52 protein-coding genes and 5 pseudogenes (2 of these 57 running past the window's edge) are annotated in these 57,158 nt (G+C 57.1%); 36 read left to right on the forward strand and 21 right to left on the reverse strand.

Features of this window, described 5'->3' with window-relative positions:
- A protein-coding gene (locus tag ACK3EW_RS21800) for a PepSY domain-containing protein (RefSeq protein WP_493807847.1) crosses the window boundary here: on the forward strand, positions 1-74 show its end. It extends 2,134 nt beyond the left edge of the window; the window shows 74 of its 2,208 coding nt (coding positions 2,135-2,208); its start codon lies off the left edge, out of view; its stop codon occupies positions 72-74.
- Positions 55-1,008 (forward strand): annotated as a pseudogene (locus tag ACK3EW_RS21805) (FAD:protein FMN transferase); the annotation flags it as partial. The gene ACK3EW_RS21800 and the pseudogene ACK3EW_RS21805, both read left to right, overlap by 20 nt.
- A gap of 142 nt (positions 1,009-1,150) precedes the next feature.
- Here the strand turns inward: ACK3EW_RS21805 and ACK3EW_RS21810 are convergent.
- The 7 genes from ACK3EW_RS21810 to ACK3EW_RS21840 all read right to left on the reverse strand — a co-directional run bounded on the left by ACK3EW_RS21810 (position 1,151) and on the right by ACK3EW_RS21840 (position 5,664).
- Positions 1,151-2,197 carry a metallophosphoesterase family protein gene (locus ACK3EW_RS21810; protein WP_493807848.1) on the reverse strand — a complete coding sequence of 349 codons (1,047 nt, stop codon included), beginning with the start codon at positions 2,195-2,197 and terminating at the stop codon, positions 1,151-1,153.
- A 258-nt stretch (positions 2,198-2,455) separates the two neighbouring features.
- On the reverse strand, positions 2,456-2,758 hold the full coding sequence (rmuC, locus tag ACK3EW_RS21815; protein WP_493807849.1) for a DNA recombination protein RmuC: 303 nt from the start codon (positions 2,756-2,758) through the stop codon (positions 2,456-2,458).
- Positions 2,759-2,977: 219 nt separating this feature from the next.
- A complete protein-coding gene (locus ACK3EW_RS21820) occupies positions 2,978-3,649 on the reverse strand; it encodes a hypothetical protein (RefSeq protein ID WP_493807850.1) in 672 nt (223 codons plus the stop codon).
- A complete protein-coding gene (locus ACK3EW_RS21825; protein WP_493807851.1) occupies positions 3,646-4,695 on the reverse strand; it encodes a helix-turn-helix domain-containing protein in 1,050 nt (349 codons plus the stop codon). Before ACK3EW_RS21825 ends, ACK3EW_RS21820 begins: the two co-directional genes overlap by 4 nt.
- A complete protein-coding gene (locus ACK3EW_RS21830) occupies positions 4,692-5,129 on the reverse strand; it encodes a VRR-NUC domain-containing protein (RefSeq protein ID WP_493807852.1) in 438 nt (145 codons plus the stop codon). Before ACK3EW_RS21830 ends, ACK3EW_RS21825 begins: the two co-directional genes overlap by 4 nt.
- Entirely contained in the window at positions 5,126-5,410 is a 285-nt protein-coding gene (locus ACK3EW_RS21835; protein ID WP_493807853.1) for a hypothetical protein, read from the reverse strand. The genes ACK3EW_RS21830 and ACK3EW_RS21835 overlap by 4 nt, the downstream gene beginning before the upstream one ends.
- Positions 5,407-5,664 carry a helix-turn-helix transcriptional regulator gene (locus ACK3EW_RS21840; RefSeq protein WP_493807854.1) on the reverse strand — a complete coding sequence of 86 codons (258 nt, stop codon included), beginning with the start codon at positions 5,662-5,664 and terminating at the stop codon, positions 5,407-5,409. Before ACK3EW_RS21840 ends, ACK3EW_RS21835 begins: the two co-directional genes overlap by 4 nt.
- A 572-nt stretch (positions 5,665-6,236) precedes the next feature.
- On the opposite strand from ACK3EW_RS21840, the gene ACK3EW_RS21845 reads away from it, so the two are divergent.
- Positions 6,237-7,538, forward strand: a complete 1,302-nt coding sequence (locus ACK3EW_RS21845) for a tyrosine-type recombinase/integrase (protein ID WP_493807855.1) — start codon at positions 6,237-6,239, stop codon at positions 7,536-7,538.
- A gap of 343 nt (positions 7,539-7,881) precedes the next feature.
- Here ACK3EW_RS21845 and ACK3EW_RS21850 read toward each other — a convergent pair whose 3' ends face one another.
- Positions 7,882-9,090 (reverse strand): hypothetical protein, encoded by a 1,209-nt coding sequence (locus tag ACK3EW_RS21850; RefSeq protein WP_493807856.1) that lies wholly within the window; start codon positions 9,088-9,090, stop codon positions 7,882-7,884.
- A 162-nt stretch (positions 9,091-9,252) separates the two neighbouring features.
- Here ACK3EW_RS21850 and ACK3EW_RS21855 point away from each other — a divergent pair, with 162 nt between their 5' ends.
- Both ACK3EW_RS21855 and ACK3EW_RS21860 read left to right on the forward strand, forming a co-directional pair.
- On the forward strand, positions 9,253-9,807 hold the full coding sequence (locus ACK3EW_RS21855; RefSeq protein WP_493807857.1) for a helix-turn-helix transcriptional regulator: 555 nt from the start codon (positions 9,253-9,255) through the stop codon (positions 9,805-9,807).
- 5 nt (positions 9,808-9,812) lie between these two features.
- Positions 9,813-10,013 (forward strand): annotated as a pseudogene (locus tag ACK3EW_RS21860) (hypothetical protein); the annotation flags it as partial.
- Here ACK3EW_RS21860 and ACK3EW_RS21865 read toward each other — a convergent pair.
- Positions 9,994-10,605 (reverse strand): hypothetical protein, encoded by a 612-nt coding sequence (locus tag ACK3EW_RS21865; RefSeq protein WP_493807858.1) that lies wholly within the window; start codon positions 10,603-10,605, stop codon positions 9,994-9,996. The pseudogene ACK3EW_RS21860 and the gene ACK3EW_RS21865 overlap by 20 nt on opposite strands.
- 193 nt (positions 10,606-10,798) lie before the next feature.
- Here ACK3EW_RS21865 and ACK3EW_RS21870 point away from each other — a divergent pair, with 193 nt between their 5' ends.
- A complete protein-coding gene (locus ACK3EW_RS21870; RefSeq protein WP_493807859.1) occupies positions 10,799-11,791 on the forward strand; it encodes a helix-turn-helix transcriptional regulator in 993 nt (330 codons plus the stop codon).
- Positions 11,792-12,261: 470 nt separating this feature from the next.
- Here ACK3EW_RS21870 and ACK3EW_RS21875 read toward each other — a convergent pair whose 3' ends face one another.
- A complete protein-coding gene (locus ACK3EW_RS21875; protein WP_493807860.1) occupies positions 12,262-13,140 on the reverse strand; it encodes a LysR family transcriptional regulator in 879 nt (292 codons plus the stop codon).
- 153 nt (positions 13,141-13,293) lie between these two features.
- Here ACK3EW_RS21875 and cuyA point away from each other — a divergent pair, with 153 nt between their 5' ends.
- The 5 genes from cuyA (at position 13,294) to ACK3EW_RS21900 (ending at position 17,367) form a co-directional block, all read left to right on the forward strand.
- On the forward strand, positions 13,294-14,316 hold the full coding sequence (gene cuyA / locus ACK3EW_RS21880) for a D-cysteate sulfo-lyase (protein ID WP_493809773.1): 1,023 nt from the start codon (positions 13,294-13,296) through the stop codon (positions 14,314-14,316).
- 20 nt (positions 14,317-14,336) lie between these two features.
- Positions 14,337-15,203 carry an amino acid ABC transporter substrate-binding protein gene (locus tag ACK3EW_RS21885; protein ID WP_493807861.1) on the forward strand — a complete coding sequence of 289 codons (867 nt, stop codon included), beginning with the start codon at positions 14,337-14,339 and terminating at the stop codon, positions 15,201-15,203.
- 62 nt (positions 15,204-15,265) lie between these two features.
- Positions 15,266-15,982: an amino acid ABC transporter permease gene (locus ACK3EW_RS21890; RefSeq protein ID WP_493807862.1), complete on the forward strand. Its 717-nt coding sequence runs from the start codon at positions 15,266-15,268 to the stop codon at positions 15,980-15,982.
- Between the two features lie 3 nt (positions 15,983-15,985).
- Positions 15,986-16,642 carry an amino acid ABC transporter permease gene (locus ACK3EW_RS21895; protein ID WP_493807863.1) on the forward strand — a complete coding sequence of 219 codons (657 nt, stop codon included), beginning with the start codon at positions 15,986-15,988 and terminating at the stop codon, positions 16,640-16,642.
- Positions 16,639-17,367, forward strand: a complete 729-nt coding sequence (locus ACK3EW_RS21900) for an amino acid ABC transporter ATP-binding protein (protein ID WP_493807864.1) — start codon at positions 16,639-16,641, stop codon at positions 17,365-17,367. Before ACK3EW_RS21895 ends, ACK3EW_RS21900 begins: the two co-directional genes overlap by 4 nt.
- Before the next feature lie 1,292 nt (positions 17,368-18,659).
- Here ACK3EW_RS21900 and ACK3EW_RS21905 read toward each other — a convergent pair.
- Positions 18,660-19,795, reverse strand: a protein-coding gene (locus tag ACK3EW_RS21905) for an IS3 family transposase (protein ID WP_493807865.1) whose coding sequence is annotated in 2 segments (ribosomal slippage) — positions 18,660-19,502 and positions 19,505-19,795 — 1,134 coding nt in all. Because the reading frame shifts where the segments join, the coding sequence is not laid out codon by codon here.
- 89 nt (positions 19,796-19,884) lie between these two features.
- On the opposite strand from ACK3EW_RS21905, the gene ACK3EW_RS21910 reads away from it, so the two are divergent.
- From ACK3EW_RS21910 to ACK3EW_RS21925, 4 genes and pseudogenes are all read left to right on the forward strand, one after another.
- Positions 19,885-20,256 (forward strand): helix-turn-helix domain-containing protein, encoded by a 372-nt coding sequence (locus tag ACK3EW_RS21910; protein ID WP_493807866.1) that lies wholly within the window; start codon positions 19,885-19,887, stop codon positions 20,254-20,256.
- 163 nt (positions 20,257-20,419) lie between these two features.
- Entirely contained in the window at positions 20,420-21,676 is a 1,257-nt protein-coding gene (locus tag ACK3EW_RS21915) for an ISL3 family transposase (protein ID WP_493807867.1), read from the forward strand.
- A gap of 72 nt (positions 21,677-21,748) precedes the next feature.
- Positions 21,749-22,333 (forward strand): annotated as a pseudogene (locus tag ACK3EW_RS21920) (IS630 family transposase); the annotation flags it as partial.
- Between the two features lie 77 nt (positions 22,334-22,410).
- A pseudogene (locus tag ACK3EW_RS21925) lies at positions 22,411-22,542 on the forward strand (IS5/IS1182 family transposase); the annotation flags it as partial.
- A gap of 20 nt (positions 22,543-22,562) precedes the next feature.
- Here ACK3EW_RS21925 and ACK3EW_RS21930 read toward each other — a convergent pair.
- The 5 genes from ACK3EW_RS21930 to ACK3EW_RS21950 form a co-directional block, all read right to left on the reverse strand.
- Positions 22,563-22,856 carry a PAAR domain-containing protein gene (locus tag ACK3EW_RS21930; RefSeq protein ID WP_493807868.1) on the reverse strand — a complete coding sequence of 98 codons (294 nt, stop codon included), beginning with the start codon at positions 22,854-22,856 and terminating at the stop codon, positions 22,563-22,565.
- Positions 22,856-23,440 (reverse strand): DUF6931 family protein, encoded by a 585-nt coding sequence (locus ACK3EW_RS21935; RefSeq protein WP_493807869.1) that lies wholly within the window; start codon positions 23,438-23,440, stop codon positions 22,856-22,858. The genes ACK3EW_RS21930 and ACK3EW_RS21935 overlap by 1 nt, the downstream gene beginning before the upstream one ends.
- Before the next feature lie 10 nt (positions 23,441-23,450).
- On the reverse strand, positions 23,451-25,406 hold the full coding sequence (locus ACK3EW_RS21940) for a type VI secretion system Vgr family protein (protein ID WP_493807870.1): 1,956 nt from the start codon (positions 25,404-25,406) through the stop codon (positions 23,451-23,453).
- A 370-nt stretch (positions 25,407-25,776) separates the two neighbouring features.
- Positions 25,777-26,534, reverse strand: a protein-coding gene (locus tag ACK3EW_RS21945) for an IS5 family transposase (RefSeq protein ID WP_493809774.1) whose coding sequence is annotated in 2 segments (ribosomal slippage) — positions 25,777-26,210 and positions 26,210-26,534 — 759 coding nt in all. Because the reading frame shifts where the segments join, the coding sequence is not laid out codon by codon here.
- A 124-nt stretch (positions 26,535-26,658) separates the two neighbouring features.
- Positions 26,659-27,915 carry an ISL3 family transposase gene (locus ACK3EW_RS21950; RefSeq protein ID WP_493807867.1) on the reverse strand — a complete coding sequence of 419 codons (1,257 nt, stop codon included), beginning with the start codon at positions 27,913-27,915 and terminating at the stop codon, positions 26,659-26,661.
- 280 nt (positions 27,916-28,195) lie between these two features.
- Here ACK3EW_RS21950 and ACK3EW_RS21955 point away from each other — a divergent pair, with 280 nt between their 5' ends.
- Positions 28,196-29,101, forward strand: coding sequence for an IS701 family transposase (locus ACK3EW_RS21955; protein ID WP_493807871.1), 906 nt, complete (start codon positions 28,196-28,198; stop codon positions 29,099-29,101).
- Positions 29,102-29,322: 221 nt separating this feature from the next.
- Here the strand turns inward: ACK3EW_RS21955 and ACK3EW_RS21960 are convergent, their stop codons facing one another.
- Both ACK3EW_RS21960 and ACK3EW_RS21965 read right to left on the reverse strand, forming a co-directional pair.
- On the reverse strand, positions 29,323-30,354 hold the full coding sequence (locus ACK3EW_RS21960; RefSeq protein ID WP_493807872.1) for an IS110 family RNA-guided transposase: 1,032 nt from the start codon (positions 30,352-30,354) through the stop codon (positions 29,323-29,325).
- 112 nt (positions 30,355-30,466) lie between these two features.
- On the reverse strand, positions 30,467-31,291 hold the full coding sequence (locus ACK3EW_RS21965; protein WP_493807873.1) for an IS5 family transposase: 825 nt from the start codon (positions 31,289-31,291) through the stop codon (positions 30,467-30,469).
- Positions 31,292-31,681: 390 nt separating this feature from the next.
- Between ACK3EW_RS21965 and ACK3EW_RS21970 the strand changes: the two genes are divergently transcribed.
- The 20 genes from ACK3EW_RS21970 (at position 31,682) to tnpA (ending at position 55,242) form a co-directional block, all read left to right on the forward strand.
- Complete coding sequence (locus ACK3EW_RS21970) at positions 31,682-32,347, forward strand: hypothetical protein (protein WP_493807874.1); 666 nt, start codon at positions 31,682-31,684, stop codon at positions 32,345-32,347.
- Positions 32,344-34,431, forward strand: coding sequence for an MFS transporter (locus tag ACK3EW_RS21975; protein ID WP_493807875.1), 2,088 nt, complete (start codon positions 32,344-32,346; stop codon positions 34,429-34,431). The genes ACK3EW_RS21970 and ACK3EW_RS21975 overlap by 4 nt, the downstream gene beginning before the upstream one ends.
- The gene (locus ACK3EW_RS21980) at positions 34,424-35,449 is read left to right on the forward strand and encodes an ABC transporter substrate binding protein (protein WP_493807876.1); all 1,026 of its coding nucleotides are present in this window, start codon (positions 34,424-34,426) and stop codon (positions 35,447-35,449) included. Before ACK3EW_RS21975 ends, ACK3EW_RS21980 begins: the two co-directional genes overlap by 8 nt.
- Positions 35,450-35,495: 46 nt before the next feature.
- Positions 35,496-36,893 (forward strand): type VI secretion system protein TssA, encoded by a 1,398-nt coding sequence (locus ACK3EW_RS21985; RefSeq protein ID WP_493807877.1) that lies wholly within the window; start codon positions 35,496-35,498, stop codon positions 36,891-36,893.
- 53 nt (positions 36,894-36,946) lie between these two features.
- Entirely contained in the window at positions 36,947-37,468 is a 522-nt protein-coding gene (locus ACK3EW_RS21990; RefSeq protein ID WP_493807878.1) for a type VI secretion system tube protein Hcp, read from the forward strand.
- 17 nt (positions 37,469-37,485) lie between these two features.
- On the forward strand, positions 37,486-37,992 hold the full coding sequence (gene tssB, locus ACK3EW_RS21995) for a type VI secretion system contractile sheath small subunit (RefSeq protein ID WP_493807879.1): 507 nt from the start codon (positions 37,486-37,488) through the stop codon (positions 37,990-37,992).
- Between the two features lie 2 nt (positions 37,993-37,994).
- A complete protein-coding gene (gene tssC, locus ACK3EW_RS22000; protein WP_493807880.1) occupies positions 37,995-39,482 on the forward strand; it encodes a type VI secretion system contractile sheath large subunit in 1,488 nt (495 codons plus the stop codon).
- A 79-nt stretch (positions 39,483-39,561) separates the two neighbouring features.
- The gene (locus ACK3EW_RS22005) at positions 39,562-40,899 is read left to right on the forward strand and encodes a type VI secretion system contractile sheath domain-containing protein (protein ID WP_493807881.1); all 1,338 of its coding nucleotides are present in this window, start codon (positions 39,562-39,564) and stop codon (positions 40,897-40,899) included.
- Entirely contained in the window at positions 40,900-41,304 is a 405-nt protein-coding gene (locus tag ACK3EW_RS22010) for a hypothetical protein (protein ID WP_493807882.1), read from the forward strand.
- A 4-nt stretch (positions 41,305-41,308) separates the two neighbouring features.
- Positions 41,309-43,108 (forward strand): type VI secretion system baseplate subunit TssF, encoded by a 1,800-nt coding sequence (gene tssF, locus ACK3EW_RS22015; protein WP_493809775.1) that lies wholly within the window; start codon positions 41,309-41,311, stop codon positions 43,106-43,108.
- A 14-nt stretch (positions 43,109-43,122) separates the two neighbouring features.
- The gene (locus ACK3EW_RS22020) at positions 43,123-44,031 is read left to right on the forward strand and encodes a type VI secretion system baseplate subunit TssG (RefSeq protein ID WP_493807883.1); all 909 of its coding nucleotides are present in this window, start codon (positions 43,123-43,125) and stop codon (positions 44,029-44,031) included.
- Between the two features lie 9 nt (positions 44,032-44,040).
- Positions 44,041-46,605 carry a type VI secretion system ATPase TssH gene (gene tssH, locus ACK3EW_RS22025; protein ID WP_493807884.1) on the forward strand — a complete coding sequence of 855 codons (2,565 nt, stop codon included), beginning with the start codon at positions 44,041-44,043 and terminating at the stop codon, positions 46,603-46,605.
- A 5-nt stretch (positions 46,606-46,610) separates the two neighbouring features.
- Positions 46,611-47,345, forward strand: coding sequence for a substrate-binding periplasmic protein (locus ACK3EW_RS22030; protein WP_493807885.1), 735 nt, complete (start codon positions 46,611-46,613; stop codon positions 47,343-47,345).
- Positions 47,342-48,229, forward strand: coding sequence for an FHA domain-containing protein (locus ACK3EW_RS22035; protein ID WP_493807886.1), 888 nt, complete (start codon positions 47,342-47,344; stop codon positions 48,227-48,229). The genes ACK3EW_RS22030 and ACK3EW_RS22035 overlap by 4 nt, the downstream gene beginning before the upstream one ends.
- Before the next feature lie 20 nt (positions 48,230-48,249).
- Entirely contained in the window at positions 48,250-48,771 is a 522-nt protein-coding gene (tssJ, locus tag ACK3EW_RS22040) for a type VI secretion system lipoprotein TssJ (RefSeq protein ID WP_493807887.1), read from the forward strand.
- The gene (gene tssK, locus ACK3EW_RS22045; protein WP_493807888.1) at positions 48,771-50,090 is read left to right on the forward strand and encodes a type VI secretion system baseplate subunit TssK; all 1,320 of its coding nucleotides are present in this window, start codon (positions 48,771-48,773) and stop codon (positions 50,088-50,090) included. The genes tssJ and tssK overlap by 1 nt, the downstream gene beginning before the upstream one ends.
- Before the next feature lie 161 nt (positions 50,091-50,251).
- Positions 50,252-50,977 (forward strand): type IVB secretion system protein IcmH/DotU, encoded by a 726-nt coding sequence (icmH, locus tag ACK3EW_RS22050; RefSeq protein WP_493807889.1) that lies wholly within the window; start codon positions 50,252-50,254, stop codon positions 50,975-50,977.
- A gap of 509 nt (positions 50,978-51,486) precedes the next feature.
- Positions 51,487-54,393 (forward strand): ImcF-related family protein, encoded by a 2,907-nt coding sequence (locus tag ACK3EW_RS22055; protein ID WP_493809776.1) that lies wholly within the window; start codon positions 51,487-51,489, stop codon positions 54,391-54,393.
- 58 nt (positions 54,394-54,451) lie between these two features.
- Positions 54,452-54,784 (forward strand): transposase, encoded by a 333-nt coding sequence (locus tag ACK3EW_RS22060; protein ID WP_493807890.1) that lies wholly within the window; start codon positions 54,452-54,454, stop codon positions 54,782-54,784.
- A gap of 53 nt (positions 54,785-54,837) precedes the next feature.
- Complete coding sequence (tnpA, locus tag ACK3EW_RS22065; RefSeq protein WP_493807891.1) at positions 54,838-55,242, forward strand: IS66-like element accessory protein TnpA; 405 nt, start codon at positions 54,838-54,840, stop codon at positions 55,240-55,242.
- A 65-nt stretch (positions 55,243-55,307) separates the two neighbouring features.
- Here tnpA and ACK3EW_RS22070 read toward each other — a convergent pair.
- From ACK3EW_RS22070 to istA, 3 genes and pseudogenes are all read right to left on the reverse strand, one after another.
- Positions 55,308-55,460, reverse strand: a pseudogene (locus ACK3EW_RS22070) (transposase domain-containing protein); the annotation flags it as partial.
- 173 nt (positions 55,461-55,633) lie between these two features.
- A complete protein-coding gene (gene istB, locus ACK3EW_RS22075; protein ID WP_493806661.1) occupies positions 55,634-56,398 on the reverse strand; it encodes an IS21-like element helper ATPase IstB in 765 nt (254 codons plus the stop codon).
- Positions 56,395-57,158, reverse strand: partial view of an IS21 family transposase gene (gene istA / locus ACK3EW_RS22080; RefSeq protein ID WP_493806662.1) — the 3' portion only. Its footprint extends 727 nt past the window's final position; only the last 764 of its 1,491 coding nucleotides appear in the window; its start codon lies beyond the right edge, outside the window — the gene reads right to left on this strand; the stop codon is at positions 56,395-56,397. Before istA ends, istB begins: the two co-directional genes overlap by 4 nt.

A 57,158-nucleotide genomic window follows, 5' to 3' on the forward strand; every position in this document is an offset into this window, starting at 1 on the left:
ATATTCTGAAGCCAATGGGACTGACGCCGCAGGCGTTGAGGGCAGAGGGGCGTTATGTCGAAGATGTCTACTGATCCAACACGCCACGCGCTGCATGGGCCCACAATGGGCACCCGCTGGACCGCACTGTTTCATGCATCCCCAAGCTTTGATGTAGACCCAGTGCGTGCCGCTTTACAGGCCGCAGTCGACGAGGTGGACGCACAGATGTCCACATGGAAACCCGACAGCGAACTAATGCGTCTGAATGCGGCACCCGTCGGGATTTGGCAGGCGGTCCCGGCGCGGTTGCTGGAGGTTTTCGATCTGGCTCGTGATATCGGGCGGGCCGCTGGCGGGGCGTTTGACATGGGGCTTGGTGATGCGGTGGTGGCTTGGGGCTTCGGCGCACATGAAGCCGACCCTACACACATCCGGGCTGCGATGGCGCGTCACCGGACCAAGACCGCGCTCGAGATTGATGTTGCTGGCGTCCGGGTCCGCAAGACCGCTGACATCACGCTAGATTTGAACGGGATCGCAAAAGGATATGGCGTCGATCGTCTGGTCGACACTTTGGTTGCGCTTGGTATTCCAGCGTCTCTGGTCGGAATCGACGGTGAAATGCGCGCGGTGGGGTCGCGGCCTGATGGTGCGCCATGGACCATTGCCGTCGAAGCGCCTGACCCAGACATCCGAGGCCCGCATTCGGTTCTTGCGTTGCAGGACGCTGCCGTGGCCACATCAGGCGATTACCGCCATTGGGTCGAGGTGCAGGGCCGCCGCCTGTCCCATACGATGGACCCTTCACTGGGTGCGCCGCTACTTGCGCCGCCCGCCTCGGTGACCGTGATCGCGCAGACATGTGCCGAAGCCGATGCGTGGGCCACTGCGCTGATGGTTCTCGGGGTTGATGCAGGGGCGACGCTAGCCCGGCAACGTGGACTGGATGCGCTGTTTCTGGTGCGCGATGACCAGAACGGCTTTCAAAGGAAAGCCGTTGGTCGCCTGTTTTCGGAAGAGTCGGCAGAGGGTGGATCGAGGACTACAATGAAAGCCATCCGCACTCAGGGCTGAAAATGCGCGCTCCCCGCGAGTTCATCGCAGCCTAAACCACAACCGCCTGAGTGTCCGGTGAAACGGGGGCAAGACCAGGTTTCCGTTGAGGTAGCTAATGAACTCTGCGACTGTTGCATCGTGCCGAGCCTTTATCCAACGACGTCTTTTCGACTGCATCAACGTATGTCCAAGAGTAGTCCTGATCTCGAAGCTCTAGTTTCAACAGCCCCGTCTTTTCGAAGACGGCGGCTTCTGTATATGGCTTCTGTTGTGATGCATCCGTGATGCGCCCACCTGTCCCCACGGTAAAAGCCACTGTACCGCCTTCTGGGACCGGCTCACCATTTTCGTTCAGTGGTTTGGTGCGTTCATAAAAATGGTTATGACCGTTAAGAACAAGCGTCGTGCCGGCTTGTTGGAGCTGTTTGAATAGCGCCAACGCGTGCTCTCGACCGCCTCTGTCTTTGAGCGAATAAACTGGACGGTGAAAGAACGCTAATACACATTTATCGGGGTTCTCGCGTAACTGTTGGCTAAGCCATTTACTTTGGTCCGAGCCAGGTTGTGCTTCGACCTCGCTGTTAAGCGACAGGATCAGCCAGTTTTGCAGTGTGAGCGCATACCATCCGTTTCGGTCCGATCCGGCTTGGGTGCCGAAATAGTCAAAGTATCCAAATGCAGCTGTTGAACCGTACTCGTGATTTCCGGGTGCGGGCAAAAGTCGAGGTTTCAATTGTCCCCATGTGGGTTCAAAGCAGTGTTCATACTCTATTGGCGTACCCCTACCGTACACAGTATCTCCCAGTGCGAGGACAGGAGCATTTGGCCACAGTTGCGCCAGCGCCAGCGTCTCATTTGCGAGTGCCTTCTCATACTCGAAGGTAGTCGGTTGACCAAAGAGGTTCATCGTTGTTGGTATGGCGCTTGAAAGGCTCGGTCGTGCTTCGCAATGCGCGATGTCGCCCGCTGCGAGCAGGACCACGGTTTCCTCCGACGCCGCAAGGGTAGATGCGATCTCTTGCGGTGTTGGGCCTACCGGAGGAATGAAAAATGCTCTGGATTGGGAGAATGCATAAACCAACAACTGACTTTCAATCAATGCGATGCCGGCGGTCAACGCGACGACAGTGCCGAACACGTTTAAGATTTTCCTAATCATGAAATTTCAGTGCTCCTCAAAGGCGTTTCGAAGACCCCTTACAGATCGTTCCTGACGGGAAGCTTACGGATGCCGGGTGAATTAGATGTCCAAAGGAAAAAAGATGTGGTCGGTTGAGCAGAAGCTATTCACCCCATCGGTCTGGTGAAGCTGCGCCGCATCGATCTGCCGGCGATTGAACGGCGGCTGTGGGCCGAACATGCCTTCAAGGCTGATATTTCCACGCTAGATCAACAAAACTGCCGACCATTTTGCGACTCATTCGACAGTCTCTATCTGCTCAACCAAAGGGGGATGGTCGTCCTCCGCGTCGAATTCCACACCGATCGACTTCGTCGTTTTTGCTCCAAGTGTTTTAAGCATCTCGGTCTGGCGCAGGAGGTTTCTGCTGCCCTGCGAGAGTTGTCCGATCGCTATGTCATAGGAATCTTGAGCTTGCCGAAACCGACTCCCAGCTCCCTCCAAGCTGAAAACACAACCCGCGACCCTGCCGTAGATCAGGCCTGCGCGCTTAGCGATTTCCTCAGCATTTCCGGTTCTGCCGTTCAACTGCCCAAACATTGGAAACCATGCGACGTACCTCTGTAGCGCCGTTATAGGTGTGGTCAAGCCTCGAAAGTTCTGTCACGCGTGGGCTGCCCTTTTCGATCAGTGCTTGGGTTTTCAAAAGACATTGAGGAAATTCTCCGGAAAAGTCACCCTTAGGAATCGCAAAAATGAGGACAGCCTGAATGGCGCTTGGTCGGCAGCAATGGGGGGTATCTGATGATCGTTTCCACGCTATGGCTGGTTTCGCTCCCAGGGCCTGCATTTCGGCATTACGCCTGTAACCTCAACCTCTCGCAGCAACCCCACGGCCAGCAGCCCGTCGCGCAAGTACTCCAGCGCCTGCCACCAGTCGTGATACGCGCGTCGCGCGGCGTTGATCTGCTCTGGATAGGGCCGCCACATGACGGGGCAGGCCAGGACCTCAACGGTTCGCCATTTTCCGCGGGACCAGACACGCTCGGTGCCAACCACGATTGTGACAGCTTTTGGTCCATGCTGGTTTTCAAGGACATCCACGGGCAGACAGCGTGGCACAACGCCCGGCATCCAGTCTGGCGTCATCCCAGCGCGGGCGAGCTCTGCCACACGAATGGCCATGCGCTTGCCGCCGTGACTGTCGGGGAGCCCGGCGACAATCGCAGCGATGACCTCGGCGTCGGGATGGGTGTAGCTGCCCAACTTGTGGCGCCCGCCGTCGACAGCGGTGCCAAGGACGGCGCGCTGCGCCAGCACGTGTTCCAATCCGAAGCTGCGGGGTTCCCCATCATCGGTCCCAGGCTCGGGCAGTTCGAGCTGGGCTTGCTCAACCCGGAAGGCCCATTCAAGGGCCTGCTGAATACTCAAGCTGCGCTTGGCGCGGGCGCCTGTGCCGAAGCGGCCGTGCAGGCTTTGATCGTGTTTCACTGGATGTTCCTTTCGCGCAGGCGCTGGGTGGTGACGAGGCCGCGGTTCAGCATCTGATCGCGCATGGCGTTGGTGATGGCGTTGGAGGGCAGGTAGCGGTCCGAGTTGACCCAATCGGCGTAGAAGGCGGGTGGATCGGCGCTGGGCGGCTTGGCCGTGCACGCGGTGACGGCCTTTGCCGAGACCCGTCGGGGTGTACCTGCAGCCTCCGCCTTGCGCCGGGCTGCACGCTGCATGACGCGGTCCAGCGCCTTGGGCCCATCCGGCGGGGCAGGGTGGGTGTCCCGAGAGGCCGACGCTGCCGCAACGATCTCCGCCTCGGTCAGACCGAGATCGATCTGCCAGCGCCGGACGTGTTCCCGGGGTGGCCAGCCTTGCCACCAGCCGGGCAGGGCGCCGCTGGGATCGAAGCCCAGCGCCGTGAGCAGCGCGCCAAAAAAATCGTCATCGAGGTTCGCGCGCGCCTGCGCGCCCTCCTCCTCCTTTACTGGTTTACTTAAAGGTTCCCTTACAGGGTTAGTGTCCCATTTTGAGACACGGGAATCGCCATTTTTGAGACACGGGTTTGCGCCAAAATGAGACACGGGCCCGTGTCCCGGTTCGAGACACGGCGGAGCCGGGGTGGGGGGCTGCGCACCCATACCCTGCATGGCAGATTCGGCTACATCCCCGTGTCCCACATCGAGACACGGGGTTTCTAGCGGCGCTGCAGGTGGATGTGACGGGGTTTCGGACCCGCCATCCGGATCCGGCGTGCCCTTGCTCAGACCAGTGAACTCGAAGCCGAGCAGATACCGGGTCGGGCGCTGCTGGCCGGTTTTGGTGTCGATGATCGGCACCCGGCGGATCAGACCACGGGCCTCCAGATCGTCGAGATGCCGGTTCAGCGTGGCGCGGCCGATCTCGCAATCCAGAGCCAGGCGCTCCTGCGTCGGGAAACACCCGAAGTCGGGATTGTAACGATCGCACAGATGCCAGAGGACAATCTTCGTTGTGGGCTTCAGTCCGCGTTGCTGGATCGCCCAATTGGTGGCGGCGTGGCTCATGACGACGCCCTCCCGTCACAAGCTCGAGACCCCGAGACGCCCAGCGCCGGGCTGCCGACAGCGCCGACCACCCGTGTGGTGAGCCCATGATCCGCCAGTGCGCCCAGCGCGTCATCCAAGGAGCGCACCAGTGCCCAGCCAAACCCTTGCGCCTGCACCGCGTCGCTAAACGCCTGCTGCGCCGGGCTCAGCTGCCCCTTGCGGGATTTGAGCTCGAGAAACAGCACACGGCCATCACACAGCACCACCAGATCGGCAAAGCCGGGATGCACCCCCATGCCGGTCAGGATGGCCTGGCGCTTGGCGCCCCGAGGCCCGGCCTGCGCAACCTCGTTGGCGCTATGATGCACAATCGCCCCCTTGGGCAGGACGACCCGCAAGGCGCTGACCACAGCGCGCTGCAGGTCCGCCTCCGGTGTTCCGCGCGTCTTCATCGCCGGTCCTCCGGATCGGCCCAGGCAGGGCGGCCCCGGCCATGGGCTTTGCCACCCAGAACGACCAGCAGGATGCGGGCATCCTTGCGCTCCTCGGGCGTCTGGCCATGCTGGACCAGCACATTGCAGGCCAGCCGCACCATGTGGTCGGAATGGTGCACCACATCGGCCACCACGATGCGGGCCTCGCGCAGGCGCTCGTCGATCCAGTCCTCGCGGCTATCATCGCGCGCGCCGCGCCGGCGGCGGCTTTGCGCACGGAAGGGCAGGGGAATATTCATCGACGTGCCCCCCGGCGTCCGCGACGCTGGCCGAGACCTTCCTGCTCCTCCAGCCAGTCGAGTACAGCGCTCCGGCGATAGTAGATTTTCCGTCCGGCCCGCACGCATGGTGGGCCGCGACGTTCAGCTTCCCACCGGCGCAAGGTGCTTTCGGTGACATCGAGTTGTTGTGCGAGGTCGGTGCGACTGATCCAGCCGCTCAACAAGGTCCCGGCAATCGGTGCGGTCTCGAGTTGGTCTGCATGAGTGTGCATGTGTGTTCTCCCGTTTGGCAGTCCGAACGGCGATCGGACCTGCGGATCAGTCACGCACATCGACAGGGGTGGCAGGGAGGCACGGGGTGGCACGAAAACGGTGCCACCCGTGCCACCCCCTATTTTATTGGCTCTGAGGGGTGTGCCCCGACAGCAAGTGGCAGTTGCGCTGCATTGCAGCAATTCGACCATCATGGCTGTTCGCGCGTATTCAGCAGCAAACACGTTGATTTACAGGGGATTCGCCAACATTCGCGCGCAAACAGGGGGTGGCACCGCGCATTTAAGCGTGCCACCCCCTGATTTTATTGGAAATTTACAAGGCAGACAGTGTTTACACGCCGATTTCAGGGGTGATTCCACCCAAAAACCGAGATTTGGGCTGGTCCGGCGTCTTTCTGTTTCGGCGCCATCGGCACGGCCAATGCCGAATTCTTCAATAAAATAGGGGGTGGCACGCATATTGGCTTTTTCGTGCCACCCCGTGCCACCCCTGCCACCCCTGCCTCATGCTCTGCTTGATAAGAGGCGCGATCTACGCGTCATGACAGTGGCATGAGCGAGGGCGACACATGGTGATGAGACAGAAGCTTACCGAAGCCGTGGTTCGCGAGGCCGCAGCGGCGGACGGCCGGGACTACCAGATTTTTGACAGCGAGGTCCGTGGATTTGCTGTCTGCATCTATCGCAGCGGGAGCCGGGCGTTCACCTTGGATTACCGTCATGCAGGACGCCAACGACGGATGACCTTTGGCCGTTGGCCGGAATGGAGTGTTGCGGCTGCGCGCACCCGTGCAAAAGAGCTGAGACGCGAGATTGACGCCGGCGGCGATCCCCTGACCAACCGGACTGCCATGCGTGAGGCACCGCGTGTGACCGATTTGATCGATCGATATGTCGAGGTCCACCTGCCGCATCTGGCGCAGCTGAACGCGGCGGATCAGGCGTCGATGATGAAGAAGTTCATTGCGCCTGCCTGGGGCAAGATGCTGGTCACGGAGGTGAGTGCTTACGACGTCGAACTCCTGCTGACCAAAGTGGCCGAGGGACGGGCACGTCCTGCCAAGGCCAAGCCGAATAATCGAGCGCGCAAGCTGAAGGCCGCGCGGCCGACCCCAGTGCGCGCCAATCGGGTCGGAGAAGTGATCCGGAAAATGTTTGCCTATGCGGTCAAATGGGGCTGGCGCGATGACAATCCGGCTATGGGATTCCGGCGCCGCATGGAAACACCCCGTGAACGCTATCTGACCCAAGAGGAAATCGCACGTCTCGCTGCCGCGCTCGACGCATCAGAAGACCACAGGGCCGCCAATATCATCCGGCTGTGCATGTTGACCGGCGCACGGGTCGGGGAGGTGCGCCAAGCCCGGTTTGAGGATTTCAATCTCGAGCACCTGTCATGGACCAAGCCTGCGACGACAACCAAGCAGCGCCGTGTGCACAGGGTTCCGATATCTGACGAGGCTGCGGCGATCGTGCGCCAGCAAAAGCAAGCTGTGTTTTCCGGCTGTGCCTGGCTCTTTCCCGGGGACACGCCGGGTCAGCCTGTGCAGGAGGTGCGACGTTTCTGGCGGCGCATCCAGAAGGAGGCGGGGATCGAAGATGTGCGCATCCATGATTTACGCCATACCTTTGCTTCGCTGTTGGTCAGCGGGGGCGCCTCGCTCGAGATGATCGGAAAGCTGCTGGGTCATAGCCAGATGCAGACGACCCAGCGCTATGCGCATCTCATGGACTCGCCGTTGCGCGCTGGGGTGGATGCGGTGGCCAGCGTGTTTCAGCCCAAGCCCCGCTTGGTGCACAACGCTGAGCAGAGGGCCGTGCCGTCGGCACCGCGCCGGGGTGTGAAGCGCGTCAAGACGTCTTCGCCTTGAACTTCAGGGACGATCCGCGCCGATTTGGCATGGATGATTGATGATCGCCCACCAATGTATGCACTTTCTGGTCCCATAATCATGGTGCCTGCAGGAAGCTGGTTTTTCCTTTATGCGACTTCACCAAAAGGCGGAAATGGCCGAGACGCGAAGGCGCAGGATTCGGTGGCGACCGTTAAGCAGCGTTCTTTTTGGATCATCGCGAGCCCTTCTTGGCATACAAATGCGATCGCATGGCGGTCGCATCATCAAAGATGGGAGCAGGGAAAGATGGGCGTTTTTACCCAGTTGGAACGCCTGTCATGCGCTATGTGGGGCCCTTGCCGGGCCCCGCATTTCATGATCAGGCAATAATACCATAGGAGTCTGCGAGCAGGCCGACGTATTCAATCCGGGCGAAATCGATTCCCCCGGTTTCATCGAGAAACTCACCCATGGCGCTGCCCTCAGCTATTTCTGTCCAGCGTCCATCCGCATCATCATCACGGTACAGACTGAACTCGGTTTCGCCGATACGCTCAACTTCCGTTTTCACTACATAAAGCGCGCCATCGAGCTCGATAGCCTTCAGTGTTTCATTCTGATCAAGCCGTTCGACGCTCCAGCCTCCCCGGAATGTTGCCTCCAGTGCGCTGTCGATCATGTCGCCCGGCATCAGGTTGGCGCCGGTGGCATCGGTGCCGTTGGACAGTACGAAACGCATGTCTTCGTGGTCCCCGCGGCTGGTCTGTGTGACCACTTCGAGCTCAAGAGACTGGGTGAAGGCGCCGTCAAAATCATCATCTGTGTAGAGCGTGGTTTCAACATCGTTGCGGCCAAGCTCAACCTTTGCGACGCCATCGCTGCGCAGCTCCCAGCTTTCGTTCCAGTCAAGCCGGATGTCGCGGGCTATATCGTTGAACACCCGTGATGCGGCAACCACCTCGCCATCGACAAACTCGAATGTGTGATAGACGCTGGGCAGAGCCGGTGCAGGAGCAAATGCGTCGTCGTCCTCAAAACCAAAGTCATCATCTGACGGATGGTCATCGTCATCGTGGCTGAATCGGTCGTCTTCGGTTGTGGAGGGCAGAGTACCGGGGGTGGCGTTTTCATAAACCTTACTGGCGAGCGTGTAGAGCCCGTCTCCATCCGGGTCAGAATAGGTGCTGATTTCAAGCTGGCCATGCTCAGCTTCGGTTTTCACGATATCGGTGCCATCAATGAACCAGCTTTCATTCGCTTCGATCCGCTCGTATTCGCTCTGGCCATTCTCGATTTCGTAGACCGCTGTTACCGTGCCATTGGTAACCGTGAACTGGTAGGCTTCCTGCACGTCATCGTTATCGTCGTCATGACGATCATCGCCATTGTGATCGTCATCATCGTAGCGATCGGTGCTTTCGTAACGGTCGTCATCGTCGTCATCGTAGCGATCACGGCTTTCATGTTGGTCGTCACTATCGCGTGAACGGGATTCAAAGCGGTCATCGTCATCATCGCGGCGAAAAAAATTCCAGAAGCTCATTGGTTCCTCCTTAAGAAACTCAGGTTGTATGGTGCCCTTCGCCAAGTGCTGGCTCGACGGGCTCACGGCCTCAACTAGGCCTCCAACTCTGGCCTGGGCTATCTGTCAGAAGAGGGATATGGGGGCTTAGGCGATCATTTATAACTTCAGATATATGGCTCAGTCGGCTTTTTTGACGTATGCCTAAAGTCATAAAAGAGGAGAAAAATGATGCGAGGATTGGGCCTTGGTCTTGTAATCATGCTGTTAGGCATGACCTTTTTCACGTTCGATGCTGTGGCCGATCTGGTCACGCATATGAATGAGCGAAAATCCTACTCCTTCGAGCAGACATTGCACCTCATCTTTGAAATTCTTGCGGCCATAGGGCTCGGTTATGGTGCAGTAGTGGTCTGGCGTTACAATCGGCTGCTGCGAGAGACCGCGTCCAGCCAGCAACAAAAGATCATTCTGCTGCGGGGCAGTCTAGAGGAGCTAATCGAGCGCCGCTTTGCCGAATGGGGTCTCACAGCGGCGGAACGCGAGGTTACGCTATTTATCATCAAGGGGCTTGCGACTGCGGATATCGCCGGAATGCGCAAAACTGCGGAGGGCACGGTCAAAACGCAAATCTCCTCGATTTTCCGCAAGATTGGTGTGCGCTCGCGGACCGAGCTCATGTCGATTTTCATGGATGAGTTTCTTGATGTGTCCGGCCGTGAAGGCACTGAAAAGGCCCAAGCGCCGTCAGGGTCTTGCCTCGCGCCGCATCCGGTAAATTGAAGATTTCAACAAAGCTGCTGGGTCATAGCCAGATGCAGACGACCCAGCGCTATGCGCATCTCATGGACTCGCCGTTGCGCGCTGGGGTGGATGCGGTGGCCAGCGTGTTTCAGCCCAAGCCCCGCCTAGTGCACAACGCTGAGCCAAGAGCCGTGCCGCCGGCCTCGCGCCTTGGTGTAAAGAGCGTCAAGACGTCTTCGCCTTGAACTTCAGGGCTATGAGAACCGGTCTCAGCCGTCGTCGTATGGATCGCTCATCCGGGAAGCTTCCATCGACGGAGCGGTCAGAAAACCAGTCTTGAAGTTCTCGTACCCATGCGGCTTGTGAGGCGGGCAGTCCCTGTTCATAGACCCTGCGCGTGATCTCGATCCGCATGGCCGCCCAGTCGTAGTCACCGTCATCTCCAAGCCCAGCGCCTTCTTCGATCCTGCCAAAAAGGTCATGGGTTTCTTCAAACCGTCGCACGTCCTCCCCGAGGATCATCACGTCTCCAACGGAAACGGTGACACCGCTTTCTGGCTCGTCAATGTGAAGCCACTCATCACTGTCGAGCGGTCGCACGCGGAGTAACTGCGCTGTTTGGGGGCCGGTCCCACAATTGCGAAAGATCGGCACGATATCCATGGCTTGGATTTCCACGAGACCGCCGGCGCGTTGGTCCCCGCATGCGACCGGCGGGATGCCGGTGACAATTTTCAACGTACCAATCCCCGCCCAGCCAGCAATGTCGTAGACAGTGCAGCCCCATCGAGCAGCGGTTTCGTGAATGGTGTACAATGCACGTTGTGGTAATCCCATTGACAGGCGTCCTTTTCGTCTGCAGCGCTGGCGGGTCGAGCAGACCCCGCAGTGTTGTTCCTCGTCTGGTTCGAGACCGGTCCGCCGCAGATCAACAAGATGTCCGCGCCGATTCGGTTTCGATGATTGACGATAGACCAGCGAGGGGGGCAGTCTCTGACCCCATGAGCATGGTGGTCGCAGGAAAAATGGTGTGTCGTATGTAAAAGCTCAGCGGCTTTACCGAATGGCGGAAATGGCTGCGGCCCGACGGCGTGGGATTTCGCTACAGAATGTCATGGAAGAGTTCGAGGTCGACGAGCGCACCGCTCGGCGGATGTTGCGTCAGTTCGAGGAACTGTTTCCCGGTATTGAAACATGGGACGACGCAGATCGTCGACGCCGATGGTCACTGACGCAAGTGCCCTATATCGAGCACCGCGCATTGAACGAAACGGAACTGGCTGCGGTTGAATTGGCCATCCGGCGCATGGCAAGCGATGGCGCGATCTACGAGGTGAAAGCCCTCGAACGCGTTCGAGATCGCCTGATCGCATCGCGACCGCCGCCCTTCGCGCAGGGGGGCCGAAAATTCGCTGAGCTTCTGCTGATGGTCAATGGCTATGCTTCGCGACCAGGTCCCGCACATGATGTGCCCGAAACGTATTTCAGCACGCTTTACAACGCGTTTCGAACGCCGACACGCGTCGAAATACTGTATCAGAGTGCGCGGGATCCCGAACCTCGCTGGCGGCGGATCGAGCCCTATGCCGTGTTGATGGGGCGCAGATATTACCTCGTTGGGAAAGACGCAGATGGCGACACCGGGTATCGTCAGTACCGGTTCGACCGTATCAAGGGCATGAATGCCACCGTTGATGTCTTCAAACGCGATCCGGAGTTCGATCTTGAGCGCTACAGCGCACAGGCGTTCGGGTCGTTCTTTTCCGAGAAAGAATATGGCCCAGTACGCTGGCGCTTTGCGCCCAGCGCGGCGGCCAACGCGCGAGACTTTGTGTTTCACCCGGATCAAGTGATGACCGAGATGCATGACGGCAGCCTACTGGTCTCCTTCACGGCCAGCGGATGGCTGGAGATGGCCTGGTATCTGATCCAATGGGGTGATGCGGTCGAGGTGCTCGAACCGCTTGAACTCAAGGAGATGCTCGACAAAGTGCGGCGCGGTGGGATTGGGATTTGGCCGTGATCTCACTGTTGGTCGGTCATCCTGAAGAAATTGGCGTCTACAGCCCATCTCACTACCTGGTCAAACGCCTGATTTGTTGACAAGCTTCGGTGGTAGCGGTTGGACCGGACGTCGAATTAACAGATTATTACGAGCAAAACGCGAACGCCTTTATTGCAACCACGCGCGACGTCGAAATGTCGGGCGCGCGGGGGCAGTTTCTGGCAGTTATGCCGTTGCGCCAGGGTAGCCCTGCACGCATTCTCGATGCTGGATCGGGGTCCGGGCGGATTCCGGTCATTCGCCGCTCGTGCATGAGATTGGGTTCAGTCTTGCGAAAGCGTCCATTCAATCCTCGCTCAAACGCAGAATTGCTGCATTGTCAGCCTGTTTCCGTGGTCTGTTAAAACATAGGATCTCGGGTAGCCCAGATGCTGGCTCAACCCAAGCAATCTTTCCTAGCAGGCTGGAATGGGCAGCTGTGACCGCTATCAGGTGGTAGCCAGCAACGCTTCTAAGACTGCAATACCGATTTCGTTACTGCTCTGTGTTGACAACACAATGTCCATCGGAAGGCGACCATAATCCTGTGCGAGTGCCACGATCTCGCCGCTGCGCAGATCATTCTGGATGAGTGATTGGGGTACCCAAGCGATACCTGCACCGAGTTTAACGAGCGACACAGCGCTTGCGGAAAAGGCCGTTTGGAGGACCGGAGAGTTTGACTCCGCCAGCGTATTTCCGTTGGGCTGGGCGTTGATGACCCTGCCGAATTCGCTGTCATCGGGATAGCTCAGAAGGGGCGTTCCAGGCGGGGGGTGTTTCGTCTGTGACAATGTGAACCGTAGCGGCCCTCCGACGACCGGGACAAGTGTGTCCCGCCTCCAGATGCCTTGCGTGACGGTTTCGTCAAACGGTGGTCTGGGTGTGTGTACTGACTGATATCGCATCACAAAATCGACCTCCGACTGCAAGAACATGGCAATGACCTCGTCTTGGTTGCGCGTCCGCAAGCGGATACGGCCGATCATTTTCAGTCCTTTTAGCTTGCGGTAAATCTCAGGAAAAACAGAGATTGCCAGCGAATGCTGCGTTGCTATGACAAAGGCGCGCTCCCGCGCCGGATAAGTATCTCGCAGTCGCAGGAAGGCATCGCGCAGCAGGCGAAACTCGGCTTCGCGATCCAATAGGTTTCGCGTGAGGACTACCCGGTTCGGTCGTCGTTCAACAAGGGAGACATTCAACCACGTCTCAAGGGCCCGGATGCGGCGCGAGAAGGCGGGTTGCGTGACGTTTCTGCGGTCTGCCGCGGCACTCATCGAGCCTTCCTCGATCAATGTCAGCGCGTCTTCGATGAGTTTGAGTTCCATGCACTAGGCATACTCTTTGTATGGCTAGGCTGCAAACTTGGCATTATTCGGAACCAAAGTTCGGCGATAGGCTGCATTAAAATATGTCTAGAGGAAGCCCGATTGTCTGTTGCACCCCAAGTTGCCGAAGATTCCACTGTCGAGAAGGTTGGCATGCTGGAGCGCACGCTCGACATCTTTCCGCGTATTCGGCTGGGCCATCTGCTCACCCCCCTCGAACCCATGGACCGCTTGTCCGAGCATCTCGGCGGTCCGCGCCTCTGGGTGAAACGCGACGATTGTACCGGTCTCTCCGGCGGTGGGAATAAGACGCGCAAGCTTGAATTCCTGATGGCCGACGCCGTTTCACGAGAGGCCACTTGCATCATCACCCAAGGGGCCACGCAATCCAACCACGCGCGCCAGACCGCAGCAGCAAGCGCGCGGCTCGGGTTGGCCTGCCACATCCTCTTGGAGGATCGCACGGGCTCGAACGATGCCAATTACAACCTCAACGGCAACGTCCTGCTCGATCAACTGCACGGTGCGACCATCGCTAAGCGCCCCGGCGGGGCGGACATGGCGGCGGAGATGGATGCACTGGCCGATGAGCTGCGCGCGTCCGGCGAACGCCCCTATGTCATCCCCGGCGGTGGATCGAACCCGATCGGAGCTCTCGGTTACGTTAATTGCGCCGCCGAACTGACCCGGCAGGCGCATGAACAGGATCTCAAGATCGATGCTTTGGTCCATGCGACGGGCAGCTCGGGTACGCAGGCCGGGCTCGTGGCTGGGCTGGCCTCGCTCGACAGTGCGATCCACCTGCTGGGCATTGGCGTGCGCGCGTCAAAGGAAAAACAGGAGGGCATGGTGCATGCGCTCGCCACGTCAACCGCCGACTTCCTCGGCAACGGCGTCACCATCCTGCGCGAGAGCGTGCGTGCGAACTGCGACTATGTCGGCGGAGGCTATGGGGTTCCGACCGACGGAATGAAGGCCGCGATCAAGACGCTTGCTGAGCTTGAGGGCCTTCTGTTCGACCCTGTCTATTCCGGCAAGGGCCTCGACGGGCTGATGGATCAGGTGCGCAAGGGCTACTTCGACGGGATGGACAACGTCGTCTTCCTCCATACCGGCGGGAGCGCTGCCCTCTTCGGATATCCAGATATTTTTGACCTGCCCGGCTACCGGGCGTAACCCTGAAAAGGAGATCATGCATGAAGTTTCGTCACTTCTTGATTGCAGGCGCGATGAGTATCGCGACCGTTTTGCCAGCGGCAGCGGAGGACTTCACCGGAACGCTTGCCAAGGTCGCCGAAAGTGGTGTGATCACCATCGGCCACCGCGAAAGCTCAGTGCCTTTCGCGTATCTCGATGAGAACCAGCAGCCTATCGGCTATTCCATCGATCTGTGCATGAAGATCGTGGAGAAAGTGTCCGAAACCGTCGGCAAGGACCTCGAAGTGCGCTACGTGCCGGTCAACCCCAAGACGCGTCTTGCGTTGATGGCGAACGGCACGATCGATCTGGAATGCGGATCGACCACCAACAAGCTGTCTCGGCAGGAGCAGGTCGAATACCTCGCAACCACCTTCGTGACCGGCACCAAGCTGATGGTGCGCAAGGATAGCGGGATTTCTTCGGTCGCCGACCTCGCCGGCAAGGCTGTGGCACTTGCGCAGGGCACCACCAATGAACTGGCCGTCAAGGCCGCGATTGAGGAGCTAGGCCTTGAGGACGTCAAGGTTCTGCCCGTGCGCGACCATGCCGAAGGCATGCTGTCGCTTGAGACCGACCGGGTCGATGTCTACGCCACCGACCACATCCTGCTTTACGGTCTGATGTCCAAGTCCAAGACCCCCGATGACTTCGAGGTGGTTGGCGATTTCCTGTCCTATGACCCCTATGGCCTGATGGTGCGCCGCAATGACAGCGCGTTTGAGCTGGTGGGCAAGGCTGCACTGGCAGAGGTGTTCCGCACGGGCGAGATCATGGACATTTATGCCAAATGGTTTGACCCGCTCGGCGTACCGGCAACGCCATTGCTGCAGGCGTCCTTCGCGCTGAACGCATTGCCTGAGTAAAAGCCTGTTTCGGGGCGCGTCCAAGATGCGCCCCGGTCCTATTCCCACCCCGGGGGCCCCTCATGGAATACAATTGGAATTGGTCGGTCCTCTGGGCCGATCCGTATCTCGGCTGGCTGATCTCCGGAGTGCAATGGACCTTCGCGGTCGCCCTTGCGGCCTGGGTCATCGCCTTCGTCCTTGGAATCCTTGTCGGGGTCGGGCGCACCCTGCCAAGCAAGCCCATTGCCTTCATCTGCACCTGCTACGTAGAGCTTTTCCGCAATGTGCCGCTGCTGGTGCAGATGTTCATCTGGTACTTCGCAGTGCCCGAGATGATGCCCGACGATATCGGCCGCTGGATGAAGCGCGACATGCCGAACCCGGAATACGTCACTGCTGTTGTCGCACTTGGGCTCTACACCGCCAGCCGCGTGGCCGAACAGGTGCGCGCTGGCATTCAGGCGGTGGGCACGGGGCTGACCTCGGCGGCCTATGCCAACGGGTTTTCCACGGCGCAGACCTATCGCTATGTGCTGCTGCCGATCTCCTTCCGGCTGATCGTGCCACCCATGACCTCTGAGTTCCTGACCATCTTCAAGAACTCATCGCTGGCCCTGACCATCGGCCTTTTGGAGTTAACCGCGCAGTCGCAACAGATCGCGGAGTTCACCTTTCAAGGGTTCGAGGCGTTTACGGCGGCCACGGTGATCTATGTCTGCATCGCCCTGATGGCGACGGTGATCGCGCAATCGCTGGAACGGTTCACGCAGATCCCCGGCTTTGTAGGGAAGGGCTGATCCATGGGTGATTTCGACTATGGCGTCATCTGGACCAACCTGCCGTTCCTCTGGCAGGGTCTGCAATTGTCTTTGTGGCTGACCTTTCTGGCGATCATCGGGGGCATTGTACTGGGCACCGGGCTGGCACTGATGCGGCTCTCGGGGTTTCTGCCCCTGTCACTGTTCGCGGCGACCTACGTCAACCTGATCCGGTCGGTGCCGCTGATCCTCGTGATCTTCTGGTTCTATTTCCTCGTGCCGCTCGCCATCGGGCGGCCCATCGGCGGCTTCTACTCCGCGCTCATCGCCTTCGTGATGTTCGAGGCGGCGTATTATTCCGAGATCATCCGCGCGGGCATCCAGTCCGTGAAAACCGGACAGGTCCATGCCGCACAGGCGACGGGACTGAATTACTGGCAGACCCAGCGCTATGTCGTGCTGCCACAGGCGTTTCGGAACATGATCCCGATCCTCGTGACCCAAGGCATCATCCTCTTTCAGGACACGAGCCTCGTTTTCGTCGTCTCACTGCGAGATTTCATGACCGTGTCGTCTATCGTGGCCCGAACCGAGGGCCGCTTGGTCGAGATGTATATCTTCGCGGCCATTGTCTATTTCATCATCTGTTTCGCCGGGTCCATGTTCGTCCGGCGGCTTCAAAAGGCCAAAACCGCATGATCACCATCGACAATATTTCCAAGTGGTACGGCGATTTTCAGGTGCTGAGCGACTGCACGACAAAAGTGGATACAGGCGAGGTGGTGGTCGTCTGTGGGCCCTCGGGCTCCGGCAAGTCGACCCTGATCAAATGCGTGAACGGGTTGGAACCGGTCCAGCAGGGCACGATCCGCGTCGAAGAGACCGAGGTGACAGCAAAGGGTACGAACCTGACCAAGCTGCGGTCGCGGATCGGCATGGTGTTTCAGCACTTCGAGCTTTATCCGCACATGTCGGTACGCGCAAACCTGTGCCTCGGCCAGGAGAAAGTGTTGGGACGGTCTGCGGATGAGGCCAACGCCAAAGCGGAGGCCCTAATCGACCGTGTGGGCCTGAAAGAGCACATTGAGAAGTTCCCCGGCCAGCTTTCAGGCGGGCAGCAGCAGCGCGTGGCGATCAGTCGGGCGCTGGCTATGGATCCGATCGCGATGCTGTTTGACGAGCCGACCTCAGCCTTGGATCCGGAGATGATCAACGAGGTGCTCGACGTGATGGTCGAACTGGCCCAAGATGGCATGACCATGATGGTCGTTACCCACGAGATGGGGTTTGCCCGCAAGGTCGCGGACCGGGTCGTTTTCATGGATGAAGGCGCAATCGTCGAGGACCGCGCAACCGAAGCTTTCTTCGGCAATCCGGAAAGTGACCGTGCCAAGGATTTCCTCTCGAAAATCCTCAATCACTAATCACGGGCCGGTGCGAGGTATGCGCTTCGTTTGCGCGAGTGAGCTTGCTCCAAGGGCGTGGTCCGCCTCCATGATTAGAACAGCGGAGGACCCGAGATGGCCCTTGAGCGACCCAAGCCGGACGAGATCGTCTTGAATTCGCAGCAGGTTAAAAAGCTGATGGGGCAAGGCATGCCCGGATTGATGCTATCGGACAGATCGGCGTGACTGACCAAAACTGTTCCCGCTGGAAGTAGAAGTACGGTGGAATGACCGAAGAGCACCTCAAGGAACCGAGCCGGCTCCAGAAGGAGACCGGGCCCCTCCGCCGTGCCGTTTCGAGCCTGAACACGGGCAGCCACTGCAGATGTCTGCCTGAAATATGAGTGTTTGCGTCATTCTCGACGGGAGGGTCGCCGTCCTATCTCACTGAAGCAGAATGATTTTAATCCCATTGAAACCGAACGGCGGGTTTGTCCATGATTTGTGAATTCACCTACCCACAGATTTTGCATCTGCGGCAAATGTCTCCTTTGACGCGCCGCGGCGACGGCATGGCCCGGTCAATGTCCGGAAATAGCCGAGAGTGATGATTTTGATTGGGTAGATCTTTTCGTTTACCTCAACGCCACATCAACGCGGCAAAGTGCATTTGGGGCTGTTTTTGTTTGCGAAAACGTGCGAATGTTTCTCAAGGTGCATTGGGTTTACTGGTGAGATCAAAGGCTTGTCGCCTAATCTTTTGATTTTATTGACTTTTGATTTTTTCTTCGATCTTGGCTCATAACCTGAAGGTCGTAGGTTCAAATCCTACCCCCGCAACCAAATATTCCCAATAATTCAAACCCTTGCGCGATGGTAATTTGATACCCCACGCTATTTTACAGTTTACGTCAACGCCACGTCAACACCGCTCCAGAAAAACAACATTCGTCCACAATCGCCTGCGTTCGCATACGTCCCACGCGTACTCGCCGACATTCAACCCTCCCAAAATCGACGTTGGCCGCTTCCATGACGGTTACCTTATTCAGTAAATGTGGAGTTTTGATCTGATCGAATCTCATCGTTTTTACCGTTTACGATAAATTTCAGTGAAAGCCCCATGGGGTCTCCATCCTTGTATAAAGCGGAAGGGTGAAACTCTTGGTCAATGGTGAGAGATGATCTGGGCCGCCTCACCCGCGAGGTCCGGAGCGATCGGACTATTAGCCTTGAACAGTTAGCGCTGCTGACCGGTATCTGTGCACCAGAGGTGGTTCTGGTTTTTCGACCAGTTTTATGCCGCGCAGCGCTCTGGCATGGTTTTCATATCACGCGGCAAGTTTCGTGTTTGCTTTTCGATTAGCATAAACCTCGTCCGGGGTCATCAAACCGTGGGATAAGTGTGGGCGCGCTTCATTGTAATAGGCGATCCAGGCGTCGATCCCTTGGCGTGCGTGCAAGCCAGTTTCGAAGGCGTTCAAGAAGACACATTCGTATTTCAGCGATCGCCACAGCCGTTCGATCATGCGGTTGTCGATCCATCGGCCACGCCCGTCCATCGAAATCTTCACCTTGGCATCTTTCAAAACATCGGTGAAATCGGTGCTGGTGAACTGGCTGCCTTGGTCCGAATTGAAGATCTCGGGCGGGCCATAGGTGGCAAGGGCCTCTTTCAAAACCTCAATACAGAACCCTGCGTCCAAGGTATTGGACAGACGCCAGTTCAGCACCTTGCGGCTGTGCCAGTCCATGATGGCGACCAGATACAAAAACCCGCGCTGCATCTTGATATAGGTGATGTCGGTGCACCAGACTTGGTTGGGGCGGGTGATGGCCAAGCCCTTGAGCAAGTACGGATAAATCTTGTGTTCGTGGTTTTTCTGGCTGGTCTTGGGTTCTTGGTAGATCGGCACCAAACGCATGAGTCGCATCAGCCGCCTCACACGATGGCGGCCGCATTTGTGACCCTCTCTTTGCATATGACGCGCCATCTGCCGCGAACCGTACCATGGGGTTTTTAGGAATTGCGCGTCGATGAGCGCCATGAACTTGAGGTTTTCGGCGCTTTCCCCGCGGGGCTCATAATACAGCGTAGATCGGGCGAGCGACAGCAGCGTGCATTGCCGCCGAACACTCAGTTTGGGATGATCTTGCTTCACGGCTTTTTGCCTCCAGTCCCGAGGATGATCCTGGAGGCATCGGCCAAAAAATCCCGTTCCACCACCAGCTGGCCAATCTTGGCGTGTAGCTTTTCTACGTCTTTGCCGGAAATCGCTGGTTCAGAGACCGACTTGGCGTCAAACGACTGCGCCATGTTGGCAATCGCAGTCCGTTTCCAAGCGTTGATCATCGTCGGATGCACTTCATACTTGTTCGACAGTTCTGCCGTCGTCAATTCTTCACGTATCGCTTCCAAGGCAACCTTGGCCTTGAAGTCAGCCGTGTAACGCTTCTGTTTTGCCATCTTAGAGCGTGTTTGCTTTGATCGGATTCAGGATTCCCGCATGAGGCTTTCTGTGATTCCTTACTCCTGAGGCAATCAGGGAGGTCGACATGGGCAAGCCGCATCCAATTGAGCTACGGACGCGTGTTGTGGATTTTGTTGAAGAGGGGAACACGCATCGGACAACTGCCGCGCACTTCCGGGTTTCGATCAAATTCGTGAACGACATGGTCAAGCTGAAGCGCGAGACCGGCATGCTTGCTCCTAAGCCGCAGGGTCGTCGCGGCCACGGCAAACTGGCTGGCGTTCACGATTGGGCGCGCCGCCGGATCGAAGGGAAGCCTGACATCACGCTGGACGAGCTGGTCTCACAATTGAGCCAAGATCAGGGGATCGACGTTCAGCGCTCTGCCATGTGGGGGTTGTTACGCCGGCTCGGCCTGACACACAAAAAAGGTCCCTTCGCGATCTGTGTGGGTTGATGGTGAGGGACGCGTCCTCAGGTATACCATATGTTGTAGTCGGGACGTGAGGCGCGTCTGGCGCGGAGACCGTATATATCGCAGCGCCAGACGCGCCTGATCTGTTGCGCTATGGCCCGCGTGAAGGGACGGTGGGAGCGTGGAGGCCTGACACGGAGGAGCGATGGGACCCGAGACGAGCTTGTTCACAATGGCGCTTGGCCTTCGGGCCCCGTGGAGTGTCACGGACGTGCGTTTCGACGCCAATCTCAAGGAGATCCACTTCGATGTGCGCTTCAAAGCGGGGAGCAGGTTTGCCTGCCCGTCTTGCGGGGCGGCGGATCAGCCGGTGCACGACACGAGGCCGAGGACCTGGGAACACCTGCGCTTTTTTGAGCACAAGGCTTTCATCCATGCCGCCGTACCTCGCGTCGCCTGCGGTCAATGCGGGAAGACCGGACAGGTGCCGGTCCCCTGGGCGCGCAGCGGCAGCGGGTTCAGCCAATTGTTCGACGCCTTCGTGATCGCGCTCGCCCGGGAGATGCCGGTAAAAACCATCGCTGATCTGCTCAATATCGGAGACGACCGGATATGGCGCGTGCTCGAGCACTACGTTCCCGCGGCTCGCGCTCAGGAGGACTTCAGCGATGTAACGGCTGTCGGGATCGACGAGACGGCATCGCGGCGGGGCCACAATTACATCACCCTGTTCCATGACCTGAACGTTGGCAGGTTGCTCTTTGCCTGTGAGGGCCGCGACGCGGACACGGTCCGGGCATTCGCCAAAGACCTCCGGGAGCATGGCGGTGACCCTGATCTCGTCACAGCGGCCTGCATCGACATGAGCAAGTCCTATATCGCAGGCGTGGGTCGGCATCTGCCGGAAGCGGCCATCACCTTCGATCGGTTCCATGTCATCCAGCTGGCCAATGCTGCGCTCGAAGAAGTGCGGCGCGCCGAGGTCCGCGAAAACCCTGCGCTCAAAAACAGCCGATGGATGTGGCTGAAGGACAAACACAGCTGGACCAAGCGGCAGATCCATCAACACCATGAGCTGTCACGCATGCATCTCAAAACCGGTCGCGCGTTCCGGCTCAAGGAAACCCTGCGGGATATCTTCATGACCGCGACCACACGCGAGGAGGCTGAGGCGCAGCTCTCCGCCTGGTTCCGATGGGCGCGGCGCAGCAAGCTGTCTCCCTTCAAGAAGCTGGCAATGACCCTCAAAGCCCACTGGGATGGCATTCTGAACGGCTTCGACAGCGCGCTGAGCAACGGCTCGGTTGAGGCCATAAACGGACTGGTCCAGGCGGCTAAGGCCCGCGCCAGAGGCTATCGCAAACCCCGGAACCTCATCCTCATCGCCTACCTGATCGCAGGTAATCTCAGCCACCTGCCAGCCTCACCCTACACCACAACATCTGGTGGGTGCCGCGCATGACCGGAAACCAGTCCACCCACACAAATCGCGAAATAGCCACAAAAAAAAGACCTTCGGGCCAGCGAGCAAAAGCGGCCTGATGTTGCGCAGGAGCGCAAGATTTGGATCACCCGTCGCCAACCGTTCATGCGCAACCACCTTGAACGCCTTGTGTTCCTAGATGAGACTTCACTGAAGACCAACATGACCAAGGCTGCAGGATGGGCTCCTTCAGGGGCGCGGCTGATCGATCATGCCCCGGGTGGCCATTGGAACACGCAAACGTTCATCGCCGGCTTGCGGCACGACCGGATCGATGCGACCGGCATCATCAACGGTGCCATGGATAAGGAAGCATTCGAACTCTATGTCGAAGGCATTCTTGCCCCAACGCTCCGGCCTGGTGATGTGGTCGTCCTCGACAATCTCCCCGCACACCGAAGCGCCGAGGCCGCCGCGACCCTGAAAGAAATCGGTGCCTGGTTCTTGTTCCTGCCAAAGTACAGCCCCGACCTGAACCCCATTGAGATGGCATTCTCGAAGCTCAAAGCACTCATACGAAAGGTCGCTGCTCGAACATATGAAGATCTCTGGCGCGCCGTAGGGAACGTTTGCTCGCTCTTCACACCAGACGAATGTTACAACTTCTTCGTAGCGGCCGGCTATGACTCCGATTGAGGTGAACAAGCTCTAAGTGTTCGTCCTTCATCAGTTGCCAGAGCTTAGCAACTGGTCCGAATTTCAGAGACCACCTCTGGCGGCACCTCGTCGAGAACTTCTTCCAGAAGATCAAAGATTACAGAGGTATAGCAACACGCTACTGCAAAACCGATACCAGCTTCTCCGCTTTCATCTCAATCGCCGCAACAATGCTCTGGCTCAAGTGAACGTCAACAGACCCTAGCATTCAACCCGAAAGAACTGTGGGACAGCCAAAAACGATCACTCCGCCATGCGCGCATTGATCGCCCATCCGCGCGAGAGGCCTTTTGCCGACCAAAACAGTGGCGCTGCCCTTGACCACGGTGTCCGGTGGTCCGATGCAGACAGCCATGCTGCCCATAGCTGCTGCGGGCAGCTTTCCGATCAGTACCGTGAGAGCGGCCGGCGAAACAATTGGGCCACCGACATGGGGCACCATTCCGGTAAACATCGGACAGATATGCATGTCCGTAATTCGCGCAGCCGGTGGTCCAGGCATCAGTTCCGCTCACCTTGTCCGAGCACGCCGGGCCAGCCACCGCGCGCAACTTCCATACCCCGGGCAAAAGTAGCCTGGCAGGCTGCAGCCAAACTGTCCTCTGTGTCTCCAGCCAACAAGGCAATTGCTCCCAAAAGGCCACTTGCATGAAGTCTCGACGGTGGCAGTACCACTGGACCCCCTACGGGACCGATGCTGCCCGAACCGTTCCAGGCCACCGCATTGCATAGCCAACCCAGCGGGTCTTCGTGTCCCCGGTCTTCTGCAGCCTGCATCAGCGTCACACGCGTGCCTTCCTGAGGGTCACGCACCCATTGGCCCACCAAGTCACGCAAGGCCTGGTCCGGTGCGGACGGTGCACGCAACAAATCAACCTGCACGGCAAGCGCCCAGCACACCCCTTCCCGAGGCGGCATGCCGTAGGCAAAATAATTTACTAGGTCCACAAAAAAGGCCTTCTCGTGCAATGTTTGAAGTGCCAGTTCCGGCGACATATCTGCAAGGATCGTCTCCCCCGCGTCTTCACTAAGCACGAAGCGCTCAAGCACGGGCGCGCTGGTGTCGAATGGGATTTTTCGAAGCATCATAGGCTCATCAATTGATCAAGCATATACCACCTTTAATCTTTAGAAGCCCAGAGCCCTTCACATCACAGATCGCGCCCTTTAAAGAAAGCATGGCACTGGCTTTTAGATCAGCCTTGAGACCCTGCATCGCCAAAGCTGTACTGGCCTTCACATCCACTTTCATACCCTTGACACTCAACGCCCCACCGGATTCAAATTTCGCTTTCGACTTTCCCTCGGCGGTCAGGGCGGGGCTTGATATATTGATGGCAGACGAGGTCAGTTCAATCGACGAACTGCCCACCTTCAAGACAAGCTTAGTGTCGGCTTCCAAGGTTATGGTCTTGGCGTTCACTTTATCACTAGTCTCAATGTCAACCGTACGGGTCTTGGCACTCACGTTGATTGCATTGGTTACCGTGGTGACAAAATCTTTATTTATCTCGAGCTTGCATGTTTCGCCGATCTTGGTGGTCTCGAACTTTTTGATATCGCGCAGGACATCGTTGTTGACAATCAGGTTGTAATCCCGAGCAGCGCGGACCGCGATCAATTCATTGTCCTTCTTGTCGTCGAACTCCCACTCATTGGGCTCTCCCGCCAGCTGGCTCCGGAAGCCTGACCGCGTTGTGTTCTTTGCAATGAAGGGAGGCTTGTTTTTGGTATTGTAGATTTGCCCAGTAATGATCGGCGCATCCGGATCCCCCTGCAGAAAGGACACCAAGACCTCATGTCCAACCCGCGGGATGAATTGGGCGCCATACCCTTTGCCTGCATAGGGTTCTGCAACACGTAGCCAGACGGTGTTCTCGCCTTGCTTGTCCCAGAAAAAGCGGACTAGAACCCGTCCTTCCGCGTCACAAAAAGGTGTGCCCACCTTGGCCCCGCTGCCGCCAACCACTATGGCATTATGCACGCCGGCGATCATTGGTTTGGGCAGTCGCTCAGGCACCGCCTTATGGGTCTTTGGAATGGCATCGAATGTACAGAGCAACGCGTTGCCACGCACCGGTCGATAGTGGAGCCCGACAATCACATAATCACCGTCAAACTCCCCATGACCACGACACACGATATTGAGGGCTTGACCAAGATGCATTCCGGGATGCTCGCACGTTCCCGTAAGAACAAACTCATCCCGGCGATAGGCGCCGGAAGCCACGCTAAGTTCCGTGCCGGTCACCTTACCAGGCGTAACGGTGACCGGACGATATTCAACAATTCCCGGCTTTTCGAATAGTTTTGCACCCAGTTTGAGACACTCGCACGCCGAAGCCTTGTCCGCCTGTTCTGGGTCATAGGTCAACAGTTCCACCTTGCCGGACCGCACACGCTGCTGAAGCGTAAGACTCTGCGCCTCCATGCGCTCGACATCGGACAGTTCGGCATCTGTAAGCTTGATGCCCTTTACGCTGTTTGGGAACGGTTTCTGTGTGTCATGCAAGACAAGAGTTTCTGCAGAATTTCCATCGTTGAAATAGAATGCAAGGCCTTCTTCAGCCAGAATCCGGCGCACGAAATCAAGGTCATTCTCGTTATACTGGATCACAATATCCCGTTTGACGGTGGACTTACTTCCAGTCACTTTGAGCTTCTTGAGATTGTTGCGCTCGAGAACCACCTTGAGGATATCAAGCACCGTCTTCTTCTCGTAAACCGCATTGCCAAGGCTCAAGCCCAGCACGGCAAGAGGCGGTCGAATGACAAGTTCAAGCGCCGGCGAGCCAGAGCTGACAACCGTCCGCTCCACCGACATCACAATCCCTGCAAAAGCGCGGGGTTTGGCGTCGGCATAAACCCCCTTCACGAGATCGATGTTGCAGGGCTTACCAAGAAACATCGTCATCGAGGAAGCTTGATCGAGGATCGTAACCTTATAGCTGGGAACCTCGGACAAGGTTTCCTCGATAAAAAAGTCCTCAACGTCATAAGCTGTCTTGCCGTCAACCGTCAGCTTTACGAGTATCGTATCCCGCTCAACCATCTACGTTCCTTTTAAATTCTGAAGCATATGCAATTAGATGGCTCTCGAGCTTCGAAAAGACTTGGTTCGATCCGAAATCTTCTTCGTTAAGCACTTACGGAGCCAATCCACGAAACTGATCGCAACAACAACTCTGTTCCACACGAAGTGGAGACACATTGAGAACCGATAACGAGTGAAGTCTCGTCTGGTTAGCCATGCAGCGCCCCGAGGAAACCATACCGATATGCCTGACTTTTCGGACAGTATGTTTATCACCTTGGACAAGGTCAACGAGATTTTACAACCCGCCCAGTGCCCTGGAGAATCGCTTTTGGAACTGACTGTGCGGTGATCCGTGCTTGCGCCTTAGCTGACTTAGGGTCAGGATTCATAACCAGTAGATCACGACAGCAGCGAGTGCGATGGCTGAGAGGAAGACCTTGGGACAGCGGTCATAGCGTGTCGCCACGCGTCGCCAATCCTTGAGCCTGCCAAACATAATCTCGATGTGGTTGCGCCGTTTGTATCGGCGCTTGTCGTATTTGATCGTCGTCTTTCTCTGCTTTCTACCCGGGATACAGGCGCGTATCCCTTTGTCTTTCAACGCGTTTCGGAACCAGTCAGCGTCATAGCCACGATCTCCGAGCAGCCATTTGACGTTTGGCAGGCCGCTGAGCAGTGCCCGTGCGCCGATATAATCGCTGACCTGCCCGGCGGTGACGAACAGATCGATCGGTCTTCCCTGGCTGTCACAGATTGCGTGCAGCTTAGTGTTCATACCGCCCTTGGTGCGACCGATCAGGCGACCACGCCCCCCTTTTTAACGGCCATGCTGGTCGCTGTTCGATGTGCCTTGAGGTATGTCGCGTCGATCATCACAGTCTTCTGTTCGCCGTGCGCCGCTGCAAGCCCAGTCATCATCCGCGCGAAGATGCCTTTCTCGCTCCAACGTTTCCAGCGGCTGTAAAGCGTCTTATGTGGACCATAGACGGCAGGAGCGTCGCGCCAACGCAAGCCATTGCGATTGATGAAGATAATCCCGCTCAACACACGCCGATCATCGACGCGAGGCTTGCCGTGCGACTTCGGGAAGAAAGGGGAAAGCTTGGCCATCTGCTCATCGGTCAGCCAGTAGAGGTCGCTCATGTCACCGCTCCGTTTTCCGAGCCGTGAATCACGCAGCGGTGCGAAAATCAATGCATCCAGACCCTAGCACTACTTTGGCAAAATTAAGCTATTTCGCGATTTGTGTGGGTGGACTGGTTTCCGGTCATGCGCGGCACCCACCAGATGTTGTGGTGTAGGGTGAGGCTGGCAGGTGGCTGAGATTACCTGCGATCAGGTAGGCGATGAGGATGAGGTTCCGGGGTTTGCGATAGCCTCTGGCGCGGGCCTTAGCCGCCTGGACCAGTCCGTTTATGGCCTCAACCGAGCCGTTGCTCAGCGCGCTGTCGAAGCCGTTCAGAATGCCATCCCAGTGGGCTTTGAGGGTCATTGCCAGCTTCTTGAAGGGAGACAGCTTGCTGCGCCGCGCCCATCGGAACCAGGCGGAGAGCTGCGCCTCAGCCTCCTCGCGTGTGGTCGCGGTCATGAAGATATCCCGCAGGGTTTCCTTGAGCCGGAACGCGCGACCGGTTTTGAGATGCATGCGTGACAGCTCATGGTGTTGATGGATCTGCCGCTTGGTCCAGCTGTGTTTGTCCTTCAGCCACATCCATCGGCTGTTTTTGAGCGCAGGGTTTTCGCGGACCTCGGCGCGCCGCACTTCTTCGAGCGCAGCATTGGCCAGCTGGATGACATGGAACCGATCGAAGGTGATGGCCGCTTCCGGCAGATGCCGACCCACGCCTGCGATATAGGACTTGCTCATGTCGATGCAGGCCGCTGTGACGAGATCAGGGTCACCGCCATGCTCCCGGAGGTCTTTGGCGAATGCCCGGACCGTGTCCGCGTCGCGGCCCTCACAGGCAAAGAGCAACCTGCCAACGTTCAGGTCATGGAACAGGGTGATGTAATTGTGGCCCCGCCGCGATGCCGTCTCGTCGATCCCGACAGCCGTTACATCGCTGAAGTCCTCCTGAGCGCGAGCCGCGGGAACGTAGTGCTCGAGCACGCGCCATATCCGGTCGTCTCCGATATTGAGCAGATCAGCGATGGTTTTTACCGGCATCTCCCGGGCGAGCGCGATCACGAAGGCGTCGAACAATTGGCTGAACCCGCTGCCGCTGCGCGCCCAGGGGACCGGCACCTGTCCGGTCTTCCCGCATTGACCGCAGGCGACGCGAGGTACGGCGGCATGGATGAAAGCCTTGTGCTCAAAAAAGCGCAGGTGTTCCCAGGTCCTCGGCCTCGTGTCGTGCACCGGCTGATCCGCCGCCCCGCAAGACGGGCAGGCAAACCTGCTCCCCGCTTTGAAGCGCACATCGAAGTGGATCTCCTTGAGATTGGCGTCGAAACGCACGTCCGTGACACTCCACGGGGCCCGAAGGCCAAGCGCCATTGTGAACAAGCTCGTCTCGGGTCCCATCGCTCCTCCGTGTCAGGCCTCCACGCTCCCACCGTCCCTTCACGCGGGCCATAGCGCAACAGATCAGGCGCGTCTGGCGCTGCGATATATACGGTCTCCGCGCCACACGCGCCTCACGTCCCGACTACAACATCTGGCATACCTGCGGACGCGTCGCTCACCATCAACCCACACAGATCGCGAAGGGACCCAAAATTAAGCTGATCTGATATTTACCGGATTCACTGGGGACGTTTTGGGTGATTCATAGGGAGCCAGCATTGAGGGAGGCTGGCGGTTTATGGGAACCTGGCGGGACGATCTGGAAGGTTGGCTGGCACCGTTTGTTGCGGCGCTCGGGCACAAGACGCGAGGGCGGATGTGTCCGGCCTATGTTGCGGGTCTGAACGGCCCGGGCGACCGCAAGAACGTGCAGCCGATGGCGGCGCGAGACGGGGTGGTCAGCTATGACCAGCTGCATCATTTCATCGCCGACGGGGTCTGGGACAGTGCGCCGCTGGAGGCAGCACTTCTGGCCGAGGCCGACAGGCTGGTTGGCGGGGATGAGGCCTTTCTGGTCATCGATGATACCTGCCTGCCGAAGAAGGGGGATCGCTCCGTCGGGGTTGCGCCGCAATATGCGTCCTCGCTGGGCAAGACTGCGAACTGCCAGTCCCTGGTCTCGTTGACGCTGGCCTCAGGGGAGGTTCCGGTGATGGTGGGGTTGCGGCTGTTTCTGCCCGAGACTTGGACGGGCGATCCCGACCGCATGGCTCGCGCCCGTGTGCCAGAGGATCGGCAGATCGCCTTGAGCAAGCCGGAGATCGCCATCGCGGAGATTGACCGGGTGCGGGCCGCAGGCGTCCGCTTCGGCTGTGTGCTGGCCGATGCGGGTTACGGATCGAGCGGGCCTTTCCGCCACGCGCTGAGCACACGAGGCCTCGCCTGGGCAGTCGATCTGTCGCGGCGCCAGAAAGTCTATGAACCAGACCGGGTTTACCGGAGAGCCAAAAGCTCGGAAGGTAAGCTATGGAAAAGGGAAACCCTGGGAACCGTTTTTCGACAGAGGTGCGCGCACGTGCGGTGCGCATGGTCTTGGAGAATGAAGCGGATTACAAATCACGATCGCAGGCGATTGCTTCGATCTCAGAGTCTTCTGTGGTTGCCGCCCATGAAGCAAGAAATTTCCGATCCGGTGGGTAAGTGATCGAGTGCGGTCTTCTGTCAGGCCTTTGGATGCGGCATTTTCAGAAGCCGCTGGCCGGTATGGTGATCTGCGGATCAGGGCCAAATCTGATTCTCGAGCTGCAATGCTCACGACTCTTAACTGGTTTTCCTTATCCAGATCAGTTCGATCATTTTGCCCATTCGGGTCGTCGCCTTCTCACTCCCCCTATCCGGCGGCAAGCAGGTTTGCTGGCATGTCGATTATGCCACCGTTGCTTGCGCCGGAACTTGGTAATCTTCGTTTTTCGTCAGCAAGGCCCAGATTGTCCGCGCCATCTTGTTGGCCAACGCGATTGCCACGAGCATCCGCGGCTTTCGAGCGACCATACGTGCCAGCCAAGAGGTTTCCGGGATCGATTTGCGACCCAGCCAGTTCAGCCGCGACATCGCGCCGATAATCAGCAGCCTACGGATGTCAGCCTGCCCGGCTTTGGATATTCGCCCGAGCCGCGCCTTCCCGCCAGAAGAGAACTGGCGCGGGACGAGGCCGAGCCATGCGGCAAAATCACGCCCGCATTTGAACGTCTCCATCGATGGTGCAAATGCCTCGACCGCCAGCGCGGTTAGTGGACCAACGCCGGGGATTGTCTGCAACCGCCGTGCCGTATCAGCCTCGGCAGCCAGCTTCTTGATCTTTGCGGTTCGAGCATTGATGCGTGTGGTCTGCTCGACAATCTGATCCAGCAAATCCGTGCATTCCTCGCGCATCAGATCGGGCAAATCGCTGTTCGGTGCATCCAATATCTCGGCGATCCGCTTTATTTGGTGTGCTCCTTGCGGGACAGCATGGACATATTCATAAAGGCAGGCTCGAAGCGCGTTGATCAGTTCGGTGCGCTGGTGGACGAGCCGTTCGCGGGCGCGAAACAGGATGACACGGCTTTGTTGTTCGGCGGACTTAGGCTCGACAAAGCGCATCTCGGGCCGCTGCGCCGCGATCACGATCGCCTCAGCGTCCGCAGCATCATTCTTCTGACGCTTGACGAACGGCTTTACATATTGGGCTGCAATAAGTTTCACGTCATGGCCAAGCCGGATCAACTCGCGCGCCCAATAATGCGCACTGCCACACGCCTCCATCACCACCACGGAAGGCGGCTGATCGGCCATGAAGCTGCGGAACCTTCCCCGCGACAGCTTCTTGCAGAACAGTCGCTCCCCGCGCATTGAAGCTGCGTGAAGCTGAAAAACATTGTTTGCCAGGTCCACCCCAATCATCCTATCTTTCTTCATGGTTGCCATCCTTTCCGCTCAGTGGCTGTAAACATCACTATCTTGGCACATTGCGATGCCGTCTGGGGAGGGCGGCAACCACCCCATCTGATTCAAAACTCTTCGAGCGAATTCATTGCCTTGCGAGCAGCCGTGTGACGCGCCGGATGTGTGCGATTGTGACCCACGCTGCCGCGCTGGCGATGGTTTTTTCCCAATCCTTCGACAGGCGTCGGCATCGCCCCAGCCAAGCGAGTGTACGTTCGACCACCCATCGGCGGGGCAAAACCTCGAAGCCTTCTGCCGTGTCTGAGCGTTTGACGATCTGGACCGTCCAGCGCCCGATAGACTTCAGAGCCTCGCGTAGTTTGGGCCCGGCATAACCGCCATCAGCGAAGACGTGGCGCAGCGTTGGATACCGCGCGGCGACACGTTTCAAAACATCCGGTGCGCCATCTCGGTCCTGGATGGCGGCACTGTGAACGACAAGACCGACCAGCAGGCCAAGCGTGTCGGTGGCAATGTGGCGTTTGCGCCCTTTGATCCGTTTGCCAGCATCATAGCCTCTAATCCCGCCACTTTCTGTGGTTTTTACGCTTTGGCTGTCGATGATACCGGCCGTTGGTAGGGCCGCTCTGCCCTCAGCCAAACGTGCGGCCTCGACAAGTGCGCGGTTCATCTCCTCCAGCAGCCCGTCATTGCGCCACGCATAGAAGTACCCTCGTACTGTCGAAACTGGTGGAAAGTCGTTCGGCAGCATTCGCCACTGGCACCCAGTGGTCGCAATATAAAGGATCGCGTCGAATACTTCGCGCAAACACGTTGTGCGCGGCCGCCCCGTTGGCTTGGGCGGTGGCATCAAAGGGGCGAGCAGCGCCCATTCAGCATCAGTCAAATCGCTTGCGTATCTGTCGCCCTCACGGGCATGCTGGTGTCGGGTGAGTTCGGTCCAGGCCATCGTGTTCTCCGTTCAGTGTCCTAGCCGAACAGAATCACAACCTACTGAACTCACTCAATTAGTTTCAAATCAGGCTCTGAGGAGTAAGGAATCACAGAAAGCCTCATGCGGGAATCCTGAATCCGATCAAAGCAAACACGCTCTAAGTGCGATTCCCCTAATTTATGGGTTGCTTCTGCAATCGCTCTCAGCCAACTTATGCGGGGCAGTCTGTTGTGATGCTGGACGTGTGTAGAAGCAGCAGATTTGGAAGTTAGGAGGCGTGGTTTAGTGTCTTGGTGGAGTGTTTTTCGCGATATCTACGCGAAGGTGCTTGTTTCTATTGTGCTGGTCATTGCTGGCATGCTTGTTCTGCAGAGCCTTCTAAATAACTTGAAGCTTAGATCGTTGATGGCAGAAGCCACATCTTCTCGGTTGCAGATTTCTGCGGCAGCGATCGAGACGGCCATTGTCCGGGCCGACTCCTTGGGATTTGCCATCGACGAGATGTCCGGACTTCAGGACCTCATCGATCGCACGCAGAGGCGGGACCCCTCCATCGCGCAGATTCTGATCGTGTCCCCGATCGGGGCACCAATTCTGTCGAGCGGTTCGCAGGAGATACCCCACTCGGACCGTGATCAACTCATGCGGCGGGTCTTCGGCAGTGGAGACTCCGTGACGCGACTGGACGTGGGTCCACGGCTTTACACAGGGCGTCTGCTCTATGACAGCAGCAACGCGGTCATGGGAGCGGTCATCCTGACAACGCCGACGGAATCCTTCATCTACCAGTCTCGTTTGACCTTTCACCGCATGACAAATGCCTATCTGATCATTTTTGGAATGATCTCCGTGATGATCATTCCGTTCATCATTTTGCAGTTTTCGTCTGTCCGTCATGCCTATCAGGCGCTGGCGCTGAGTGGTGAGGCGGCTTCGGCCCAGGTCGGACCAGAGGCCGACATGTTGCGTGAGGCCATTGCCGAGGGCGATGCCGCCTTCGCCGCTGCGGAGGCGGAGTTCGAAGCGCTTCTGACCGAAGGCGGATCGGCTGCGAGGGGGACACCGGCATGAGGGCTGTGCAACCTGTGTCCCTGATGCGGGGTTTCTCGCGCCGTTTGTTTCTCAGCACCACGGTGGCGATGATCCTTGCTGCGGCGCTCAGCCTGATCGTGACGGTGTCGGAATTCAACGCGGGCCTGCGTCCGTTCCTGGAAGACAAGGCGCGCGCCGTTGCGGTCGCTGTGCAGCGCGACATCGAATATGCGATGCGCATTGGTATTCCTTTTGATGAAATTCGCGGGCTCGACACCTATATCGACGACCTCATCGCAGCTCATCCAGAGGTCAAGGCAATGCGCGTGGTTGCTGCCACGGGCAGCGACGAACGGTCCTTGGGACAGGCAAGTTCCCCCCGTCAGGACATGGATTTCCAGGACATGGACTTCGATGGTCAATGGGCGACAAACATCATCGAGGAAATCGGTGATGTCACGGCCATCTTGCTGGGTCGTTCCGTTGGTTTGGAGACTGTTTCGGTAGATGTAATGCGCGACGGCGTGGTGCTTGCCCGTGTCGAGGCCACGATCGACGAGTCCTATCTCAACGGCAAGATGACATCGGTCTTCTTTGACACTCTGGTGATCCTGATCGCGGTGTCGCTGGTGGCGCTGGAAGTGGTGGTTGTGGTGTCCGCGTCGCAGCTGACAGAGCCTTTTCGACAGGCAGAATCCGCGATCAACCGCCGGGCTTCGGGCGATTTGCGGCAATATCAGGTGGGGCGCGGCTCCAGGCGGATTGCGGAGTTCATCCAGGCACTCAATGCGCAGAATGCGCGCCTGCGGGATGCGCTGACGGCGGCTCTGCGCAGTCTGGGGGACGGGGCGCGGCGTATGGCGCTGTCGGCGTTTGGCGAACGACGTGGGCTCTACATCACGGATGCGCGCAGCGGGGCCTCCATCATGGACGCGCGCATTCCGCTGTTCGTGTTCTCCTTTGCGGAGGAATTGCAGAAATCCTTCCTGCCGCTCTTTGTGGCGGAGTTCCACACCGAGAGCGATCTCTTCGCCCGGGACATCATGATGGGGCTGCCGATCTCCGCCTTCATGTTCGTGATCGCCGTTTTCACGCCCTTTGCCGGCCGTCTGGTGGACAGGTTCGGCAACAAGACACTCTTCATGGCGGGTCTCGTGCCGGCCATTGCGGGGTACATACTCTGTTTTTTTGCCGCGAGCGCCAATGACATCCTCGTAGGCCGCTCTATGACGGCTGTTGGCTATGCCGTTATCACGATCAGTTGTCAGAGCTATATCGCGGCCGTTGTGGTGGCCGAGAACCGGGCGCGCGGGATGGCGATCTTTGTCGGTGTATTGATGACGGCCACCATGTGCGGCACGGCGATCGGGGCGATCCTGGCGGATTGGCTGGGCTACAAGCCCGTCTTTCTCATTGCCACCGGGTTTTCCTTGCTGGCGGGCGTTCTGGGTTGGTCCATGCTCCGCACCGATCTGCCTGCACCCGAGGTCAAGAAAGTGCCTCAGGAGGCCAGTCGCAGCCCGCTTGCGATCCTGATGCGCAATACGCAATTCGTATTGATCGTGCTGTTCTGTGCGATCCCGGCCAAGGTGATCCTGACGGGCATTCTCTATCTGTTCGTCCCGATTTATCTGGCCAGCCTGGAGGCGACCCAATCCGAGATCGGGCGGATCATGATGCTCTATTCGCTTATCATCATTCCGATCAGCCCGCTGGCGTCCGGTGTTGCCGACCGGCTTGGCAAGAACCTGTGGATGGTGATCGGGGCGACGGTGCTGTCAGGCATTGTTCTTCTGGGTCTTTATCAGAATGCCAGTGTGGCAGCTGTTCTTGCAGTTGTCGCCGCCTTGGGGGTTGTGCACGCTTTCCTCAAAGCGCCCTTGATCGTTGCGGCGATGGAAGCGGCCGAGCAGAGCCCGGACATCACCCGGACGGGGGCGCTCAGCCTGTTGCGCACCAGTGAGCGGATCGGGTCCGTGATAGGTCCCGTCGTCGTGGCGGCGCTGCTTGTCCAGCTCGACTATGGTCAGGTGGCAGCCATCATCGGCGTGACCGTGACCCTCATGGGACTGGTGATGGCAGGGATCTCCCTCAAGCATGGAAAGGGTCTGGCCCATGCTTGAGCGTCTCCTTGCCGGCCTGGTCCTGATTGCGGGGTGTAGCCTTCTCGGCCTGATGCCGGCCCTGGCGCAGTCCCAAGGGGGGGCACACCTACCTGAACGCCATGTGCAAATGGTTGTCTGGCGGGGCTGCGAAGAGGCCTGCAAAGGCTTCATCCGCTATTTCGAGGATCGCGATCTTCTGGTGCGCATCGAGGTGATCGATGTGGCGCGCGACAAGGACCTGTTGCCCGAGGTGCAGACGCGTTTGATTGCCGAGCGGCCCGATCTGGTCGTGACCTGGGGCACCACCGTGTCCAGCGATCTTCTGGGGACACGGACAGAGCATGGCACGGGCTCTGCCCTAGGGGACATTCCCGCGCTCTTCATGATCGTGGCCGATCCTGTAGCGTCCGATCTGGTGGAGAGCTACGAGGCCAGCGGCAGGGATTACATATCTGGGGTGCGAAACCGGGTGCCCGAAGAGGTCCAGCTGCGCCTGATATTCGAATATTTCCGTCCTGACCGGCTGGGCGTCCTGAACCATCCCGATGAGCTCAATTCGACGCTCAATACTGAAAAGCTCAGGGATATTGCCCAAGAATTCGGTTTTTCCCTCGTCGAACACCTTTATACACCCGACGCTCGTGGAGACGTGCCTGTTGCGCAGATCCCTGAGGCTCTTGCCGCGCTGAAGGCGAAAGGAGCGGAGGCGATTTATGTCGGGTCCAGCTCCTATAATCTCGAGCATCGGAGAGAGTTTGTCGCCGCTGCGGCGGCGCTAGATCTGCCGGTGTTTTCTTCCTACACGCAAATGGTGCAAGAAGCCGGGGCCCTGATGGCCATCGGCACGAGCTATGCCAATGTAGGGCGCCTAGCTGCTCAGCAGGCGGCTGCAATTTTGCTTGACGGTGAAACCCCCGGAGCGATGCCAGTCAAGGCGTTGAACCGCTACTCTATCATTTTGAACATTACCTCCGCGCGGCAGCTTGAGCTCTATCCTCCCCTGTCGCTCGTTGGCGTCGCGGAGATTGTAGAATGAAGTGCTCAATCTTCCTCAAGAGTTACTTTTTGCCGGAAATTTTGACATGGAACGGTTGAAGGCCCCCATCGCTGGCGATCTGGCATTCGGTGTTTACCTCAAGGGTGAAAAGCCTATTTACCGGGGTTTGCGCAATGCATTCAATGCCGCGCAGGCGGCGTGGCGAAGCTTGTCAGAAACACAGGAGTCGCTTGAGAATCGGGAATTGGCCGCCGCCAATACTGCTGCTTGGACGGCGCTGGCAGATAAATGTGAAACTTGTCTAAGGGAAACCTCGAAAGATTTAGAGATTCTGACTTGGTTCACAGCGGCTCAGCTGCACAGCAGTCGTCCTTTGCCGAATTGTGCGGGCGCCCTGACCGTCCTTGCCGATCTTGTTCAGAACAATCTTGAGCAGCTTCAGCCTATTCCTCCCTCTGATAAGCTCAAGGGGGACACAGAAGCAGCGCAGGCGGCTGAAATCGCGGAGTTGCGATTGCGTCCTTTCGTACAGTTGGTAGGCGAGGTCGAAGGCAGTGGGCTGCTTGCGGCTCCGATGGCGGCGCATCGACTGATCGGTGATGTTACCTATGGTAAGTATCTTTTGGCTGAAAAAAATGGGACGATTGATGTGCTTCGGGCTGAGGCTGGCTTGGCACTCGAGTCGCAAACCGAGGCATTACTCGAGAAAATCGAAGCCCTCCAGGAGATGGAGCGGCAGTTCGAGAAGTTAGATGTCCGGCTCAAGAAATATGCTTCAGAAAATGGTCAACAGCCACCCATGATCGGTTATGGGCGTCGTATAGTAAACGATATCCTAGTTATGGCGCAACGACTTGTGGAGGGGACAGGCTTTCCTTGGCCTGGTGCAGGTGAAACGGCCTCGCAGGACGAGGCAATCGATCAAGGTAGCCAGCAAGAAAATGGGACGGTTGAGGCTTCTTCCAGTGCTGCGGCTAAAACTGGGTTTGACCCTTTCGCCAATGTGGTCAACCGGCAGGAGGCGCTTATGGCCATTGCACGCCTCGCTATTCATTTCAGAACCACTGAGCCGCATTCTCCGATTAGCCTTTTACTCGACCGCGCGGTACGCTGGGGAAATTTGAGCGCAGGCGACTTATACCGAGAAATTCTTACCGAAGGTAGTGTGGGCATGGCGCAAATGGCGTTGATGACGGGACTGGAGAGCCACGGTTTCTCGGACAGTGTTGCAAAGGGAGGAAGCGGGAATAATGCGACGACTCAGCACCCAACTCTCCCAGATTATGCCTCGGTTTTGCCTGCGCCAATAAATCGGCTTCAAAATCAGGGCAACGGGGGAGCTGAATTGCAGTCTAACGGTTCTATGGTACAAAATGTGTTAAAGCCTTCTGAACTTCTTACGGAAAAAAAGGAAGAGAAGTCGGCGGAGACGGGAACGACACCACAAAGCACAGATTTACCGGTCGAAAGCTTCGAATGGTAAGTCAACTACGCTGAAATTGAAATTTTAATCAAAACAGGAAGAGGGAAATATCCATGTCAGGGATGTTTATGAGGATTGATGGCATTGATGACTTTCCGGGGGTATCAACTGTCAAGGAAATAGCCGGGAAGAAGGGATTCTTTCCTGTGCAAAGCTATTCGCTTGGCTTCTCGCGGGCGGTCTCGATAACCGTTGGCTCAGCCGGAGATGCAGAGGTCGGGGTGCCATCGATAACAGACCTTATTGTGTCACGGGGTGCAGATAACGCTTCTGCGGTGCTTTCAACAATGTTTTTTGCGCCGGGTGACACCGGGAAAATTTTTGAAATTCTCGAAACCAAGCAAAAGAATGATGGTCAAGGACTGATTCCGGTAAAGATCATCACAGTGGAGCAAGCTAGGATGACCGGGTTCGAAGCTAGCCCCGGGTTGAATAACATTCGAATAGCATTTACTTCTGTCGCAATTACTTACTATGTTGAAGATGAAGCCGGAGCTGTAACAAAAGGTGATACCGTCAAATTTGATCTGAAGGCCGGCTTGCTTGTCTCAGGCAATGCAGAAGCTATGAAGTAAGTAGAAAGGGTCGGATAATGGCACTGAACGCACAACAGAAACGCGTGAGTAAAAACCGTGTAAGCATTACGTTTGATGTGGAAGACGGTGGATCGATGCAGAAGAAGGAGCTTCCTTTCATAATCGGGATGATTGGTGGTTATTCCGGTGATCGTGAAGATAAGGAGGCGTTGGAGGACCGCACTTTCTACGGTGTCGACAAGGATAACTTCAACGACGTGATGGCGCGGGTTGGACCCAAGTTGAGCTACACGGTCGAAAACAAAATCCAGGATGATGGCTCAGAGTTTCAGGTGGAACTCGACTTTAAGTCGATGAAAGATTTCGAACCGGATGCGATCGTTGGAAAGGTTGAACCGCTGCGTAAATTGGCGGAAACGCGAGAAAAACTAATGACTTTGGTGGCTAAGGCTGATCGCTCGCGCGACCTGGAAAAAGTGCTCAAGGAAATTCTGCAGGATGCAGATATGGTAAAGGCACTAGGCGATGAACTGGGTGTTAGCACTCAGAAGGATGGAGAGTAAACGTGTCGGAATCAGAAGCAAGTGGCGGCGTAGTTCAAGCCACAGATGCAGTGGCTAACGTTAGTCTGTTGGAGCGGGCAATAGAGGCGACGTCCCAAACTCCCATTGATCAGACTAAAGAACTTCTCACCGTTCTAACTGCGCAAGCGATGGAAGGCTCTATTGTATGGGATCAGAATGTTGGTGTGACGATCCGTAATGCGGTGGCTGCGATTGACAAGATAATGTCCAAGCAAATGTCCGCGATCATGCAAAACGACAAGTTCAAGCGACTCGAAGGATCCTGGCGCGGGGTTCAGAAGGTCGTACGAAATTCCGAGCTCGGCCCGCAGCAAAAAATTAAGCTTGTTGACTACAATAAGGAAGAGTTGCTCGAACAGTTCGAGGATGCTCCAGCCGTGGATCGCAGTCCTCTATTCGAAGCTTTGTACCAAGATGAGTTCGGTACGGCCGGCGGTGAACCGTATGGTCTTTTGGTAGGTGACTATTTCTTCGGGTATGGTGATGAGGATGTGGCACTTCTGACTTATATGGCCGAAACGGCTGCTGCGTGTCATGCGCCCTTCATTGCAGCGGCTGGGGCGGAAATGTTCGAGTACAAGAGTTTCGAGAGCTTTGCCGAAGGGCGCCCGGTAGCTGCCGGTTTTGACTCGCCTACTTACGCCGCTTGGAACGGCTTTCGCGACAGCGATGATTCTCGCTATGTTAGCTTAACCTTGCCTGCAACACTTGCACGGCTCCCGTACGGGGCAAATGGCGGGTCAGCCAAAAGTTTCGATTATCACGAGTTGGACAAGGACCCTGAAGGCAACCAGCGCCCAAAGGACAATGGCGATTTGGTCTGGTCAAATGCAGCATACGACTTAGCGCTCAAGATGAATGAGGCTTTTACTGCGTTCGGGTGGTGTACTGCGATCCGTGGCCTCGACAACGGTGGTAAGGTTGATCAATTGCCCAATCTTACCTTCAAGTCGGATGCAGGAGATGTTAAACAGTCTTGCCCCACTGAAGTGAACCTCACCGATGAGCGAGAAAAGGAACTCTCGGATCTTGGATTTTTGCCATTGGTGCATTACAAAAATACAAGTCATGCCGTCTTCATTGGAAGTCAGACTGCTCAGCGTCCTAAAGTTTACGTTGATCCCGATGCGACGGAAAATGCAGCTATTTGTGCACGTCTTTCATACATCATGGCGGCTAGTCGAATTGCCCATTACTTGAAGGTAATGGGTCGAGATATGTTGGGCTCCAATCTAGAGGCTAATGACATCAAGTCTAAGCTGCAATCGTGGATCGATCTATACACAAACGCTGGAGCGATGGGTAATGCGGAGCGGTCCAAAACGCCGCTGGCTGCAAGTCGAATTGATGTAATTGAGCAGCCAGGAAAGCCAGGAGCTTATTCAGCTGTAGCGTATCTACGTCCTTGGTTACAGCTCGAGGAACTTACAACTTCGGTCCGTATGGTTACGAAAATTCCAGGCGGGTAACGAGTTTTCCGTGACTAATATCACTGACTGTAAATCGCTCACACCTTCGCGGTCCTTACGGGCCACGGAGGTGTTAGATGTGACGGAGCCTCAACTTGACCGTCTGCGGATGCGGTTTGCAGATATCGAGGCACTCACGTCTTTTCTTCGTAGAACTGTTTTGGAGTTGGAAGCTCTTCTTTCTTCGCAATTGACTAAAATTATTGAGGCGAACGCTTTTAGGCAAATGGAAGCTCGTTGGTCTGGGTTAGCCAGTGTTGTTTGGGCCAAACGGGGGGCATCTTCGGTGAAGATCAAGATTCTCGATCTTAGCTGGGAAGAACTTACGCGAGACCTTCACTACACTAGTGAGATGCGCCTATCGGTACTCTACAAACTTATGGGCCAACGCGAGCTTGATACGATGGGTGGGGAGCCTTTCGGACTGGCGATGGTTGATCATTGTTTGTCGATGAGTTTAGAGACGGAATTTGATGATCTCTACACTGCTCAACTTGTCTGCGAACTGGCAGAGTCAGTTATGTGTCCCATCATCATGGGATTGGCGGAAGACTTCTTTGGTGAGACTGATGCCGCGTGGTTGACTGATGCTCGTCGTATAACCAGTATTCTTGGTGGCGAAGACTATCGAAGCTGGCAGACCCTGCGTCGGTTGCCCAATGCGCGTTTCTTAGGTCTTGTTATGCTCCAGACACAGTTGCGGGGACGGTATGAGGATCTTGATATCGGCTTTCGTTTTCATCAATATCCTTCAGACAGCAACGGCCTGTGGGGTTCCGCTGGGTATGATTTCTTGCGGACTGTGATTGGGGAATTCAAGCGCCGTGCGTGGTTCGGTTTTCTGAAACTTGTCGGCGCGAATCCGGGCGAAGGCGCCGTTCTGGCGCCCACCGAACATCCGATTCCGATGGGGTCTAGCCGCGGTGTGCGGGCTCAGGTGCGCATGACGCGAAACCTAGCACATTTGTATTCGGAGTTGGGCTTCATCCCGATTGCGGAAAGCCCTAAGTCCAATTATTTATATTTTGTGGGTAATCGCACTGTAATTGAGACGGGGGGCTCGGTCGTTTCCGAGATATTGACTCAGTTGCAGTCGGTGATGATTGCCTGCAGAATTGTGCACTACCTTAAGGTGCAAGTTCGCGCTTTGATTGGTCAGGTTAAGACCTCTACAGAATGTGAGCAAATCCTCAACGACTGGTTTGAACCCTATGTTTCGGGCTCTAGTAGTTCGAATGAACTTCAAGCCCGTTTCCCGCTGAAGAATGCGCGTGTACGGGTCACGGAATCCAGTACAGAACGGGCCAGGTTTCAGTGCGAGGTTATCGTGCGCCCACAGTATCAGATTGACACTGTATTGGGCGATATCACGTTGCGCACGGATTTCGGCGCGGGCAAATCCGTAAAGGTGGTGTAAATGAGTTTTGGCTCTGCCTTTCTTGAGAGAGCGGGTGACCAGCGAATAGAAGAATGCGTGGGTTTTCATGTCGAAACTATGCTCCAATCTATTGCGCCCGAACCGATTGTCGGGCCAGCGCTGCCTCACGTGCGCTTGTCGAACCTCTGTTTTGGTGTGCCCATGGATTGGGCTTTGGATGAGGGGCAGCGCAATTTGCACGTGCGCAGGATGTTGCGCGATCGTCTTGAGAAATTTGAGCCTCGACTTGCGTTGATGACAGACATTTTCCTGCAGGAAGACACGGCGAAGAATGCCGTTACCTTTTATATCGCTGGAGCGGTACGCAGCCAGAGCGGTACTGACAGGGTTGAAATCTACACGACACTGTCCCGGATGGATCAATATGGCGATGGGGCTAGCTGATCGGATGGACCAGATCCTTCAATATTATGAAACCGAACTAGACTACATGCGTCGCGCCTTTGATGCTTTCGCGGCGACCCACCCGCAGAAAGCCAAGGCGCTTGGGATCAGCGCGGGTCGGTCATCGGATCCAAATGTTCAGCGGTTGGCGGATTCGGTGGCTCTGCATGCGGCCCGTCTCGCCAAGCGTTTGGATGATACCCTGCCGGAAATTGCGCTTGATCTGATCCGCATGCTAGCGCCCACATTCCTGCTTGGGGCGCCTAGCTATGGAGTGGTCAAGCTCGATGTACAGGCTGATGAACTGACCGATCCGGTGATCTTGAGGGCAGGGACTCGCATGCCGGTGATGGTACCCGGTGGCAGCACGGATTGCCTTTTCACAGTGGCGCGCGACATCGCGCTTAAACCCTGTGAGATCCGGGCTGTGACACTGGAGCGTGCCCCGCTTCGGTTCGACGTGCCCGAGGACCTTCGGGGCTGTGAGGCGGCCATTTGCATCACCTTGGCGCCTTTTGATGCCAGTCAGAGCTTGCAGAATGTTGGGCTCGACTGGTTGGAACTTTATGTATCTGCCTCAGGGGGCCGCAAGCACCGCCTGATCGATGTGCTCAGTGGTGACGTTCTGGGGGTGGGGTATTCAACGGCCCAGAAGGACCCGCAACGTGCGCGAAAGAGCCATATGTTGCCGGTCGACGGGTTCGGACTCACGATGAGTTTGGACAACAGCACCTTCCTGCCGCAAGAGGGGGCACCGCCCGCTGCACTTTCGCGGCTGCGAGATTTCCTAGCCTACCCGGATAAGGCGTCCTTCTTCACGCTTTCTAATACCGATCGGGGGTTCCAGGCCTGTCCTTCAGGTCCAGTTGAGGTTCGATTTTTTCTGTCAAGCGAAGGCGCACAGAAATTGTCTTCGGTGGAGCTGGAGGATTTCGCGACGAATGTCGTCCCGGTAGTGAACCTCTATCCCGACCAATCTCTACCGGTGCGGTATGATTACGCGCGGACACAAGTGCCGGTCAAGCCGAGCTCGGCCTCAGATATGAATGTGGCCTGTCTTCAGATCCGCGATATCCGCAAGCTGACCTCGGAGGGGGAGGCTTTGCTGCCGCGGATCACCTCGCCGGGACGGCGTGATACGCGGAGATTGCCGGTCTGGCAGGAGCGCTTAGTTGTCGGCGAATTCGATCTTGCGCGCCGAGAGGTGAGTTTTTCCGTCGAGGCTGGTCTTGGTCCTGACCCGGAGCCGCTTGATTTTGTGGCTGATTTGTATTGCTCGAACGGAAAGGCAGCCTTTGCAATGCGTCCGGGCACGCGGGTGTTCTTCAGTGACGATAACCTAGCGGAGACACCGTTTCGCTTGCTCGACGAACCCAGTGTGCCCATCCTGCCGGACATGCGAGCGGAACGTTTGTGGGATGTGCTCTCGCTGATCAACGGCAATTTCACCACCGTATTCGATGCACAAAGCCCGGTAGAAGCACTCAAGGAAGCACTGCATTTGTGTGCTCCGTCAGGCTATGCGGATGTGGCCAATGCTATTTGGGATGTTACCGTCACCCAGTCTATTGCGCCAGTGCAGATTGGACGCAAGGTATTGCTTTCGTCGGGCAGTCGTATTGAGGTGGTGTTGGATGTCGAAGCTCTGCCTTTTGCACGGCATGTCTTTGCCACAGCCTTGAATCTCTATTTTGCATCTTTGATCAGTTATGATCGATTTTTTCAGCTCAGCCTGCGTGAACGTGGGCGTTCGCAGCCCTTTAAGGTCTTCAAGCGTCAGCATGGCGGTCAGCTATGCGGATAAAGGATAAGACGGCAATGGTGTTGATAGACCTGTCACTGCTGCAGGCAGATAGGCTAGACATCCCGCAGTACCGGCAAGCGATGCAGGAGGGTGAGTTCGATCCCTTTCCCGATGGTACGCAATCCGGGGGCGTGTTGGCTCAGAACAGCGGTATTACTGCGACGGCGCTGGTCGGTGCGCCTTTGACTAGCTTTGACAGCGCTCTTCCAGATTATATCCAATTTGCGATGCTCTCTGCTTTGCACGATGATGATACTGGGTTACGCGATTTTCTGTCGCTCTTTGATCGTCGGTTGCTGGCGCTTGAGGTGCACGCGCGGCGGGCGTCGATTATGGTCGCCACGCAGGATGATCGGGAACAAGGCTCGGTTTCGATTTTGTCTCGACTTTTGCGGAAGATCAAGCGTAGTGATACTCGCTACATCAAGTTGCTCATACCGCTTTTGTCGCGCACCCGCAGTCTGGACGGCTTGCGCGACGTTTTGGAATGGTGGACTGGCTCTGCAGTATCAGTTTCTGCCAGTTTTGACACATTGCGCCCGATCGACTGCGACAGTCTCAGCAATCTGAGCAGTTGCCGCCACACGGCGGTGGCATTGGGGCGGGGGGCGCTACTTGGCCGGTTTGGCCGTACGCCGATGGGACATATCTCTGTTCGGATCACCTGCGTAGACCGCGCGGAACTTGATGCACTCATCGGCGATGCGACGGCATTGTCCGAACTTTGCTCGGTTACGCTGCAATATCTGCGGGATCCGGTGCCGGTGAGTTTTTACGCCACGATCATGCGGCGGTTTCTTACCGCGCCGCGCTTATCAGCGCATCCTGAACAGGCGGACCGTCTTGGCGCGTATAATATTTTGAGGCCTGAGCATCGTCCTGATGCTTGGGCCAGCATTAAACTAACTCAAATATCTGCATAAGGTATGCCTATGGCCAGCCTGACGAAACTTGTTGCCCGTTTGTCATCGTCCCTCAAAGCCGACCTCGAAAATGCGGTGGGCGAAGCCATCAAGCGCAAAGCCGCCACTGTCGAGCCGGCGCATTGGCTTTATCACATCATCTATGGCGGCAATGCCGCCATGCGGACGTTTCTTGAGGATCAAGGGGTCAATCTGTCGGAGCTCCAATCCGAGCTGGAACGGGAGATGCCGTACGGATCGGGCAATGGACACCAGCAGCCGACCCTGTCCGGCTCCCTGAGCAAGCTCATCGAGCAGGCCTGGCTGCATGCATCGGTCGAGATGTCCTTGGGTCAGATCACGCCAGAGGTGTTTCTCCTTGTCTCCCAGTTGCCCAACACGCTGGGCGCCAAGGCTCTTGTGCTGCAGGGTCTCAGGCCGATGTCGACGGATGCGCTGCGGGCGTTTGCGGCTGAACAAAGCCGCAATATTGCTGCCTTGTCCCGAGAGGGGGGAGAAACCCATGCGGCCGGTGGCGGTGATGGGACCGCGTTGCAGAAATATACCGTCAACCTGACCCAGCTTGCCCGAGATGGTGCGCTTGACACGGTTCTGGGCCGCACGACCGAGGTTGCCAAGGCCATTGATGTGCTCTTGCGCAAACGTCAGAACAACCCGATCCTTCTGGGCGCGCCCGGGGTGGGCAAGACCGCCGTGGTCGAGGGCCTGGCGCAGAAGATTGCCTCGGGTGAAGTTCCCGAACAATTGCGAGGCGCTGATCTTGTCAGTCTCGACATGGGCCTCTTGCAGGCGGGCGCCAGTGTGAAGGGCGAATTCGAAGAGCGCCTGAAAAACGTCATCAAGGAGGTCCAGGCCTCCGAGACACCCATCATCGTCTTCATCGACGAGGCCCATACGATGATCGGAGCGGGAGGCACCGAAGGGCAGAACGATGCCGCAAACCTTTTGAAACCGGCCCTGGCCCGGGGTGAGTTCCGCACGGTGGCGGCCACGACCTTTGCCGAGTACAAGAGATATTTCGAGAAGGATCCGGCCCTGTCGCGCCGTTTCCAGCCCATCAACATCGACGAGCCCTCCCGTGATGCCTCCGTTAATATCCTGCGTGCCGTGGCCGAGGGATTGAGCAAGCACCATGATGTGCTGGTGCGCGAAGAGGCCATCAAGGCGGCCGTGGATCTGTCGATCCGGTTCATGCCGTCGCGGCGTTTGCCGGACAAGGCCATCAGCCTTCTGGATACGGCTTGCGCCCGGGTGGCCCTGTCGCAGCATGCGCGCCCCGTTCAGATCGAGACATTGGAGGAAGAGCTGCGCTTCGTGGAGGCCGAACTGGCCAAGTCGGAGACGGATGCTCGCATGTTTGGCGATGCGGGCTTTGATCCGACCGCGCTGAACTCCAGCATCGAGGACCTGCAGGCCATGGTCGCGGACCGGATGTCCATGTGGGAGGATCAGAAGGAAAAAGTGCAGCAGAGGCTGGCAGCCGCGCGTGTGGCGGCGGGTGATGATGGTGTCCTAGCCCAGGCGGTCGAAACAGGCGATGCGGGAGAGATCATCCTTGTGCATCCTTGGGTGACGCAGGCCACGATTGCCGAGGTTGTCTCGGATTGGACCGGTGTTCCGATTGCCAATCTCGGGGCCAGTGAGGCCGAGCGGCTTCTGGGCCTCGAGGACACACTCAAGGCGCGGGTGATCGGGCAGGATGATGCCATTGCGGCCATTGCCCGTTCGCTCAAGATTTCCCGTGCCGGCTTGACCGATACACGCAAACCCATCGGTGTCTTCCTGATGTGTGGCCCTTCGGGCGTCGGCAAGACCGAGACCGCCTTGGCCATCGCCGACCAGTTCTTTGGAGGAGAAGACGCGGTCACGACAATCAACATGACCGAATTCAAGGAAGCCCATAAAGTCTCGATGCTTCTGGGGGCGGCGGCCGGCTATGTCGGCTATGGCAAGGGGGGTGTCTTGACGGAAGCAGTGCGTCGTCGGCCTTATTGTGTGCTTTTGCTGGACGAGATGGAGAAAGCCCACCGCGAGATCCAGGACATCTTCTTCCAGATTTTCGACAAGGGACACATCTCCGACAGTGAAGGCAATGAGGTCGATTTCCGCAACACGATCATCATCATGACATCCAATGCCGGTGGTGAGGAAATTCGCGACTACATCAGCGGAGCCGACCATGATCCGACCTCGCAGGAGTTGGCCGATCACTTGCGCCCGTTGCTGCTCGACTGGTTCAGCCCCGCCTTTATCGGCCGCACCGAACTGATCGCCTATCGCCCTCTGACACCCGAGGTTGGCAGCAAGCTCACGGAGATTCACCTCAACCGGATCAAAAAGCGGATTGCGGTTCAATATGGCGCGACGTTTCGCTGGGAACAGAGCTTTGTCGACTACGTCGTGCGGGCCAATTCGGATCCCTTGTCCGGCGGCCGGGCGCTCGAGGCGATCATCAACAAGAAATTTCTGCCGCGCCTTGCCGAGGAATGCATTGCCCGCGTGATCGAGGACAAGCCGATGCGCGCGATCACGGTCGCGCATGACGGCTGCGATGTCGTCTTAAGCATGGAGTGATCTTGATGAGACCACGCATCTTTCGCAGAATTCGGGCTGCGGGGGCGGTTCTTTGCACCTTTGCCCTCGGTCTGCTCGATCCGGTCTGGGCACAAAGCTCTCCGGTTCTCCGGCTTGCCACCCAAGATTTGCCACCCTACCAGATGATCGAAGGTGATATGATGACCGGTATCGCGGTCGAGCGGGTGCGCTGTGCTCTTGATGCGATCAATGTTCCTTATGAGCTGCACATGACGGTGTGGGCGGATGCGCAGCTTGGTACGCAGACCGGGCGTTTTGACGGGTTCTTCGTCGGGTCCGCGACCAATGCCCGGGCCAATTACGCGGTGCCCTCGGAGACGGTCGTTTCCGAGGACCTGGCCTGGTACCTGCCATTGGGATCCGACATTGACCCGAATGATCCGAAAGATGCGCTCTCGGCACGGTACAGTGCGAAATTCGCCACATCGAAATGGCAGCTTTTGCATCGGAATGGCTACAACGTCGTGATGCGGCCACGCGATGCGGAGTCGCTTTTGAACATGTTGATCGTGGGTGATATCGATGTGGCGCTGGAATACGAGCTGATCTTCGAACATTACATGGAAAAACGCGGATTGTTCGAGGATCAGTTTCGGAAAATCCCGTTTCGCCATCAGGATATGAGTGTTCACTTCTCCAAAAAATACACAGAGGCCAATCCCCTCTTCCTGACCCGTTTCAACGCCCAGATGCGACGTTGCCTTGAGGAGGTCCAATGACCCTAAGTGTTCAGCTTTTGCAAATCCCTTCCACCGAGACAGTAACGACTCGAGAGTTTTATCTCACTGGTGCATCCTTCACAGTTGGACGTGATTTCGGGTCAGATATATGCTTGCCAGACCTCGCAGAGACCATTGCTCCGACGCATCTCGTCGTCAGCAGGACGCCGTCAGGTGAGTATGCAATCAATGACACGAGCATCTCTGGGGCAATTTTGAACGGCAAACCTTTGCCGCCAAAGCAACCACAGCCGCTGCAGGATGGGGATGTGGTCAGTTTAGCGGGCTATAAGCTACTATTCGGCATCGTAGAATCCGCACGTAAAAAGGAGCCCGTAAACGACTTTCCTGAAAGGAGGTTCGTTGTTGAAACCGATATGTCTGATGATGCGCCGCTGCTACCCGATCAGGAAATCGAAGAGGCCTTTCCGGAGCTCGACATGGGGTTTTCGGGCAGTGGGATGGAGCTGGATGCCGATCTCATGTTCGACCCTTTTGCCGAGGGTCCCGCGTTGCGAGAGCCGCCGATCTCCGAGCCCCGTCCTCAGCCAGCAGCTGTCGAAACGGCTTTTTCAGAAGCGGGCGAGGTCATGGAGATGACACGCTATCAGACGACTGTGCCGGCGCTCCAGAATGCCCATCTGCGTACGAGTTTTTATCGTGAGCAGGTGTCCACGGCAATGGAGCGGGCGTTAGAGCGCTTTCTTGACGAGATAGATCCAGCTGTTTTGCAAGAGGATTACGATGAGTATATCCCGCGTCTTGTGAGCCGTCAGAAGCGATACTGGAAGATTCATTCCCGACAGTTTTCCAGGAAAAAGGCCAGCGGGGAGTTTCGACGTACCTTCCTGGCTCTGTTTGCAGAGGAGATGCGCAAGCTATGAAAGTTTTGCGATACACATGGTTGTTCGCCGGTGCGTTCCTGCTTGTTGCCTGTGCTCAGGAGCCAGAACCTCCGATGCCTGTCAACAAGACGCTGAGCGTGCAGGCCGGGCCCAATGTCAATCAATACAACAACGCGGCCAATCCGATCGTCGTGCGCCTGTACCAACTGAGTTCCCGCAGTGAATTCGAGGCGGCGAGTTTCTGGGACATCTTCAATGACACTGGACCAGACCTTGCAGGTGTCGTCCTCGACAAGCGCAGCCTTTCGCCGCTCTATCCGGGCGAAACCCGTCTCGTCGCCTTCGATCTGGAACCGGATGTGTTCTTTTTGGGCGCTTTCGCCGAGTTTGCAGATTTCAACACGCAGCAGTTTCGCGCGGCAGTACCGATCGATGCAGAACGTCTGGACAACGGTGTGACGATTTCGGTAACGGCTTCTGGTATTTCAATCCAGTTCCGCAATCCTGTGGATGATACGGAAGACGAGACAGAGAAGAGGGGATTTGGCTTGATTGCCTGGCTTTTTGGAGGGGGCAAGTGATGCATGGAAGCATAGTCTGGTCAGAGGGTATGTTCATTGCGCCTCAACATTTTCAGCATTTTGACGTTACTTTGCAGCGTTATGTCAATGAAGTGGCACAGCTTGATCTACTTTCCGGTGACTATGGTGTCAGCGAACTGGAGTTGAACACGGACGCACTGGCCATAGGCAAGTTCTCGGTCCGGGGCGCTGCGGGTATTCTTCCTGATCGCCTGTTCTTTCGACTTACCAAGGAATTGATTATCGACATTGCGGATGGGGTGGTGGATGAGCTGGTTTATATTGCGGTTCCGTTGGCAATCAACGGAGTAGCCCAGTTTGGTGAGCAGGGTGAGACAGCCCGAATGATCAAGACACGCCGGGAACTGCGGGATTTGAACGATCCGGACAATGAGCCCGTGGAAACCGAAATGGCTGATGTGGGAGTAAGCCTTCAGCTTGGCAGTGAGGATTTGTCTGGTTTTGCGACCATTGCGGTGGCACGTGTCCTGGAAAAAACGGCAGAGGGAAGGGTGATCCTGGATCGCGCGTTCATGCCTCAAGCCATTGACCTGCGTGCCTCACGCATTCTGGCGGAGCGTTTGGAGGAGACCATTTCGCTGGCAAGGGTGCGGGCTGCAAATGCTGCAGGGCGCGTGACCACGCAGACCGGCATGCGTAGCGAGGCGAGCCTGATGACCGAACGGCTCGAGCTTCAGGTGCTCAACCGATGGCTTCTGGTGTTGCAGAATGCACGGCATCTAGGGCGTGTGTCGCCCCGCGCCTTGTTCTGCCATCTCGCCAGCCTTTCGGTGGAGCTTGATGCCATTCTGGGCCAGGCCACACCCGAGACGTTGCTTTATGATCCGGCAAAGATGGCCGAAAGCTTCGAGGAGGTTCTGGGGTCCCTGCGCCGCAAGCTCACACTCGAAAAGCCGGCCAGCGTCATGGCGTTGTCGTGGAATACGGAACTGTTTGAGAAGCGCCGTCTCTTGCGCCTGATCATTCCGGCCAAGGTTCTGGCCGAGGAGCGGCGTCCAATTCTTGCGCTATCTGGACCCGATGGAGCAACTGCGCTAGCCCAACTTGGACCATTGGCGTGCAAGCTCGCGGGTTTGTCGGCAATGCCGGAGCTTGTCTCGCGAGGTTTGCCCGGGGTTGACCTCACGTTGCTTTCGGCAGCTCCAGCCGAATTGCGATCCCGTAGTGATGCGGCATTTTTCGCCATAAACACCAGCAGCGTGCATTGGCAGCGCTTCCTTAGCAAGCGCGAGGCGCTTGCTTTGCATGTCGATGACCGAATCTCTGCAGTAGATGCAACCCTGTACATGCTGGGCTGAATATGAACGGGCATTCCACAGACAGACCCAAACACAGCGACATGCCGGAAAGTGGGATCGGACAGCCTGCATCAGCGGGCATGAGCAGGCTTTCCCCCATCTCCACCACGGATCTGCAGAATCTGGACAGGGCGTTGCGGCATTATACAGGGTCTGACAACATGCTGATCAATGCCTCTGCCGACCTGCTCGCGGTCTGTGGAGTGATGCGCCGCATGACACCAGGCGCAGAGCTCAACACGACCCGAATGGAATTGTCGCGCGCGATCATTGATCTGAAATACCGGGTCGTGAATCTTGACTACCCACCTTCGGTTGCCGAGAATCTGTGTCTGCTCTTTGCCATCACGCTGGATGAATTTGTCATGCTGAGCGCATGGAGCCGCGAAAGAGGCTGGGAAAACCGCACTCTGGTTGCTGATCTGTTCGGGTTTCGCGATGGGGGAGACCGTTTCTACAACATTGCCGAACGGGCTTTGATGCAGCCCAAGGCATTGCGCGAATTCCTGGAAATCCTCTATCTGTTCCTGAAGCTCGGCTATCGCGGGAAATACACGCGGGGGACCGAGAACGAGCGAGACCGGTTGATCCATCGTATCGAAACCGCTCTGAGCCTTGTGCCGCATTCTGAGGATGTCAAACCTGCCGGGCGTAGAATTCAGGACACAAAAGCACCCAAGAGCCGGATCTCGACCTTGAACAAACTGTTTGCCGCAGTCACCTCAATTGCCGTGATGTCTCTGGGGATCTGGGCAGCACGCAGCCAGATGGAACATCACATCTATATGACCTTTCAAGAGCGCCGCGCTCAGGCTGAGACCGAAAGCGCCGTCGATTTCATCTTCAGCAGCGAAAACGGGTCTCTTGTTGCCCGAGCCCGGCCATGAAACCCGGCACTTGGCTGAAACCCATGATCGCGATCATCGCCACCCTGATGCTGGCGCAGCTTGCCTACCTGGCGGTGCGCTTTTTCAGTGGTGGGATGTTCTCGCTGCCATATCTTGTTTGGCTTGGCGCGGTGCTTCTGCTGTCACTGATCGGAACCTTCCTTGTGGTCCTCTATCGCAAACGCATCTGGGTCCATGATCCGGTAACGGTAGAATTGCGCGCGTTGCGCTTGGCTGCGGCCAAACAGTTTCGACAGGCTCGAAGCCGAGCGCGCATCATCGATCGCAACCAGATGGGCGTACCGTGGTATTTCTTCCTCGCCATTGAGAAAGAGGCACGCTCGACCGTGATGGCCGAACTGGGGTATGTCGCGTTTGGTGACCAGCTGGTTCACAAGGGCTTGACCCTCACAACATGGACCTCCCCTACGGCGGTAGCGTATCGGATCGAAGTGGCTCCTGGGACGGACCTGTCTTTTGATCTGCTGAACATGGTGCTGCGGCATCTGATGCGGAACCGCCCGAGCCTCGCCGTCAACGGGGCATTTGTGGAATACGAGCTTGCGGGCTTGATGCGGACGGCGGCAACCGAGACCGGCAATGCGTCCAATATCAACCGAATATTGAATGTGGCGACTGAGCATTTTGGCATTGATGTGCCTGTGCATGTGGCTCTTGTCGGGCTCGAGCATCTTCCTGATCTGGCTCGCGCAGCCATCCTGACCGATCATCTGGGTGCAGGGGTGATCTTTGGCGGGTTCCTGTCTTCGGAGGAGCCAAATCTGATGGCGCAGGTGGATCGGCTGTTCCAGGAGTTGACCGAGAGTCTGACGGCAACCCAATTCGCTGCATTGCAAAAGCAGCTTTCACCTGATTTCTGTGCATCCTTGCTCAATGCGCCATTGCAGCTCGCCTTGCTGAAAGCGCAGTTGAAAGACAGTGTGACAGGCTTGGCCCAACCCTTGCCGCCACGACGGGTGCCCCTGAACCTGCAAAGCATCGTCTTTGTCGGTGCGCGGGCGGGAATGCCGGCGGTTGATCCGCTTAGTCAGGTCTCGGGACAACGGTTTTTCAACGGCACTCCGGCCCTGGCCCTCCAAGAGGCTGCTCCAGACAGTGTGACAACTGAAAATGCAGGTCTTCTGGCCACGGCCTATCACCGGGAGAGCTTTATTGCCGAGCCAAACCGACGCTATGCGCTGCAGGCAAGGCTGAGCGCCACGTTCTGGTCCGTGCTGTTGTCAGGGCTCGTCGGGATATTTGGCCTGGCTGTGTGGGAAAACCATCGCAGCTATGAGCGTGCCAATGCAGCTGTCAACGCGGCCTTTGACGCATTCTATTCGAATGCGGGGAGTATCACAACGGATGGTGATTTTCTCGTGGAGCGCGTTCTCATGCTCCAACCCATCCGCACAAGCCTCGATGCTTATGACGTGCTGAATATCCAACATTATCGTCCGTTCTTGCCCAGATGGTCGATGCAGGAGATGTATCAACGTCTATATGAAGAAGAGCTCACGCAAGGATTGCAGGCCACACTGGTTGATTTCATCGAAAAGGAAACCTTTGCGTTCAATGATTTGGCCGACGGTGTTCAGCTGATCCGCCTGGCGTCAGTGGAAGCACAGTTCCATACGGATCAACAGCGCTACCAAGAAGAGCTCATCGAGTATTTCTCCAGTGGACTGGCTGAGCAGGGAGAGGTGTCGGGGGAGTTCCAAAAGCAGTTGCGCGCGACGCTTGAGGACCTTTTCACGCTCAATCGGCCACCAGAGCAACGCAATGACAGCCTGCGTGCCGTCGTGGCCAAGACCCTTTCAGGCTTGGATACGGCTGAGCTGCTCTATGCGTCCCTCATGCGCCGTAGCCCCTATGCGGAGAGGGTGGATTTGCGGCAATTGATTGGTCCGCGATTCTTCGAGGTCTTTGTGCCTCTCGAGGACCCTCAGACCTATCTCGTGCCGCGTGGTTACACCCGGGCCGGGTTCGACGCGCTGTTTGAAAACGGGAATATCCCAGAACTGTCAGACCTGTTGAACCGTTATGAAGACGTGATCGGCGCACTCGATAATGCCACAGAAAACGCCATCCTGCGCCGCGTGGCACAAAGCTATACTGCTGATTACATTTCCAGCTGGAGTGCTTTCATATCAGCCTTGCAGTTGCGAGACGCGGAAAGTTGGGGCGATGCGCAAATCCTGATGCAGTCGCTGACAAGCCCATCAGAGAATCCGGTCGACCGTCTTGTCCGCGCCCTTTCGGACAATACAGACATAAGTGTCTATCTTGATGCTCCGGCGCCCGCTGCCACAACCGCTCCCGAACCAGTGGACGCCGGCCCGGTTCTTGCCCCTGCATCCGCCAGCGTTGAAGCTGCGGCTGGCTTCAATATTCGAACGGCGTTCCGCCCTTATCTCGATGCGCTGCGGAGCGACGGTGAGCAAAAAAGCCAGTTCGATCTTTTTCTCACCTATGCTCGTGACGTGACGCTATGGTTGGAAGAGGCCGGCAGTGCCACCAATGGGGCAGGGCAGTTTCTCTTCGAGAATTTCCGGAATGCCGAGAGCGCCAACCCGCTAGCCGTTCTCAACGCGTTTGTCACTCGATCGGAACTGGAAATCATTCGGAATTTCGGGCGCAGCATCGCAGACACACTTGACGACAGCGCCATGCAATTCGTCTACGAATTCATCGACGGTCAATGGCAGCGTCAGATCATTGCACCCCATGGGACCTCCCTGTCGATGGCCTTTCCCTTTGATCCCTATAGCGATGTGGATTTTCCACTGACGGAATTTTCCGATCTTTTTGCCCCTGGAGGCAAGCTGGCGATATTCGAGACAACCTATCTGTCACGGTTCAAGACAGAGGACGGCGTTTTCCTGCCCCAATCGACGTTCCTCCTGAGCGGGAACGCGGAACTCACGCAGGATGCAAAGGCTGCGTTTTCGCGCTTCAATCAGATCACCACCTCCATGTTCAATGGAGACAAACCGTATCTCGAATTCTCGGTACGTACAGGTTTCATGTCGAACGCTCTCAGCCAACTGACCGTATCATCAGGAGTCACTTTGCATCAGTTTCGGCATGGTCCTGTATTCTGGGAAAAGCAGGTTTGGCCGGTGGCGGGGCTCCAGAATAGTGATCTGAACTTACGATTTTTCGCCCGCTCTCGCGCCGTGTTCGACGAGACATATAGAGGGCCTTGGTCCTGGTTCAGACTGGTTCAGGACGGGTCTTCCTCTTTGAATCCGTCGCTCGGTGTGGCAGAAGCGTCTTTTGCCGGGGATGTCGGAAATGTGACATTACAATTCGATGCGCAGGTTCGTTTCACGCCATTTGCACCTGGCTTCTTTTCAGATTTTTCGATACCTGAGCGTCTGTTCGCTCGAGATAAAAGCGCGGGCACAGAGTGAAACTCTATACGGCAGCTCGATTTTTCCATTTTTCCTTGGAAACGGAGGTGCACCGTGGGTGATCTCGGGCGCGATGGATCGAGACGCCTTTGATACCTACCTCGAAAAGGTCCTCGTTCCCGAGCTCGAGCCCGGCAGCGTCGTCATCCTCAAGAACCTGGCCACCCACAAGCGCGACAAGACCGCGGCGTTGCTCAAGGCCAATGGGTGTTGGTTTCTGTTTCTGCCACCCTACAGCCCCGATCTCAACCAGATAGAAATGGCCATCTCCAAGCTCAAGGCCCATCTCCGATGGATCGGCGCAAGAACCTTCGATCACCTCATCAGCGCAATCGGCGAGATCTGCGATCTCATCAACCGTAAGCGCTGTGTGGCGCCCACCTTCTCTTGATCCTTGTGATTTGAGACTCACGCCCTGTTGGATAACAGGAGGTGAGTTTCGCCATGGAGACTACGAACGAGTTTCTCACGCGTTTGGGCGTTGAGGTCTCACGGACCGGGAGCCGACGGTGGCCAGATCGTGTGAAAGCGCGGATCGTGGCAGAAACGCTGGTGCCTGGAGCAACGGTGAATGACGTTGCGCGCAAGTATGACCTTCGCCCGAACCACCTGTCGGGATGGCGGCGGCTGGCCAAGGATGGTGAACTTGTTGTGCCCGCGCCAGAGGCTGACACGGACTTCGCCCCGTTGGTGATTTTTGATGTCGAAAGTTCGCCATCGGCGGAAGATACGGGTTCGGCGAGTACGGCAATCGAGATCGTAGCTGGATTGGTTTCTGTCCGGCTGGACGGTGCCACGCCTGCAGCCCGGATTGGGGACATCGTGCGCGCGCTTGGGGGTGGCGCATGATCTTCCCTTCGAACCGTGTGCGCATTTTGGTGGCAACGCAGTAACCACGCCATTGATACCGCAGCTTACGCGGCTTGACTGTTCTTCACGGATGCGATCGGCGCCCAGTTCCAAGGCAGCAATTCATCAAGCCGGTTGATCTTGTGATCGTGGATGCGGTCGAGGATGTCAGCAAGATAGGCCAGCGGGTCAAGACCGTTCAGCTTGGCCGTTTCAATGTGTCAACGGCAGAGTAAAAGTGAGCCAAAGGGCAGCGCAAAATGTTGCCACTTTGGGTTTGGGATAATCAGCGTGAAGACGAGCGCCAGCATCCGGGCAGCCGCGCTTGTTATATAGCGGGCGGTTGTCCGGATGCTTTGGACCGTCAGGGCCAATCTGTGCTGATTGAGGTTTAGGTTTTGGGCGCTGCTTGACGCGCCTTGCTCTGGCCAAGGCGGTAGCTTTCGCCATTCATCTCCAGGATGTTGACGTGGTGGGTCAGGCGATCGAGCAGTGCGCCTGTCAGGCGTTCTGACCCAAATGTTTCTGTCCATTCGTCGAATGGCAGGTTGCTTGTGATCAGCGTGGAGCCGCGCTCGTAGCGTTGGGAGATCAATTCAAACAGCAGCTCAGCCCCGGTTTTGCTCAGTGGCACAAAGCCCAGCTCGTCGATGATCAGCAGCTTGTAACCAACCATCTGTTTTTGAAGCCGCAGGAGCCTGCGTTCGTCTCTGGCCTCCATCAGTTCATGAACAAGCGCTGCGGCGGTGACAAAACCGACAGACAGGCCTTTCTGGCATGCCGACAACCCGAGGCCGAGGGCAATGTGGGTTTTGCCGGTGCCGGAAGGCCCAAGCGCGATGACATTCTCGCGCCGTTCGATCCATTCGCAACGCGCCAACTCCAGCACCTGCATCTTGTTCAGGGCGGGGATCGCCTTGAAGTCGAAGCTATCCAGGCTTTTGACGGCTGGGAACTTTGCGGCTTTGATCCTGCGCTCGATCATCCTGCGTTCCCGGTCAATCATCTCCAGTTCGATCAGACGTGCAAGAAATTGTACATGGTCCAGTCCCTCGGCTGCGGCCTGCTTGGCCAGTTTGCTGTATTCCCGCAGAACGGTCGGCAGCCGCAGCGATTTGAGGCGGTAGTTCAGCAGGATTTGGGGAGCGTCGCTCATGCTGCCTGCCCCCGCTTCATCAGGGACATATAACTGGCCGCCGACGTCGTGCCGACATTGGCCTTTGGCAGATACGGATAGACATCCAGATCCAGCTTGGGCGGCCGCTTCTCGACCTGGCACAGCACGAGGTGTTTCACGGCGTCAAACCCAATGGCACCCATGCGAAGTGCGTTTTTGACGGCAACCTGCAGGTCTGCCATCTCGAATGTCTCCAAGAGCCGCAAGACCTGCACATACTCACGCCGCCCCGCCTTGATCATGCGGGCTTCCATCAAGCGGCGCAGGGTCACAAATTCCTCTGGCAGCTCCCATTCCACCAATGGGGCCGCCTGATCCAGCGCGCCGGTCTTTTGCTCCAGCAGCGGCAGATAGTGAACGGGATCAAAGACCATATCCTCCCGGTCCCAGCACCGGCTGTGGCGGGCAATCACCTCTCCACCACAGCCAATGACCACCTGATCGACATAGCCACGAAGCCAGACATCGCGGTGCCCGTAGGCGACAGGAACCGAATAATCGTTGGTTTTGTAGCGCACCAGGGATTGTGAGTTCACCTGACCATTGGCCTGGTCACAGGCATCAAACGGTGACGCCGGCAAATCCATCATCGCATCAAGATCGCGGACCAGTCGTTGCCCGATGCTGTCGCTGTGACCGCGCAAGACATCGCTCTGGCGCTTGCGGCATTGTTCTTCCAGCCAGGTATTGAACGCCTCCCATGTCGCAAAATGTGGGATAGGCACCATGAAGTTGCGCC

It is taken from the genome of Marivita sp. NO-S04, assembly GCF_059070475.1.

Bases quoted from the DNA above. Each gene is read 5' to 3' on its own strand.
- ACK3EW_RS21810 (WP_493807848.1), bottom strand. From the start codon at position 2,197: ATGATTAGGAAAATCTTAAACGTGTTCGGCACTGTCGTCGCGTTGACC.
- rmuC (WP_493807849.1), bottom strand. From the start codon at position 2,758: ATGTTTGGGCAGTTGAACGGCAGAACCGGAAATGCTGAGGAAATCGCT.
- ACK3EW_RS21825 (WP_493807851.1), bottom strand. From the start codon at position 4,695: ATGAGCCACGCCGCCACCAATTGGGCGATCCAGCAACGCGGACTGAAG.
- ACK3EW_RS21830 (WP_493807852.1), bottom strand. From the start codon at position 5,129: ATGAAGACGCGCGGAACACCGGAGGCGGACCTGCAGCGCGCTGTGGTC.
- ACK3EW_RS21835 (WP_493807853.1), bottom strand. From the start codon at position 5,410: ATGAATATTCCCCTGCCCTTCCGTGCGCAAAGCCGCCGCCGGCGCGGC.
- ACK3EW_RS21840 (WP_493807854.1), bottom strand. From the start codon at position 5,664: ATGCACACTCATGCAGACCAACTCGAGACCGCACCGATTGCCGGGACC.
- ACK3EW_RS21845 (WP_493807855.1), top strand. From the start codon at position 6,237: ATGGTGATGAGACAGAAGCTTACCGAAGCCGTGGTTCGCGAGGCCGCA.
- ACK3EW_RS21855 (WP_493807857.1), top strand. From the start codon at position 9,253: ATGATGCGAGGATTGGGCCTTGGTCTTGTAATCATGCTGTTAGGCATG.
- ACK3EW_RS21865 (WP_493807858.1), bottom strand. From the start codon at position 10,605: ATGGGATTACCACAACGTGCATTGTACACCATTCACGAAACCGCTGCT.
- ACK3EW_RS21875 (WP_493807860.1), bottom strand. From the start codon at position 13,140: ATGGAACTCAAACTCATCGAAGACGCGCTGACATTGATCGAGGAAGGC.
- cuyA (WP_493809773.1), top strand. From the start codon at position 13,294: ATGCTGGAGCGCACGCTCGACATCTTTCCGCGTATTCGGCTGGGCCAT.
- ACK3EW_RS21885 (WP_493807861.1), top strand. From the start codon at position 14,337: ATGAAGTTTCGTCACTTCTTGATTGCAGGCGCGATGAGTATCGCGACC.
- ACK3EW_RS21890 (WP_493807862.1), top strand. From the start codon at position 15,266: ATGGAATACAATTGGAATTGGTCGGTCCTCTGGGCCGATCCGTATCTC.
- ACK3EW_RS21895 (WP_493807863.1), top strand. From the start codon at position 15,986: ATGGGTGATTTCGACTATGGCGTCATCTGGACCAACCTGCCGTTCCTC.
- ACK3EW_RS21900 (WP_493807864.1), top strand. From the start codon at position 16,639: ATGATCACCATCGACAATATTTCCAAGTGGTACGGCGATTTTCAGGTG.
- ACK3EW_RS21910 (WP_493807866.1), top strand. From the start codon at position 19,885: ATGGGCAAGCCGCATCCAATTGAGCTACGGACGCGTGTTGTGGATTTT.
- ACK3EW_RS21915 (WP_493807867.1), top strand. From the start codon at position 20,420: ATGGGACCCGAGACGAGCTTGTTCACAATGGCGCTTGGCCTTCGGGCC.
- ACK3EW_RS21930 (WP_493807868.1), bottom strand. From the start codon at position 22,856: ATGCCTGGACCACCGGCTGCGCGAATTACGGACATGCATATCTGTCCG.
- ACK3EW_RS21935 (WP_493807869.1), bottom strand. From the start codon at position 23,440: ATGCTTCGAAAAATCCCATTCGACACCAGCGCGCCCGTGCTTGAGCGC.
- ACK3EW_RS21940 (WP_493807870.1), bottom strand. From the start codon at position 25,406: ATGGTTGAGCGGGATACGATACTCGTAAAGCTGACGGTTGACGGCAAG.
- ACK3EW_RS21950 (WP_493807867.1), bottom strand. From the start codon at position 27,915: ATGGGACCCGAGACGAGCTTGTTCACAATGGCGCTTGGCCTTCGGGCC.
- ACK3EW_RS21955 (WP_493807871.1), top strand. From the start codon at position 28,196: ATGGGAACCTGGCGGGACGATCTGGAAGGTTGGCTGGCACCGTTTGTT.
- ACK3EW_RS21960 (WP_493807872.1), bottom strand. From the start codon at position 30,354: ATGAAGAAAGATAGGATGATTGGGGTGGACCTGGCAAACAATGTTTTT.
- ACK3EW_RS21965 (WP_493807873.1), bottom strand. From the start codon at position 31,291: ATGGCCTGGACCGAACTCACCCGACACCAGCATGCCCGTGAGGGCGAC.
- ACK3EW_RS21970 (WP_493807874.1), top strand. From the start codon at position 31,682: ATGGCAGAAGCCACATCTTCTCGGTTGCAGATTTCTGCGGCAGCGATC.
- ACK3EW_RS21975 (WP_493807875.1), top strand. From the start codon at position 32,344: ATGAGGGCTGTGCAACCTGTGTCCCTGATGCGGGGTTTCTCGCGCCGT.
- ACK3EW_RS21980 (WP_493807876.1), top strand. From the start codon at position 34,424: ATGCTTGAGCGTCTCCTTGCCGGCCTGGTCCTGATTGCGGGGTGTAGC.
- ACK3EW_RS21985 (WP_493807877.1), top strand. From the start codon at position 35,496: ATGGAACGGTTGAAGGCCCCCATCGCTGGCGATCTGGCATTCGGTGTT.
- ACK3EW_RS21990 (WP_493807878.1), top strand. From the start codon at position 36,947: ATGTCAGGGATGTTTATGAGGATTGATGGCATTGATGACTTTCCGGGG.
- tssB (WP_493807879.1), top strand. From the start codon at position 37,486: ATGGCACTGAACGCACAACAGAAACGCGTGAGTAAAAACCGTGTAAGC.
- ACK3EW_RS22010 (WP_493807882.1), top strand. From the start codon at position 40,900: ATGAGTTTTGGCTCTGCCTTTCTTGAGAGAGCGGGTGACCAGCGAATA.
- tssF (WP_493809775.1), top strand. From the start codon at position 41,309: ATGGACCAGATCCTTCAATATTATGAAACCGAACTAGACTACATGCGT.
- ACK3EW_RS22020 (WP_493807883.1), top strand. From the start codon at position 43,123: ATGGTGTTGATAGACCTGTCACTGCTGCAGGCAGATAGGCTAGACATC.
- tssH (WP_493807884.1), top strand. From the start codon at position 44,041: ATGGCCAGCCTGACGAAACTTGTTGCCCGTTTGTCATCGTCCCTCAAA.
- ACK3EW_RS22030 (WP_493807885.1), top strand. From the start codon at position 46,611: ATGAGACCACGCATCTTTCGCAGAATTCGGGCTGCGGGGGCGGTTCTT.
- ACK3EW_RS22035 (WP_493807886.1), top strand. From the start codon at position 47,342: ATGACCCTAAGTGTTCAGCTTTTGCAAATCCCTTCCACCGAGACAGTA.
- tssK (WP_493807888.1), top strand. From the start codon at position 48,771: ATGCATGGAAGCATAGTCTGGTCAGAGGGTATGTTCATTGCGCCTCAA.
- icmH (WP_493807889.1), top strand. From the start codon at position 50,252: ATGCTGATCAATGCCTCTGCCGACCTGCTCGCGGTCTGTGGAGTGATG.
- ACK3EW_RS22055 (WP_493809776.1), top strand. From the start codon at position 51,487: ATGCGGAACCGCCCGAGCCTCGCCGTCAACGGGGCATTTGTGGAATAC.
- tnpA (WP_493807891.1), top strand. From the start codon at position 54,838: ATGGAGACTACGAACGAGTTTCTCACGCGTTTGGGCGTTGAGGTCTCA.
- istB (WP_493806661.1), bottom strand. From the start codon at position 56,398: ATGAGCGACGCTCCCCAAATCCTGCTGAACTACCGCCTCAAATCGCTG.